The organism is Aquimarina algiphila, from assembly GCF_947494415.1.
Classification (GTDB): Bacteria; Bacteroidota; Bacteroidia; order Flavobacteriales; family Flavobacteriaceae; genus Aquimarina; species Aquimarina algiphila.
Map to the genome: position 1 here is coordinate 1 of NZ_CANLVC010000017.1, position 57,671 is coordinate 57,671.

Annotated in this window: 41 protein-coding genes (1 of these 41 running past the window's edge); 16 read left to right on the plus strand and 25 right to left on the minus strand. The window is 31.2% G+C overall.

Annotated elements, in window-relative coordinates; genetic code table 11:
- Nucleotides 1–406: 406 nt before the first annotated feature.
- Nucleotides 407–1,126: a DUF4294 domain-containing protein gene (locus tag PQF96_RS27915; protein ID WP_109435376.1), complete on the minus strand. Its 720-nt coding sequence runs from the start codon at nucleotides 1,124–1,126 to the stop codon at nucleotides 407–409.
- 109 nt (nucleotides 1,127–1,235) lie between these two features.
- Between PQF96_RS27915 and PQF96_RS27920 the strand changes: the two genes are divergently transcribed.
- From PQF96_RS27920 to PQF96_RS27940, 5 genes are all read left to right on the plus strand, one after another.
- Nucleotides 1,236–2,327 (plus strand): M42 family metallopeptidase, encoded by a 1,092-nt coding sequence (locus PQF96_RS27920; protein WP_109435448.1) that lies wholly within the window; start codon nucleotides 1,236–1,238, stop codon nucleotides 2,325–2,327.
- A gap of 124 nt (nucleotides 2,328–2,451) precedes the next feature.
- The gene (locus PQF96_RS27925; RefSeq protein ID WP_109435377.1) at nucleotides 2,452–4,374 is read left to right on the plus strand and encodes a transglutaminase-like domain-containing protein; all 1,923 of its coding nucleotides are present in this window, start codon (nucleotides 2,452–2,454) and stop codon (nucleotides 4,372–4,374) included.
- A 23-nt stretch (nucleotides 4,375–4,397) separates the two neighbouring features.
- Nucleotides 4,398–6,626 (plus strand): hypothetical protein, encoded by a 2,229-nt coding sequence (locus PQF96_RS27930; protein WP_271770297.1) that lies wholly within the window; start codon nucleotides 4,398–4,400, stop codon nucleotides 6,624–6,626.
- Between the two features lie 134 nt (nucleotides 6,627–6,760).
- A complete protein-coding gene (locus PQF96_RS27935) occupies nucleotides 6,761–8,674 on the plus strand; it encodes a DUF294 nucleotidyltransferase-like domain-containing protein (RefSeq protein ID WP_271770299.1) in 1,914 nt (637 codons plus the stop codon).
- A gap of 1 nt (nucleotide 8,675) precedes the next feature.
- Nucleotides 8,676–9,344, plus strand: coding sequence for a 3'-5' exonuclease (locus PQF96_RS27940; protein WP_143916237.1), 669 nt, complete (start codon nucleotides 8,676–8,678; stop codon nucleotides 9,342–9,344).
- A 92-nt stretch (nucleotides 9,345–9,436) separates the two neighbouring features.
- Here PQF96_RS27940 and acs read toward each other — a convergent pair whose 3' ends face one another.
- The 9 genes from acs to PQF96_RS27985 form a co-directional block, all read right to left on the minus strand.
- Nucleotides 9,437–11,344 (minus strand): acetate--CoA ligase, encoded by a 1,908-nt coding sequence (acs, locus tag PQF96_RS27945; protein ID WP_109435381.1) that lies wholly within the window; start codon nucleotides 11,342–11,344, stop codon nucleotides 9,437–9,439.
- Nucleotides 11,341–13,248 (minus strand): acetate--CoA ligase, encoded by a 1,908-nt coding sequence (locus PQF96_RS27950; RefSeq protein WP_271770301.1) that lies wholly within the window; start codon nucleotides 13,246–13,248, stop codon nucleotides 11,341–11,343. The genes acs and PQF96_RS27950 overlap by 4 nt, the downstream gene beginning before the upstream one ends.
- Before the next feature lie 268 nt (nucleotides 13,249–13,516).
- Nucleotides 13,517–13,879 carry a response regulator transcription factor gene (locus PQF96_RS27955; RefSeq protein WP_109435384.1) on the minus strand — a complete coding sequence of 121 codons (363 nt, stop codon included), beginning with the start codon at nucleotides 13,877–13,879 and terminating at the stop codon, nucleotides 13,517–13,519.
- A gap of 53 nt (nucleotides 13,880–13,932) precedes the next feature.
- Nucleotides 13,933–16,617, minus strand: coding sequence for an ATP-binding protein (locus PQF96_RS27960; protein WP_271770303.1), 2,685 nt, complete (start codon nucleotides 16,615–16,617; stop codon nucleotides 13,933–13,935).
- Nucleotides 16,610–16,804 (minus strand): hypothetical protein, encoded by a 195-nt coding sequence (locus PQF96_RS27965; protein WP_109435386.1) that lies wholly within the window; start codon nucleotides 16,802–16,804, stop codon nucleotides 16,610–16,612. Before PQF96_RS27965 ends, PQF96_RS27960 begins: the two co-directional genes overlap by 8 nt.
- An 82-nt stretch (nucleotides 16,805–16,886) precedes the next feature.
- Nucleotides 16,887–18,659: a sodium:solute symporter family protein gene (locus PQF96_RS27970; protein WP_143916240.1), complete on the minus strand. Its 1,773-nt coding sequence runs from the start codon at nucleotides 18,657–18,659 to the stop codon at nucleotides 16,887–16,889.
- Between the two features lie 30 nt (nucleotides 18,660–18,689).
- A complete protein-coding gene (locus tag PQF96_RS27975) occupies nucleotides 18,690–18,950 on the minus strand; it encodes a DUF4212 domain-containing protein (protein WP_109435388.1) in 261 nt (86 codons plus the stop codon).
- An 11-nt stretch (nucleotides 18,951–18,961) separates the two neighbouring features.
- Nucleotides 18,962–20,209 carry a hypothetical protein gene (locus PQF96_RS27980; protein ID WP_271770305.1) on the minus strand — a complete coding sequence of 416 codons (1,248 nt, stop codon included), beginning with the start codon at nucleotides 20,207–20,209 and terminating at the stop codon, nucleotides 18,962–18,964.
- A gap of 122 nt (nucleotides 20,210–20,331) precedes the next feature.
- Nucleotides 20,332–20,751 (minus strand): IS1/IS1595 family N-terminal zinc-binding domain-containing protein, encoded by a 420-nt coding sequence (locus PQF96_RS27985; RefSeq protein ID WP_109435390.1) that lies wholly within the window; start codon nucleotides 20,749–20,751, stop codon nucleotides 20,332–20,334.
- Between the two features lie 149 nt (nucleotides 20,752–20,900).
- Between PQF96_RS27985 and PQF96_RS27990 the strand changes: the two genes are divergently transcribed.
- The 3 genes from PQF96_RS27990 (at nucleotide 20,901) to PQF96_RS28000 (ending at nucleotide 22,857) form a co-directional block, all read left to right on the plus strand.
- Nucleotides 20,901–21,452, plus strand: coding sequence for an NUDIX hydrolase (locus PQF96_RS27990; protein ID WP_271770307.1), 552 nt, complete (start codon nucleotides 20,901–20,903; stop codon nucleotides 21,450–21,452).
- Nucleotides 21,453–21,551: 99 nt separating this feature from the next.
- Nucleotides 21,552–22,001, plus strand: a complete 450-nt coding sequence (locus PQF96_RS27995; RefSeq protein ID WP_271770309.1) for a Dps family protein — start codon at nucleotides 21,552–21,554, stop codon at nucleotides 21,999–22,001.
- Nucleotides 21,979–22,857, plus strand: a complete 879-nt coding sequence (locus PQF96_RS28000) for an SdiA-regulated domain-containing protein (RefSeq protein ID WP_271770311.1) — start codon at nucleotides 21,979–21,981, stop codon at nucleotides 22,855–22,857. The genes PQF96_RS27995 and PQF96_RS28000 overlap by 23 nt, the downstream gene beginning before the upstream one ends.
- 43 nt (nucleotides 22,858–22,900) lie before the next feature.
- Here the strand turns inward: PQF96_RS28000 and PQF96_RS28005 are convergent, their stop codons facing one another.
- On the minus strand, nucleotides 22,901–26,614 hold the full coding sequence (locus PQF96_RS28005) for a metallophosphoesterase (RefSeq protein ID WP_271770312.1): 3,714 nt from the start codon (nucleotides 26,612–26,614) through the stop codon (nucleotides 22,901–22,903).
- Between the two features lie 56 nt (nucleotides 26,615–26,670).
- Here PQF96_RS28005 and PQF96_RS28010 point away from each other — a divergent pair, with 56 nt between their 5' ends.
- Nucleotides 26,671–27,852: a Pycsar system effector family protein gene (locus PQF96_RS28010; RefSeq protein ID WP_271770314.1), complete on the plus strand. Its 1,182-nt coding sequence runs from the start codon at nucleotides 26,671–26,673 to the stop codon at nucleotides 27,850–27,852.
- A 17-nt stretch (nucleotides 27,853–27,869) separates the two neighbouring features.
- On the opposite strand, the gene PQF96_RS28015 is transcribed toward PQF96_RS28010, so the two are convergent.
- The gene (locus tag PQF96_RS28015) at nucleotides 27,870–30,233 is read right to left on the minus strand and encodes a GAF domain-containing protein (RefSeq protein ID WP_271770316.1); all 2,364 of its coding nucleotides are present in this window, start codon (nucleotides 30,231–30,233) and stop codon (nucleotides 27,870–27,872) included.
- Nucleotides 30,234–30,709: 476 nt separating this feature from the next.
- On the opposite strand from PQF96_RS28015, the gene PQF96_RS28020 reads away from it, so the two are divergent.
- Nucleotides 30,710–31,846 carry a TlpA disulfide reductase family protein gene (locus PQF96_RS28020; protein WP_143916249.1) on the plus strand — a complete coding sequence of 379 codons (1,137 nt, stop codon included), beginning with the start codon at nucleotides 30,710–30,712 and terminating at the stop codon, nucleotides 31,844–31,846.
- A gap of 62 nt (nucleotides 31,847–31,908) precedes the next feature.
- Here PQF96_RS28020 and PQF96_RS28025 read toward each other — a convergent pair whose 3' ends face one another.
- Nucleotides 31,909–32,559, minus strand: coding sequence for a rhomboid family intramembrane serine protease (locus PQF96_RS28025; protein WP_109435398.1), 651 nt, complete (start codon nucleotides 32,557–32,559; stop codon nucleotides 31,909–31,911).
- A 137-nt stretch (nucleotides 32,560–32,696) separates the two neighbouring features.
- Between PQF96_RS28025 and PQF96_RS28030 the strand changes: the two genes are divergently transcribed.
- From PQF96_RS28030 to PQF96_RS28045, 4 genes are all read left to right on the plus strand, one after another.
- The gene (locus tag PQF96_RS28030; protein ID WP_271770319.1) at nucleotides 32,697–33,596 is read left to right on the plus strand and encodes a lysophospholipid acyltransferase family protein; all 900 of its coding nucleotides are present in this window, start codon (nucleotides 32,697–32,699) and stop codon (nucleotides 33,594–33,596) included.
- Between the two features lie 128 nt (nucleotides 33,597–33,724).
- Nucleotides 33,725–34,624 carry a lysophospholipid acyltransferase family protein gene (locus PQF96_RS28035; protein WP_271770321.1) on the plus strand — a complete coding sequence of 300 codons (900 nt, stop codon included), beginning with the start codon at nucleotides 33,725–33,727 and terminating at the stop codon, nucleotides 34,622–34,624.
- Between the two features lie 59 nt (nucleotides 34,625–34,683).
- Nucleotides 34,684–35,583, plus strand: a complete 900-nt coding sequence (locus PQF96_RS28040) for a lysophospholipid acyltransferase family protein (RefSeq protein ID WP_109435401.1) — start codon at nucleotides 34,684–34,686, stop codon at nucleotides 35,581–35,583.
- A gap of 95 nt (nucleotides 35,584–35,678) precedes the next feature.
- Nucleotides 35,679–36,335 carry a 4'-phosphopantetheinyl transferase family protein gene (locus PQF96_RS28045; RefSeq protein WP_271770324.1) on the plus strand — a complete coding sequence of 219 codons (657 nt, stop codon included), beginning with the start codon at nucleotides 35,679–35,681 and terminating at the stop codon, nucleotides 36,333–36,335.
- 36 nt (nucleotides 36,336–36,371) lie between these two features.
- Here PQF96_RS28045 and PQF96_RS28050 read toward each other — a convergent pair whose 3' ends face one another.
- From PQF96_RS28050 to glmM, 10 genes are all read right to left on the minus strand, one after another.
- Complete coding sequence (locus PQF96_RS28050) at nucleotides 36,372–37,622, minus strand: DUF1302 family protein (RefSeq protein ID WP_160114090.1); 1,251 nt, start codon at nucleotides 37,620–37,622, stop codon at nucleotides 36,372–36,374.
- Between the two features lie 336 nt (nucleotides 37,623–37,958).
- Nucleotides 37,959–38,765, minus strand: coding sequence for an outer membrane lipoprotein-sorting protein (locus tag PQF96_RS28055; RefSeq protein ID WP_143916256.1), 807 nt, complete (start codon nucleotides 38,763–38,765; stop codon nucleotides 37,959–37,961).
- 21 nt (nucleotides 38,766–38,786) lie between these two features.
- Complete coding sequence (locus PQF96_RS28060) at nucleotides 38,787–41,159, minus strand: efflux RND transporter permease subunit (protein WP_271770327.1); 2,373 nt, start codon at nucleotides 41,157–41,159, stop codon at nucleotides 38,787–38,789.
- Between the two features lie 36 nt (nucleotides 41,160–41,195).
- Nucleotides 41,196–41,630 (minus strand): SRPBCC family protein, encoded by a 435-nt coding sequence (locus PQF96_RS28065; protein ID WP_109435406.1) that lies wholly within the window; start codon nucleotides 41,628–41,630, stop codon nucleotides 41,196–41,198.
- A gap of 179 nt (nucleotides 41,631–41,809) precedes the next feature.
- Entirely contained in the window at nucleotides 41,810–45,877 is a 4,068-nt protein-coding gene (locus tag PQF96_RS28070) for a non-ribosomal peptide synthetase (protein ID WP_271770329.1), read from the minus strand.
- Nucleotides 45,878–45,983: 106 nt separating this feature from the next.
- Entirely contained in the window at nucleotides 45,984–46,262 is a 279-nt protein-coding gene (locus tag PQF96_RS28075; protein ID WP_109435408.1) for an acyl carrier protein, read from the minus strand.
- Between the two features lie 15 nt (nucleotides 46,263–46,277).
- On the minus strand, nucleotides 46,278–48,062 hold the full coding sequence (locus PQF96_RS28080) for an acyl-CoA dehydrogenase family protein (protein WP_271770331.1): 1,785 nt from the start codon (nucleotides 48,060–48,062) through the stop codon (nucleotides 46,278–46,280).
- Between the two features lie 144 nt (nucleotides 48,063–48,206).
- On the minus strand, nucleotides 48,207–49,973 hold the full coding sequence (locus PQF96_RS28085) for a fatty acyl-AMP ligase (RefSeq protein WP_271770333.1): 1,767 nt from the start codon (nucleotides 49,971–49,973) through the stop codon (nucleotides 48,207–48,209).
- A 728-nt stretch (nucleotides 49,974–50,701) separates the two neighbouring features.
- Nucleotides 50,702–51,571: a ParB N-terminal domain-containing protein gene (locus PQF96_RS28090; protein WP_109435411.1), complete on the minus strand. Its 870-nt coding sequence runs from the start codon at nucleotides 51,569–51,571 to the stop codon at nucleotides 50,702–50,704.
- Between the two features lie 233 nt (nucleotides 51,572–51,804).
- Nucleotides 51,805–53,193 (minus strand): phosphoglucosamine mutase, encoded by a 1,389-nt coding sequence (gene glmM / locus PQF96_RS28095; protein WP_109435412.1) that lies wholly within the window; start codon nucleotides 53,191–53,193, stop codon nucleotides 51,805–51,807.
- 122 nt (nucleotides 53,194–53,315) lie between these two features.
- Here glmM and PQF96_RS28100 point away from each other — a divergent pair, with 122 nt between their 5' ends.
- Nucleotides 53,316–53,900: an acyl carrier protein phosphodiesterase gene (locus PQF96_RS28100; protein WP_109435413.1), complete on the plus strand. Its 585-nt coding sequence runs from the start codon at nucleotides 53,316–53,318 to the stop codon at nucleotides 53,898–53,900.
- A gap of 77 nt (nucleotides 53,901–53,977) precedes the next feature.
- Nucleotides 53,978–55,681 carry a gamma-glutamyltransferase gene (gene ggt / locus PQF96_RS28105; protein WP_271770335.1) on the plus strand — a complete coding sequence of 568 codons (1,704 nt, stop codon included), beginning with the start codon at nucleotides 53,978–53,980 and terminating at the stop codon, nucleotides 55,679–55,681.
- Nucleotides 55,682–55,807: 126 nt separating this feature from the next.
- On the opposite strand, the gene PQF96_RS28110 is transcribed toward ggt, so the two are convergent.
- Both PQF96_RS28110 and dnaK read right to left on the minus strand, forming a co-directional pair.
- Nucleotides 55,808–56,542 (minus strand): head GIN domain-containing protein, encoded by a 735-nt coding sequence (locus PQF96_RS28110; protein WP_109435415.1) that lies wholly within the window; start codon nucleotides 56,540–56,542, stop codon nucleotides 55,808–55,810.
- A 218-nt stretch (nucleotides 56,543–56,760) separates the two neighbouring features.
- On the minus strand, nucleotides 56,761–57,671 hold the 3' end of the coding sequence (dnaK, locus tag PQF96_RS28115) for a molecular chaperone DnaK (protein ID WP_109435416.1). 1,006 nt of this gene lie beyond the right edge of the window; only the last 911 of its 1,917 coding nucleotides appear in the window; its start codon lies beyond the right edge, outside the window — the gene reads right to left on this strand; it ends in the stop codon at nucleotides 56,761–56,763.

Sequence of the window (57,671 nt, forward strand, 5' to 3'; positions counted from 1 at the left end):
CTTAAACCCCCTAAAAAAATAAACCAAATCTCAATGAACTAAACAAAACAATACCCCGTTTTGCGGGTGCAAATATATACTAATTAAAACAAAAGCAACATCTTTTTTTAGAAAAATTCTCAAGAAATAAGGAAACTCCTGATTTTAAAAAAGATAGAAAGCTAAGATAATAAAATTAATTAAACTGAGTACGAGTTTTTTAGACTTTTTTACTTAACTCTGCCCTATTCTAATTTTTATCTAATACCTGTATTAAGGATGGAAGTGGCATCCTTTTGTTTATATTATATGGTTTAAAATGCCCTATTCTTAACATCACAACTTCTAATATCTAATAAAAGATCTTCCTCTACAACAAAAGATATAACGGACAGCCTGACCCCAGCATTGGGGAAATACCCACAAATTAATTCTTACCTGAGGCTGTTTTTGTTGTATCTGACCATTTGTTTCTCAAATCATAAAAACTAAAATCTAATGCAGTTTTTTGCTCTTTAAGAATATTTGATTGAAAACTACGCTGTAAAATATCCTCTATCCAGTAATCTTCCTCTACATTAATAGGGTCATATTTCTCTTTTAATGAAATATTAAACAATTTGGCAGTACTATTGTACCAAAAAGCTTTCCATCCACTTCTATATTCTTTCACCAATTGAAACATGGTATTACCTGTTTGACGATAAATCAATTTTACAAGTATCTGCCCTTCTGTACGTGTGAGTTTTTTTAACTCTGCTGTAAACTCCTCCTCCATATATTTTTGCAATATTTTTATATATCGCTTTTTCTTTTTCTTGGACTGGATACTTTCTAATCGATTATTAAGTGTTGTTAATCTTTCTGCAGCCAATTTTGCATAAGGATATACTTTTCTAGTTTTACGTCTAAGTATGAGATATCGTCTTCTGGACAGTTTATCTTTAAATTTTAATCTTCGTAAAATAATAACCTCATCGAGATTTATAGCTTCATGAGGTATCGTATCCCCATCAATAATATAATACTGTATAAATCCTGTAGTATCTACTAAAGAAGTATCAATCTGCTTTTGAGTTCCTTTTTGAGAGTATAGTAAGGACACAAACATTAGAGATGTTATATATAATATTGAATGTTTAGACATAATAGACTTTGAGAGCTTCTAAAATTGTTCCAAAATTAGCAATTAACCAATAGTAAACTGTAAAATGAATGTGAATATTATTATTTTCGCAATAAAACCAAATAATACCATGGCAAAAAAAAGCATTCTAAATAAAAAGTCCTTGACTTTTCTTGAAAAATATTTAAATAATCCTGCTCCAACCGGATATGAATGGGAAGGGCAAAAAATCTGGATGAATTATCTAAAACCATATGTAGATGAATTCATAACAGACACTTATGGAACTGCTGTTGGTGTAATCAACCCTAAGGCTAAATACAAAGTTGTTATTGAAGGACATGCTGATGAGATTTCATGGTATGTAAACTACATTACAGATAACGGGCTTATTTATGTTATCAGAAATGGAGGAAGTGATCATCAGATCGCAACTTCTAAACGTGTTAACATTCATACAAAAAAAGGTATTGTAAAAGGTGTTTTTGGATGGCCTGCCATACATACAAGAAAAGGAGCAAAAGAACAAGCCCCTACTCTAGAGAACATTTGTATTGATGTGGGTTGTAACACCAAAGAGGAAGTTCTAAAATTAGGAGTTCATGTTGGTTGTGTTATTACTTATCCTGATGAGTTTTTTATTTTGAATAAGGATAAATTTGTCTGTCGTGCCCTTGACAATAGAATGGGGGGATTTATGATCGCTGAAGTTGCCCGTTTATTGAAGGAAAATAAAGACAAGCTTCCTTTTGGATTGTATATCACTAATTCTGTGCAAGAGGAAATTGGTCTTAGAGGTGCAGAAATGATTACACATACTATTAAACCAAATGTTGCCATTGTTACTGATGTTTGTCATGATACTACTACTCCGATGATCGAAAAGAAAACTCAAGGAGAAACTAAAATCGGAGATGGTCCTGTAATTTCATATGCTCCTGCTGTTCAAAACAGGTTAAGAGAGCTTCTTATTACTACTGCAGAAAGTAAAAAAATTCCTTTTCAGCGTATGGCTTCCAGTAGAATGACAGGAACAGATACTGATGCTTTTGCTTATAGTAATGGTGGTGTTGCCTCTGCTTTGATATCATTACCGTTGCGTTATATGCACACTACAGTAGAAATGGTACACAGAGATGATGTAGAAAATGTTATAAAATTAATTTACGAAAGTCTGTTAAATATTAAATCTGGGGAAAGCTTCAGCTATTTTAATAAATAGTATTTCTTTTTAGAATAAGACTTTAAAAAATACTTAAGACCGCAAAGACGATTATCGACTTTGTGGTCTTTTTTCATTTGGAATATTATATTTGTCTTTATTAAGTTTACGTAAAACTCTCAGAATGAATAAAAAAACTACTTTAATAGTATTTTTACTATATCACTTAGTATTGTTTCCTCAAAAGAATATTGACCCTACTTCTGAAGATATTCAACTCGCTAAAGAATTAAAAAAAAAGTACCTAGAAGATGATGTTGCTATTTTAAACCATGTTGAAGATATTTCTTTTGATTTTGACAAGAAAACAGAACAAGTAATTGTAAAACACAACAATAATCAGGAATACATTAACCTGGACTCCAGAACCAAAATACCTCTTTATCTATTTTATGACGAACAATCTACAATAGATAGATTAAAAGTATCTTATAGAAATGATAAAAACGCAGGAATATATTTTGGTGATGAATACTATAATAATGAGGAGTTGTTTCATACCGATGCCAGAGTAAAATGGACGACATTAAAATTTCCCCTTTTAGGTTATAAATACAACTTTAGCTATACCAAAACATATAGCGATATAAAATATTTTGTCAACACTTATTTTGACGACACTTATCCTATTCTTAAGAAAACGATTAAAGTTCATATCCCGGATTGGCTGTCTTTAGACATAAAAGAGATTAACTTTGATAATGCATCTATTACAAAAGATTCTAAAAGAGATGATGAAAATGGTATTACTACCTATATTTATACTCTTGAAAACAGCAATGCTATTCCAAAAGATGAGAATAAACCAGGGCCAACATATTACAGACCTCATTTACTGTTCTTAGCCAAATCTCATCAAAAAACCGGAGAGAAAAAAACACTTTTAAATAATACTGGAGATTTATACAATTGGTATTATTCTCTTGTTCAACAACTAAAAGATGATCCCGAAACTATAAAAGAAAAGACCTTATCAATAATCAAAGACAGCCAGACAGAAGAGGATAAAATAAAAGCAATTTACTATTGGGTCCAGGATAACATAAGATATATAGCTTTTGAAGATGGAATTGCCGGGTTTAAGCCCGATGAAGCTCAAAATGTATATCGCAAAAAATATGGTGACTGTAAGGGAATGGCTAACCTTACTAAGCAAATGTTAAAAATCGCAGGTTTTGATGCAAGACTCACATGGATTGGTACCAAGCGTATTGCATATGATTATTCCTTACCAACTATAGCTGTAGATAATCATATGATTTGCACAGTTATTAATGGTGATAAAAAATATTACCTGGACTCTACAGAAAAATACAACCCATTAAATTATAGCGCAGAACGAATACAAAACAAACAAGTACTTATCGAAGATGGAGACAGTTATATTCTTGACAAAATCCCTTTATATGAATCAACTCAAAATCTTGAAACATTTGTAGGCGATTTTATTATTGAAAAAGAGGAGTTAATAGGTAAGATTTCCAGAGAATATAAAGGAGAAAGTAAGTCTCACTTCTTATATAGTATTAACAATTTAAAAACAGATAAAAGAGAACAAATATTAGAATGGTATATCAAAAGGGATGACAATAATTTATCCATAGCTAATATAGATGTTACGGATATTACAGATAGAGATGGTGATCTAAGTCTAAAATATAATATTAATCAGAAAAATGCAGTGAGTGCTTTCGAAGACGAATTGTACATTGACATTGATTATTATAAAGAATATAAAAACCTTAACCTCGACAAGAGGTCTATCGATTATATGTTTCCATACAAAATCTTTGAAAAAACCGCTATCAATTTAGAAATACCAACAGATTATAAAATTAAAGAATTACCAAAAGATTTAAAAATCAAAAATGACGATTTCGAAATCATTTTTAGTTACAAAACAGATGGTAAGAAAATAAAATATGAAAAAACAATTCATTTTAAGAACGCAAAAATTAGTGCTAATGCGATTGATGCATGGAAGGGTTTTCATTATAATTTAAAGGAACAATACCAAAAACAAATCATTTTAACAAAGGGAAAATAAAATTTTATACCCACTAAAAAAACATGAAAAAATACCACAATCATCAATCTATCTATTTCTTTACTCTATTTTTCTTATGCATTACTTTATTTGGATATGCACAACCCAAAAAATCTGAAGACATTAAGGCTTTTATTTGGGGAGAAAATGATACCTATAAAAAAATCCCTACTGTACCAGAAAAATGGAAAAACGAATCTGCTGTTGTTATTTTAGATAACCAAAATCATTATTATAATAAAAGTAAAAAATCATTAGATAATTTTTTCTTAACCAGAAGAATCATTAAACTAAATGATAAAGCAGCTGTTGAAAAATTCTCTGAATTTAATTATCCTACTTTTCTAATTGAAGGAATTAAAGAGATTAAAACCTGGATGGGTATAAAAATCATCAAACCCAATGGAGATGTAAAAGAGGTTGATGTCGAAAAAGAAAAAATCAAAACCTCTTCTGATAAAGCCGTATACTATTATGGTTTTATAAAGAGTAAAATTAAATCTGATGAAATCTATAAACTTGCAGTTCCAGAATTAGAAATTGGCGATATTATTGATTTTTACATCTATTCTTATGAAGAATACAAAACCTCCGGGAGTTATGTAATGGATGCTATAGAAACTACTTTAGGAGGAGAATACCCTACCATGGATTTTTCACTGAAACTAAAAGTAGAAAACGATTTCTTTATTAACTTTAATTCTTATAATGGAGCTCCCCAATTAAAGGATATTACAGCGCCTAAACAACGTGATAAAGAATATCAATTATCCGCAAAAAATGTAGAGAAAGTAGAATCTTTACAATGGTTATACCCATTGGTAGAATACCCGTCTTTTAAATATCAAATATCGTTTGCTAAATCAAATGTATACGAAGATAGAACAAACGCATTTTTATCAGAAAAAGAAGACATTATAAAAAAGGGGATGACTTCTGAAGAAATGCTGGAGGAATATAAAAATGGATATCCTTTAAAGTATGTAGCCAAAGACATCAAGAAATTTTTTAAAGAAAAAGAGCTTAGTCAAAAAGAATTAGTAGAAGAAGCTTATTACTATATGCGTCATGTCTATCTCAATCAATATCTAGAAGGAGTGATAGCAACTGAAGAGAAATTAACCGACTTATATTATCCACTAGTATTATATAAAGACCCTATTTTGGTAACAAAACAGTCCCAGTTTTTGCTTCGTTTTGGTTCCTTTCTAAAAAGAAATGACATTCCGTTTGAAATTATAAAAGCTAAGCATAGGTATGATGGTAGTATTGATGATCTATTAATCCGAAAGAATCTCACTTCGATAATAAAAGTGAACTTAGAAGAACCTATTTATGTATACCCTTTTGGCAACAATACCTTTTTTAACTGGATTCCTTCTTCTGTTGAAGGCACAAAGGTTTATGCCATGAAGTTTACTGAAAAATATGATAAGCTGGAAAAAGTCGAGAAATCCAAATTACCCATATCAAAATATACAGATAATAACACAAAAGAAATTTCGAATATTACTTTTGATGATACATTTTCTAAAATCACAGTGCATAGAGAGTCTTTTCTTAAAGGACACAATAAAGTAAATCAAATGAACGAAAGGCTGTTCTTTTTTGATTATGTTGAAGCCGAATATAAAAAATATGGAACGACTCCTTTTATAGATCTTCTAAATAAGAAAAATAGAAAAAAATACGATCAAACCTTTGTTGCTTATAAAGAAAAACGTTCTAAAAAGAGACTTAAACGATTAGAAGAAAGTACTCAGGGCGAATTCGATTTTAAAATTGAGGACTACACCTATGATATAGTAAATACTGGAAGAAATTCTATAGATGATTTATTAAATTATAAAGAAAAATATACTATAAAAGATGATTTAATAAAAAGAGCTGGACCTAATCATATCTTAGAAATAGGAAAGCTAATTGGTAACCAGGTTTCTATAGAAGACAATGCTAAAAATCGAAAAGAAAACATTTATATGCCATATCCAAGGTCATATAATAATGAAATTATTATTAACATCCCAGAAGGATATACGGTCTCTGGTTATGAAAAGTTAAACATGAAAGTTGAAAATGAAACTGGTGGATTCATTAGCGAAGCTAATCTTAACAAAGATACATTAACGGTAAAAGCATATAAATACTACAAAAACAATTATGAACCCAATGGTAACTGGAATAAAATGTTAGAATTTTTGGAAGTTGCTTTTCAGTTTTCTCAGGAAAAAATTCTGCTTAAAAAGAAATAACTAAGTTTATACTATAAAATTCAAAAAGACAGCCCTCTATGATTAACATAGAGGGCTGTCTTTTTAATAAAACACTTAAGCAAAAGCTGATAAATCTCATATTCTTCAGGTTACTTTTTACATAAATTAGTAGTATGAAAAATACAATTGCAGAAAGAATTTTTGATTTTTTAAAAGACTTTCCTCCTTTTCATCTATTAACTCAAGAACAGCTTTCTAACGTATCAAAAAACGTAAAAGTTGTTTATCTACAAAAGGAGAAATATGTATTCAAAAATAATGATGAAATTCATAATCATTTCTATGTGGTAAAAGATGGGGCTATTGGAATTTTCAGAGAAGAAGATAATTTATTAGTCGACAAATGTGATGAAGGAGATATCTTTGGTCTACGTGCACTCATAAGAAAAGGAAATTATATTCTTAGTGCTAAAGCTATAGAAGAAAGTATTATATATAGTATATCCTCTGAGTTATTAGAAAAGATTATTACCACAAATATTGAAGTTAATAAATTTCTATTGGCAAGTTTTGCTACAAATACTCGAAATCCATATTCTAATGAAAACCAGGGCACTCTCTTTGGGCAAATAAAAAAAATTCAAAAAAACGAATTAAACTTTACCGAAATTCAATCTGCACAATATTCAAAAAACCCTATTACATGCACCCTGGATACTACTATTTCAGAAGCTTCTATACTTATGACCAATAAAAGAATTGGATCCATAGTCATTACAAAACAAGATAAACCAATAGGTATAATAACAGATAAAGATCTAAGGACCAAAATTGCTACTGGTAAATTTTCTATAGAGGATAAGGTTCATAAAATCATGTCTTTTCCGGTAATAACCTATCCAGAAAACATCTCTATTGCAGAAGCCCAGATCGCTATGCTTCAAAACAAAATCACGCATTTATGCATTACCAAAGATGGTACCGTAAATTCTAAACTGACAGGGATTTTATCAGAACATGATATCGTGGTTATTCATGGAAATAACCCTTCTGTACTTATTAAGGAAGTAAAACGAGCCACAAAAGCAGAAACATTAAGGTATATCAGAAATAAAGCAGAACAACTTATCCAAGGATATATTAATCAGCATATTCCTATTTTTTTTATCTCTAAAGTTATATCTTCTATTAATGATGCTATTATTGAAAAAGCTATTGCTCTTTCTTTAGAAGAAATGGATACTCCCCCACCAACAACTTTTGGTTGGTTATCTTTAGGAAGTCAAGGCAGAAAAGAACAACTGCTACTCACAGATCAGGATAATGCTTTAGTTTTTGAGAATGTTCCTCAAAAAGATTATAATAGAACCAAGGATTATTTCATTTCTTTATCTAAAAAAGTAACTCAAAAACTTAATACTGTAGGTTTTGAATTTTGTCCTGCAAAAATGATGGCCAGCAACCCTAGATGGTGTCTATCCTTACAAGAATGGAAAAATCAATTTAATAATTGGATTACTCAACCCGACCAAGATAAAATAATGCTCTGTACCATATTTTTTGACTATACTCTAGTTTATGGCAATCAAGAATTAGTGAATACTATGTCTGATAGTATTTTTAAATCCATAAATACATATGAGATCTTTCTAAATTTTTTAGGCCTAAATGCACTAAAAAATCCTCCACCTTTAAGTTTTTTCAGAAATTTTCTGGTTGAACATAGTGGTCGTCATAAAGATCAGTTTGACATCAAAACCAGAGCCATAATGCCAATGGTAGATGCTGCACGATTACTTGTTTTATCTCACAACATCAAAGAGTATAATAGTACAATTTTGCGTTTTGAAAAATTAACTCAAATTGAACCTCAGAATAAAGACTTATTTACATCATGTATCAATGCTTTTGAAATATTACTTACGTTTAGGACTCAGCAAGGATTACTTCATAAAAATTCTGGAAGGTTTATTGATCTTAAGTCACTGAGTAAGGCCGATCGATTAAAACTTAAAGGTTGTTTTAAATCTATAAAAGATATTCAAGACCTCATCAGAACACGTTTTAATTTATCTCAATTATTGTAATATGTTGTATTGGTTTAGACATAAGAATTATCCTGACTTCTGGAATCAATACCGAAATCATTTTATCAAAAAGAAATCATTTGATCTAGACATAACTCGTTTTATTGTATTTGATACTGAAACTACTGGGTTACACATAAAAAATGATCGTATTTTATCAATAGGTGGAATTAGTATTATTAGTAATACCATGGATGTTTCAGATAGTATCGAATTGTACTTAAAACAGGATACATTTAATCCAGAAACAGTGGAAATACATGGTATTCTAAAAGATGGGAACAATATTAAAATCAATGAGAAACAAGCTATAATTGAATTTCTGGAATATATCAGGGATGCCGTTTTAATTGCTCACCATGCCTCCTTCGACATTGCAATGATCAATGAAATTTTAGCAAGGCAAAGATTACCTAAACTCAAAAATAAAGTACTGGATACTGGGGTGTTATTTAAAAAAACTGAATTATGTCACGTCAACAGTAAACCTTATTCTTTAGATGAACTCTGCGCTATATTTAATATCAAAAAACATGATAGACATACAGCCTCTGGAGATGCATATATAACCGGACTGATATTCTTAAAAATCCTTGGTGAATTAACCAGTAAAAAAAGGATAACTCTAAAGGATCTATTTTATAATCGCAACAGGCCAGGATTACTTTAACAATATACTAAGAGCAAATACTTTCTCCTATTTACCATAAAAACAATGAAGTATTAAAAAAATACTTCATTGTTTTATTTCATACTTATATATCACAACGCTTTATCCATAATTTCCTGAACAACTTCAGGGTTCAGCAATGTACTAGTATCCCCTAGATTACTAGTATCTTTTGAAGCTATTTTACGTAATATTCTTCGCATAATTTTTCCACTTCGTGTTTTAGGAAGCCCTGGTACAAATTGTATTTTATTTAACTTAGCTATCGGTCCTATTCGATCTGTAATTTGTTGATTCACCTCTTTACTAAGATTATCCCTATCGCGATACTCGCCTGTTTCTTTAAGAATAATAAATCCATATAGAGCATTTCCTTTGATATCATGAGGAAAGCCTACAATGGCAGATTCTGCCACTGCCGGGTGTTCATTTATGGCGTCTTCAATTGGTGCAGTACCCAAATTATGACCAGACACGATTATCACATCATCTACTCTTCCTGTTATCCTATAATATCCAACTTCATCTCTTAGTGCTCCATCTCCTGTAAAATACTTATTTTCAAAAGCTGAAAAATATGTCTCTTTAAAGCGTTTATGATTTCCATATATTGTTCTTGCTATAGATGGCCATGGAAACTTAATGCATAATCTCCCATCTACCTGATTCCCTTTTATTTCCAGACCATTTTCATCCATTAGAGCAGGTTGTATTCCTGGCAATGGTAAAGTAGCATAAGTGGGTTTGGTTGGTGTAGAATATGGTATTGGCGAGATCATTATACCACCTGTTTCGGTTTGCCACCATGTATCTACAATTGGAGATTTTTTTTCTCCTACATGATCATTATACCAATGCCATGCTTCTTCATTAATAGGTTCTCCAACGGTTCCCAGAACTTTTAAACTAGAAAGATCTCGATTTGTTACATAATCCAGGTTTTCTTTAGCCAAAGCTCTAATTGCCGTAGGTGCAGTATAAAATTGAGTAATCTTATGTTTCTCTACAATATCCCAGAACCGTCCAAAATCGGGATAGGATGGTACTCCTTCGAACATAACTGTTGTTGCTCCGTTTGCCAATGGACCATACACAATATAAGAATGTCCGGTAATCCAGCCAATATCAGCAGTACACCAATAAATATCATTCTCGCGATATTGAAATACATTTTTAAAACTGTATGCAGTATATACCATATATCCTGCTGTTGTATGCAACATCCCTTTAGGCATCCCAGTGGAGCCAGAAGTATATAATATAAATAAAGGATCTTCTGCATCCATAATTTCTGGCACACAATCCTTATATGCTTCATCAAGCAAAGGTTGCAACCATAAATCCCGGCCGTCTTTCATAGCAATATCTGAATTGATTCTTTTTGCTACCAAAACCGTATGAACACCGGGGCAACTTTCTAAGGCCTCATCTACAATACCCTTCAAATCAATTGTTTTAGCCCCTCGATAAGATCCATCAGACGTTATCACCATTTTTGCTTCACAATCATTGATTCTAGTCGATAATGCACTTGCAGAAAACCCTGCAAAGACAACAGAATGTATGGCTCCTATCCTAGCACAAGCCAACACAGAAACCGCCAATTCGGGAATCATAGGTAAATAAATACATACTCTATCTCCTTTTTGAATTCCTTTTTCTTTAAGTACGTTGGCAAATTTACATACCTTTTCATGTAATTGTTTATATGTAATATGTTGTGCATCTTCATTTGGGTCATTAGGTTCAAAAAGAATAGCGGTTTTATGTCCCCTATTGCGTAAATGCCTATCTATACAATTTTCTGTTATATTTAATTTAGCCCCTTCAAACCATTTTATTTCGGGTTTTGTAAAATCCCAACTTAACACATTATCCCATTTCTTTCGCCACATAAAATGTTCTTCTGCAACTTCTGCCCAAAACGTTTCGGGATCTCTAAGTGATTTTCGATATACTTGATAATATTCTTCTAGATGTTTTATGTGATAATTACTCATTGTAGTTGATTTTTATATTTTCCTAATCTATGTGTTTTATATATATATTCGATTTCTTTTACTATAGCTACATCGTCAATGGTTGATGGAGTCTTATATTCTGTATTATTCGCAATATTGCGTAATAATTTTCGTAAGATTTTTCCAGAACGAGTTTTGGGTAATCTCTTTACAACCAAAACATTTTTAAAAGATGCTACTGCCCCAATATTATTACGTACAGTATTGACTATTTCATTTTGTAATTGTTCATTGCTTGTTGTTTCTCCAGATTTTAGAACAACCAATCCCAGGGGTTTTTGTCCTTTAATATCACAATGAATTCCAAAAACAGCGCATTCTGCAACGGATTTGTGTGAAGCTACAATTTCTTCCATTTCTGCCGTAGAAAGTCTATGTCCTGCTACATTAATTATATCATCTACTCTTCCTGTTATGAATACATAACCATCCTCATCTTTATAGCCGCCGTCTCCCGAAAAATAATATCCTTCAAAACGTTCCAGATATCCTGCTTTATATCGTTCAGGATTTCGCCATAAATTTGATAATGTTCCTGGAGGCAATGGTAATTTTACTGTTACATATCCTTCAACATTTGCAGAGGTTTGTACTCCGTCTTCATCTAGAATCTGAATATCATAGCCGCAAACTGGTTTGGCTGAAGAACCAGGTTTTATCTTTAGTAATTCTAATCCAACCATATTTGCCAACATTGGCCATCCTGATTCTGTTTGCCACCAATGATCTATTACAGGAACTTTTAGTTTATTTTCTGTCCATTTTAGAGTAGCTACATCACAACGTTCTCCTGCCAGGAATTGATATTTTAAGCTAGACAGATCAAATTGTTTAATCAATTCTCCTTGGGGGTCTTCCTTTTTAATGGCTCGAATAGCTGTTGGTGCAGTAAACATAACTTTTACCTTATGTTCACTAATTACTCTCCAAAAAGTAGACGCATCTGGTGTTTTGATAGGCTTACCTTCAAAAAGAATAGTTGTATTTCTATTTAATAATGGTCCGTATACAATATAACTATGCCCTACCACCCAACCTACATCGCTTGCTGCCCAGTACACATCTCCTTCATCTACACCATACACATATTTCATTGAAAATTTTAAAGCCGTAGCATACCCTCCAGAATCTCGTATAATTCCTTTTGGTGTACCGGTCGTTCCTGATGTATATAAAATATATAAAGGATGAGTTGATGATACAGGCACAGGTTCTATTATCGAAGCTTTTGCAGTGAGTACATCATAATCTATATCATATGATTTATTTGAAATTTCTACTCCTTGTTTCCTATCATAATTAACAACATAATTTGGTTTATGTTTTGATTCCTCTATAGCTTTATCCACAAAGGGTTTATAGGGAATAATACGTTCTACTTCAATTCCATTAGAAGCTGTTATTACAACTTTAGGTTCACAATCATCAATTCTTATCGCTAATTCGTGAGGAGCAAAACCTCCAAACACCACTGAATGAATGGCCCCTATACGGGCGCAAGCTAACATAGCATAGATCGCTTGCGGAATCATTGGCATATAAATAATAACTGTATCTCCAGTAACAACCCCTATATCATTAAGTCCTCCTGCCAGTTTTGAAACCTCATATTGCAGTTCACTATACGTAATATTTTGTTTTGTATTGGTTACAGGTGAATCATATATAATAGCATTTTGATGACCATACCCATCCTCGATATGTTTATCTATACATAAGTAACTTAAATTAAGTTCGCCATCTTTAAACCATTCAAAATGATTATCGCTATCTCTGGATAATATTGTATTTGGTTTTTTATACCAAGCTAAGTTTTGCATTTGTTCTTTCCAAAATTCCTCAGGATTTTGTATGCTTCGGTTATAAAATTCTTTATACTTCATGGCTTCGTGTTTTTAGTCTTAAATAAACCAAACCAATTTGGGTTCAATACTTTTAACTTTATAAGAACCCAAAGTATAATTACAAAACAAGCTCCCATTACAATAGAGTTAAGAGGGCTTATCGGTGTTTCGTTTTCGAACTTAAAGCGAAAGTATAATGAAACGATCACATAGATACATATAACAATATCAGATATTAAAGGATTTAATCGTAATTTCATCTTTACTAACTTTAGTTAAACAATTGTTTTATTCATCTTAATAAAAATCAATTCAGTAATTCTTCTATTTCTATAACTAATTTTTTAACTGAAAATGGTTTTGTCAAATACTTGTCTGCTCCTAACTTTAGGCCTTTTTCAATATCAGCTACTTTATTTTTGGCAGAAAGAAATACTACTTTGGTATTTTTAAGTGACGGATTACTTTTTATTTTTTTTAATGTTTCATATCCATCTACATTAGGCATCATAATATCCAAAAGCACCACATCTGGAATATTATCCTTTGCAATTTGTAAAGCCTCTCCTCCATCTCTGGCTATAAATACTTCAAAATTCTTTTTCTTAAAAGTATATTCAAGCGACATTACAATATTTGGTTCATCATCTACTATTAAGATTTTTTTCATAGGTATAAGGGTTTCTGTACTGTTGATTTTGAGACTATCCTCTTTATTTATTCTTATTTAGGTATGGTAAATACAAATCGAGCTCCTTTTTTATATTGTTTATCAATCCATATTTCTCCTTGGTGACTTTCAATAATTTCTTTACTAATTGCTAAACCTAGTCCGCTACCCATAGGTTTTTTGATATTTTGATGTTTTGATTGGTAAAATTTATCAAAAATATAATTGAAATCCTCTTTTGGGACACCTTTTCCATTATCTTCCACAATAATCATAATTTCATTTTTCTTTTCTTTTGTTACAACTTTAATAATTCCTTTCTCGGGTTCTGTAAATTTTAAAGCATTAGAAAGCAAATTCGTTAATACTTGTAACATGCGATCTTCGTCATATTTTGCGATAGTTTCTGATCCATTTTTATGAATTACATTTATACCTTTATTATCTGCAATTTGTGAAATCCCATAAATTGCTTTTTCTATGGTACTGCTTATTTGATTAGACTGTATCTCTAGCTCCTCTCTGCCACTAGATAGTTTTTCTAAATCTAGTATATTATGAATCAATCTAGCCAATCGGTCTGCATCGGTCACAATATTATTTAGAAATTTACTTTGAAGCTCGTCTGGCATATCATCTCCATCTGTTAAAACTTCTGAAGCAGCCTTTATAGACGTAATTGGAGTTTTTAATTCGTGAGCAATCGTATCTAAAAACTCATCCTTTAAACGATCCTGAAGCAACAGTTCACTATTGGCTTCTTTTAATTGATTAGTAAGAATAGTTAATTCATTTGATTTTTCTTTTAATGCTTTATTTGTGGCTATAGTTTCTTTAGATTCTTCCAAAATTTTTAAAACCTCTAGTAAGCTTACTGGTTGTTCTTTGGCAACACTACCAATAAGAATTCGCGCAGAGGCACTACCTATACTACCTGTTAAGAGTTTTTCTGAAAAATTTATAAGTCTTGAATCTGCTCTTTCTTCTTCTTTTGATACTTTGTATTTTAAGTTGAAAAGGTTTAATGCCCGTTCTGTTCGTTCTTCTCCCAAAAATCGAGTCAATACATTTCTAATATCAGAAACATAGGCTTCTCCTTTCCATACAAATGCTCCTTCTTGTAAATTAGCATAGTTACTGCTATTCACAAACATTTCTGCATAATTACGTTCTCTATAATTACCTTTAGATAGTAATGAAAAAATTAGGAAACTAAATGTATTAAAAAACATACTCCAGAAAAAAGCATGAGCCTCTGGACTTAAAAAATCTATACCAAATAATGCATATGGTTTCAATAGTTCAACTCTGAACAGTCCTTGATCTACAAATGAATTATTTTCTGCTAACACATTAAACACAAAAGGCAAAATCAAAGTGTAAATAACTATAAAAACTCCTATGATCATACCAATTTTTGCTGCTCTTGCAGAACCTCGATTCCAAAAAAGACCTATAAAAAACGAGGGGGCAAGTTGTGCTATTACAACAAAGGAGATCAATCCTATTGAAAATAATGATAACTCATATGAAAAATTAATATAGAAAAAATATGCTATAATAATTAAAGAAAAAATCGATATTCTTCTGATATTCTTAATGTAATTTGCATTCTTTTCTGGATTACTTTTAATAAATTTATCTAGAAATCCATATGGAATAATCAAGTTATTACTTACCATAGTAGATAAGGCTAATGTAGAAACAACTACCATAGAAATTACTGCTGAGAATCCTCCTAAAAAAACTAACATCGCCAATATAAGATTATCATGGTGAAGAGGTAACAACAGTGTATAATAATCCTGGTTTACTTCATCTGTTAAGGTCAAATTTCCTCCCCAGGCAATAAAAATTACAAAAACATTAAACAACAACAAATAGAGTGGAAATAACCAAATTGCCTTTTTTAGATATTTCTCTCTGTCATTTTCTACTACAGCTACATGAAACTGTCTTGGCAATAAGAAGATTGCAAAAAACGAAAGCGCAATCGTGAACATCCAATTAAATCCGGCTTCCAATCCATTGAAAGATGTGATTTCACGAAAATTATCGAGCTGAGAAGCTTTCTCATATATCTGTGTTGTTCCATCAAACAAAAAGAAAGTTACATAAATACCTATAACGAGAAAGAATACTAATTTTAAGATAGACTCTACAGCTACTGTAGTCATAATACCCTTTCTACGTTGAGAAGCATCTGTTGCTTGAGTACCAAAAAAAGCAACGAACACCGCTAATAACACAGCTATGTAAAATGTAGAATCATCCAAAACAGATGTAGATACATAACTGGTTTCATCAGTAATAATTTCGAAGGTTTCTGAAATTGCTTTTAATTGTAATGAAATATAAGGTACTATTGCAAAAACACAAATCATAGTGACCAACGCTCCTAAAAAACGGTTATTACCATATCTCAAGGAGATAAAATCTGCTATACTAGAGATTTTATGTTGTTTAGAAATTCGGATAATCTTTTTCATCACCACAATCCATAGCGGAATAGAAATTACGGGACCTAAATAGATTGTTAAAAAACTAATCCCAGATTGTGAGGCAATACCAACGCTTCCATAATATGTCCACGCAGAACAATATACCGCCAGAGAAAGCACATATATATATGGGTTGTTAACCCATCTGCTTTTCGAATTTTTTTCAGCCCAAAAGGCGATAAGAAATAAGAAAGCCAGATAGATTACAATAATCGTTATCAGGAGATAGTTATTCATAATGCTTACGCAAAATCACAAATGATATGGCAACGGCAATAATCCATATCAGGAAAATAAAGAAATAAATCATTGGAAACCCTAAAAATTCGCCAAACTGATCAAAAATTAATATCAAAGGGACATTCCAGAGTAAAAACAACACTAGAGATAGTACGATTAGCTTTTGTTGATGTCTTTTTTTCATTTTTATAAAATCACCCTTATAAATTTAGTAAAAAAACGGTGCCATACGAATTATACAGCACCGTAATCTTCTAACTAAAAAATTAATGTGAAGACGCTTCTCCCGCCCCACTCGGTATTCTAATATTTTCAACTATTTCTTGCACTTCTTTTGGAGGTGCAGCTGTCATTCTTGAGACTACTACAGAAATGATTACATTAACAATCATAGCAATAGTACCAAAACCTTCTGGTGATGTACCAAACCACCATTCACTAGCTGGTCTTGGGTCCATCACTCCTATTAATCCTGTTTTATATCTAATCATATAGAATAACATTAGAACAATACCTACTACCATGCCGGTTACTGCTCCTTGTCTATTCATACGTTTATCAAAAATTCCAAGAATTATAGCCGGAAAAAACGATGCTGCTGCCAGACCAAATGCTAATGCAACAACAGCTGCAACAAAACCAGGTGGATAAATACCGAATAATCCTGCAATAATAATAGCAACTAAAATACTAATGCGTGCTGCTAAAAGTTCTCCTTTTTCAGAAATGTTTGGTTTGATTTGTTTTTTGATCAAATCATGAGAAATCGAAGTAGAGATGACTAATAATAATCCAGCTGCTGTCGATAAAGCTGCTGCTAATCCTCCAGCTGCTACTAATGCAATTACCCAGTTGGGTAGTTTTGCAATTTCTGGATTGGCAAGTACCATAATATCTCTATCTACGTATAATTCATTGGCAGAATCATTCGCATTAGACACCAAACGTTCTCCATGTTCACCTCTCTCCCCAGTATACTTAGGTTTCCCATCAGTTGCTTTTCCATTTACATATTGAATTTTACCATCATTATTTTTATCAGACCAAGATATCAAACCTGTATTTTCCCAGTTTTTAAACCATTCTGGCACTTCTTTATATTGTGTGTTACTTACCGTTTCTATTAAGTTTGTTCTTGCAAAAACTGCAATTGCTGGTGCTGTAGTATATAAAATCGCAATAAACAATAATGCAAGACCAGCAGATTTACGAGCATCTTTTACTTTAGGTACAGTAAAGAAACGTACAATTACATGTGGTAGCCCTGCTGTCCCTACCATTAATGCCAATGTAATCGCAAAAACGTCCCATGTTGATTTTGATCCATCTGTATATTCATTAAACCCTAACTGGGTATGCAAGGTATCTAATTTGTCAAGCAAAAATGTACCATCCTCTACAGTACCTCCCATACCTATTTGAGGTATGATATTGCCTGTCATTTGCATTGAAATAAAAAAAGCAGGAACCATAAATGCAAATATTAACACACAATATTGTGCTACTTGCGTATATGTAATCCCTTTCATTCCTCCTAAAAAAGCAAAAACTAAAACAACTGTCATACCTATGATTACACCTAAATTAATATCTACCTGTAAAAATTGAGAAAAAACAATCCCTACACCTCTCATCTGACCTGCCACATAAGTAAATGATACAATTAAAGCGCAAATTACTGCTACTGTTCTTGCCGTATTAGAATAATATCGATCACCAATAAAATCAGGAACTGTAAATTTTCCAAATTTCCTAAGGTAAGGAGCTAACAATAAAGCTAAAAGTACGTATCCTCCTGTCCATCCCATTAAAAACACAGAACCATCATAACCCATAAATGAAATCAATCCTGCCATCGAGATAAAGGAAGCGGCACTCATCCAATCTGCTGCGGTTGCCATACCATTAGCCAAAGGTGATACTCCTCCTCCTGCTACATAAAATTCTTTTGTAGAGCCTGCCCTTGCCCATATAGCTATTCCGAAATAAATAGCAAAAGTAATCCCTACTAAAATCCATGTCCATACTTGAACGCTCATAATAATATATTTTTTTGGTTAGTATTAAGATTACTCGTTGTAACCATATTTTTTATCCAGTTTATTCATCAATCGTACGTATACAAAAATGAGTATAACAAAAACATAGATAGAACCTTGTTGAGCAAACCAAAAACCAAGTTTAAATCCCCCAAGTCTAATACTGTTTAGCGCATCTTTAAATAAAATTCCTGCTCCATAGGAGACTGCAAACCAAATAGTCAATAAAATGACTAAATACTTGAGGTTTTCTCTCCAATAAGCAGTTGCTTTTTTTTGTTTTTCTGACATAATTATTAATTTTAGAGATAGATCATTGCTTGTAAGGTAACAAAACTTTGAGCGTCATTATCACCATACTTTGTATTTAAATATTCTAGTGTAAGTTTAGAATTATGACCGCTGAAGTATGCATTTGCTCCCACTCCAAATGTGGTTGCATTATCATCTATAAGGTCAATAGAACGTAAATTAAATGACCCATACGGTTGAAATTTAATCTTCTTATTATCATTAGGAATAACATACCCTACATGACTATAGATCATAGAACCTGTTTCATATGTTTGTCCTAGTGTAAAATTGTCTCCATAATCATTGTTCTGATAGGATGCATAAGCGGTTATTGCAGATCCATTCTTTCCTATTGGAGCATCATAAAAGGCATCAACCGCAAAAATTGCGACATCTTGCCCTTCTAATGTTAGATCATCATTAACAAGAACACTTCCATCTGGGTGATAAAAGAACCCCGCTCCTACATTAAAAACTTTTTTACCTCCTAAATAAGATCCAACTTTATAGGGTAAAAAATTAGATTCCTGATCTAAAAAATTATAATCAAAATATCCTGCAAAGTTCTTCCCTGCATCTTTTGAACCTAATAGATCTCTCCCTGCATAATAAGTATCACCAGCAATAAAAGTATCTGGATTGGCAAGATCAATTGCAGAATCTAAAGTGTTTTTACCAGATTCATTAACTGAGACTCGATATTGGAGTTTTCCAAATGATCCTTTGAGATAAACTCCTATATGACGTGCAAACTGATCAGATAAACCTATAGTAGCCCATGATTGACGATTATTATCTAATGTCATGATATTAAGCGTACTTTGGTTATTAAGGCGTGAAATACCGTTCCAATAATGTAATCCTCCCCCGATTGCATGTTTCTCACCTAAGCTATATTGTAACCAAAAATCGTGGAAGAAGAGTTGAGAGCTATCTCCTTTTCCTGTTGGACTTTGATTATCTCCATTTAAGCTATTTAATCCAAAATGAGTAAGAATCAAGAAATCTTTATTTATTTGAGAAAATGTTAAAATACGTGCTCTTCGAATGCTAAAATTTGTTTTACTAACATCGTCAGGCACTTCATCCTGATATCGTGCCCAGAACTGACCCCAAGAAATTATTCTAAAATATTTTGATCCATCTTCATTTAGTTTAACTTTTAGCCCACCTGTATAATCAGGTGATCCTTGAGAAAATCCTAAATATGGTACCAAAAAACAACCTAAAAAAAGTAGTAATATGAGCTTTTTCATAATTTAAGAATTAGATTTTAGAAAATGATTTGTACTACTGATGTAGTGTTGTGCACTTGTTAAAAGTCTAAAAATTATGTTAAGCAATAAAAATTAGTATAGTTTTTTGCTAATCACTATAGTTATTCTCTAAAACGTTCCCATTTAATAAGCATAAATTTATCCCCCAATTCTGTTACAACAACACCAGCTCCTTTTACATTATCGGGAGATTGAAAAAAAGTTGCTAATTCTGAAGCATTTAGAATCTTATAAGTCGGATGATATTGCGAATTATATGGTCTTTTAATATTATATTTCTTTACCCAATTGATTACGCTAACGTGAGAAATCCCCAAAATGCGTTCAATTTCGCGATATGTTAATCCCTCTAAATAAAGCTGCAAAGCTTTGTTCACATAATAGTCATCTATCTTCTTACCAAGCTTATTTACTGTAAAATTATAATTACAATTTTTACATCGATATCGCTGCCTATGATTAATTACACCACTTTTAATATACTCCGATGAATTACAATTTGGACATACTTTTAAATTCATGTATAGTATTTTTGCATAAATATATCATTTTAGCAATAAAAATATAATAATTATTTAATACTAATCATAAATAAATCTAATTTTTAAACGATAATTATTAAAAATATATCTTTGAATATTAATAAAAAATGAAAAATCAGTAATTACTTATGTCAGATGAATTGATAGATATATTAGATGAGTATGGAAAGAGCACCGGAGAAATCAGATTAAAATCTGAAGCTCATCAATTAGGGTTATATCATGCTAGTGTACATATTTGGTTTTTTACGGATGATGGTCGGATTTTATTTCAGAAACGTGCAAAGAATAAAGATAGTTTTCCTGATTTATGGGATGTATCTGTAGCAGGTCATATTGGAGCTGGAGAAAGTCCAGAGAATTCTGCCATTCGCGAAATTGAAGAAGAAATTGGTATATTGGTTCCGGTACATAAGTTAGAGTTTATTGGCACATATTTAGCAAAAAAAATACCCAAACCTGATTTTCTAGATAACGAGTTTCACTACATCTATCTAAGTAAACTAGATGTCTCTATCAAAAAATTAAAACTACAAGAAGAAGAAGTCGCTGGTGTTATTCTTTTTGATAGTAATGATTTTAAAAATATTCTTCATAACCCTATTAAGTATAAAGATTATGTACCTCATGATCTGGAATATTATCACTTTATTCTTAAGGAAATCACAAATCGATTATAATAATACTTCTATTACAACTAACTATTGTAACTTCTACCGCTAATCTTTTATTATAGTATTTTTGTATTAAAATAACAAAAACGATAAATAAAAACTATAATGAATTTAAATAATAAAACTGTAGATACTTTAAATATTTTACTCGCTGATTATCATATACATTATCAAAAACTCCGAAATTTTCATTGGAATATAACAGGCCCACATTTTTTTGAACTTCATGCAAAATTTGAAGAGTTTTATGAAGATGCTAAATTAAAAATAGATGAGATTGCAGAGCGTATTCTTACACTAAGAGGAAAACCTGTGAGTAATTTTAGTGTATATTTAGATATTTCTAATATTAATGAAGCAAGTACTATACTTACAGACTATGAAATGGTTTCTACTATTTTAGAAGACCATAAACTACTTTTAAAACAACTCAAAATAGTAACTGTCGCTGCAGAAGAAGCTAAAGACGATGGGACTCTTGATATTACAGGAACGTATATAGGAGAAATAGAAAAAACAAGCTGGATGCTCAATGCCTGGAATCAGAAAAATTAAAATAATAAAACTCTCATATCTTATCCTTTTGACAACAATGACAATGAGTTGTCAAAAGGATAAACATTCTGATTTAACTAAAATCAAAAAACTCTCGCACTCTATTCACGAAATCTCAGGTATTACTATGTTGTCTGATGCTAAATTATATGCTATCAATGATTCTGGTAATGATAACACCGTATTTTGTCTAAATCAAAAAGGCGAGATTATAAATGAAATTAAAATTCCTGGCACTAAAAATATAGATTGGGAAGATCTTGCCTACGATCAAGAAAACAATATCTACATTGGAGATTTTGGAAATAATAATAATGATCGAAAGAACCTTGTTATTTATAAAGTCAATGGACTATTATCAAATACAATATCCGTAGAAAAAATTAGATTCATTTTTGAAGATCAAAAAAAGTTCCCTCCCAAAAAAAAGAATTTCAATTTTGATGTTGAAGCTTTTATTCACCTTAACGGAAATTTATATTTGTTTACTAAAAATCGTGCTAAAAATTCAAAAGGAAAGACCAAACTATACAAAGTATCTGCCACTCCAGGAAAGTATATGGCCAAACTAGTTGGAGAATACAAAACATGTGAAGATAGTTCTAATTGCTTAATTACCGGTGCTGCGATCAATCATTCTGGTGATAACATTGCACTTCTCACTCACAATAAAGTTTTTTTAATAACTGATTTTACAGAGGATAATTTGTTTAATGGAAATATTAAAAAAATAAAACTAAAGCATAATTCACAAAAAGAAGGTTTATGTTTTAAAAATGACAGTACCCTTTTTATTACTGATGAGAAAAGTAAGTATGGTAAAGCTACTTTATACGAATATAAAATTAAAAAATAAGTGATTTAATCTTATTGATTATCGTATCCTAGGATTTTTGATTTTAAAAACTCAAACCAAAACCAAACGTAAAACGCAACCCATCATCACTCCCAAACAACCCTAATTGCCCTCCTATAGTATCAATTGCATTAATCCACATTCCTCCTCCATAAGAATCATGCCACTGATCAGAATTCTCGCCATCAAGCCAAACTCTTCCGACATCATAGCCTCCAAATACACCTAATTGTAACGGCAATATACCCGTTTTAAACTTATTAAAACTATATCTTAAATCATTACTAAATGCTAATGCACTTTCTCCTGTAAAACGTTCTTCTCTATAGCCTCTTAATCCATTAATCCCTCCTAAAACTGCTCCCTGATAAAACTCAAAACTATCTCCTATAATTACCTGAGCCATAACATCTGTTTTCAAGACTAATTTTCTATTTCTTGTAATTGCATTATAAAAGCCTAGTTTTGGATAAACATACCCATAGGTACGATCAGTATCTTCTACATTCATCCTCGCTCCTGTTTGCAATTTAAACAGCATTCCTCGAGAAGGGTTCACAGCATTATCATAACTCTCAAATTTATAGTGTAAATCAATATTTCCAAAAAGCTTTCTTTCAAAAAAATCAGGATCTTCACTTACAAAACCTAGACCAGAAGTAATAAATCTTCCTCCCGTATCCTGTACTTCTATTCCTTCATAATTTGCCTTTATCGAAAATGTAGAACCATAATTTCCTTTTTTAGAAAAGCCAAAACCTAAAGCCCATGTACCAATCTTTACTCTATTATAATCTAAACCTAATTCATCATCATTATTCACAGAACTATTACCTAATCCAAAAAAGTTTTGCGCATAATTTTCACTTGTGATTAAACCGCTAAGTAAGATATTCCAATTACCAAGGGCATTCATATATTCTCCTAAATAAGATATATCATATCCTCCTTGAGTCTGAAAATAATATGCCGCTTTAAAAGTATGTTTACTATGATATGGGTTATTTTTAAACCCTTTTATAGTAAACACATCGGTAAGACTTACATTTAGACCATCATCTGGATTAAAACCAATAAAAGGAGTTACGACATTAGTTTTTTCTATGTATTTATTATAGTCATACAGGTTATACTTATAAATATCGCTCCATATAAATTTTGCTCCACCTTTCTTTTCAACGGTATTAGGCTTTGAATGATGATCATACACCTTAACTTTTCTTCCATTTTCTATAGTATACACATCATTATTTTGTCCTCCTATAATTCTTATTCTAATAGGTTTCTTCCCCTTACCTCTTACAACAAACTGATCATCATCATCTAATCCATAAATCCAAATTTCTTTTGTCTCTTTGGAATTAAAAACTCTTTGACTATAAGGCTTTTTTATTTTTCCTCCCTTTATTCTTGATATTTTTATTGTTGTTTTATAGTCTCCTCTTATGATTTCTATAAAATCATCTTTGTCTGTTCCTGTTAAAATAGCATGTCTTGATAGATATTTATAATATCGCTTAGCGATATCTTCTATATTATCTCTTCGTGATTTTAAATCCTTTTGGATTCTTTTGATCGTTTCATCCTGAAGTTCTTCTGGGAGATTTTTAAATGCTTTTTCTATATCGTTATCAGATAGATTTTCTTTAATGTATCTAGCTTGTTCTATCCAAATCTTTTCTCCAGAATTCTGAGTTAGCTTTCTATCTAATGGTAGTCCTGATTGATTTACCCATCTTACCTTTTTAAGTTTTTCATCATAAACCTGAAATTTCCTAGCCAGTGGAACTACAAATTTTATAATATCTAAAAGTAATCCATCATAATTTGAAAATACCTGATCTCTATCCCTGGGAATGGGCCTAAATATCTTTTCCTTTTCTTTATCAAATTGAGCCCATCTCCACTGATCAGAATGACGATCCCAATCCCCTAAAATCATATCAAAAAGCCTGGTTCTAATATAATGTTCTTCATCCATTTTGTATTTTTCATCCTTCCTTAATTTACTAAGAAGATCATCTGTACTTTCTATATCATCAGGTTTTCCAAAAGACACTTCATCTTTGTATTCTTTTCCCGGACGTTCTTCAAGAAAATAGATTTCATCCCCAAATTTTTCATTATACTTCCCTAGTGCAGGATGTTTAGGAATATAATATAATTTTGGATTAGCATGATAAACTCCAATAGCATCGGCTAGGGTTCCTACGGTTAAAAATGCATAAGGATAACTTGACGTATAAAAATCAGAAAGCACATCTTCTGTAAGCGTATTATCAAATCCATCATCCAAATAGGTATATTTAAAAGCTCCTTTTTGTAAAAACTGCGTAACACTTTTTCTCATAGCTCTTAAACTATATCGTTTTCCTTCCTTATCTACAAGACGTAACGATCGTGTTACTTGTCCTCCTCCTTGTCGGTCAATAGTAAAACCACCCATAAGAGTATCTAGAGTTGCTACCGGTACTTTGATATCTGTTCCGTATATATTGCGATAATGATCCCCCCACATCGATTTATAAAACTTAGATTTCTTCACTTCTTCTTTTTTATAAATTGAAGCCGACACTTCTGTTTCAAAAGAATTTGGGATATCACTAAAAGAATATTCTTTTTCTTTGGGATGTACCTCTGTCTGATACACTAATTTAGGCTCTCCATTTTCATTTGCATAAAATCGAACGTTTGAAGCGCCATTTTTATATACATCTAATACAGCAAAACCCTGACCTGGATATGAAAATAATCCATCTTTCCCAAGAGCCGCCGCAGAAACCTTAGATCCAGAACCTGAAATAATTTGCTTGTCTCCGTCACTATCAATATACTGCAAAGAGTGTTCATGACCGGATACAAAAACTACTCGATCCATAGCTCTGGTCATTGTAGAAAGTCTTCTCATTAACCTGCTATAGTGAACATTAGATACATCCTGAGCTGTAACCCCTCCTTGAGAACGAATTAGAGTTGCTAACGAACCTAAGATCGGAAGAGGAATCTTTTTCTTTGAAGGAAAAATATGCTTACCAAAATTGTATTTACCCCCATGAGGACCATTAGTATACATTGGATGATGCATTGCAATAAGAATCGTCTTCTTACTATGTTTCTTCAACTCTCCTTCTACCTCAAGAAAGAATTTTTCTCGTGTCTTAATTTCACACTCATCATTTATGGTTGGGTTTTTATCCCAATTTGCAAGATACCATTGTGTATCCAAAATTAACAAATGGACTTTGTCATTTATTTCTACACTTTCCAGAGGGCAACCTTTAGGAGGTAAGAATGCATTATCATTTCCCATTTTCTCTATTACATATTCCTCTTGTCGATGTAAACCTTCTACTCCATTATTGTACCAATCATGATTTCCAGGAATAAAAGCCACCTTACCTTTAAAGTTTTCTATGCTTTCAATTTGAGCGTCTATTCTACGTTCTGATAAAGCTCTTTCTGGTGATTCTTTCTTAGGCATTCCCTTTTGATAGATATTATCACCTAAAAAGAGTACATAATCATCGCTAGACTTGACCGTATCCAGGACTTTTTTTAAAATTGCTAATCCATCTGAAGTTTTTTTCATGGTGGCATAACCTGCATCTCCAATCAAATAAAATCTTTTTTCGATTGTAACCCCTTGACTGGGTAATGTTTGAGTGAAGTTTTCGACTTTATACTGAGGAGAGTATGTTGCACATGAACTAAGTAATAGAGCAACACAGATTATTAGAATCTTATTATATTTATTCATTGTTTGAAGTACAATCTCTTTTTTTTAATTATTTTGGTTACCGAAAAAATGTACATATGTCTTCTTTATTAGAAAAAACAGATAATTTTGTTTCAGAGCTCTTTGAAAATGAGCTTCCGAACTCCTGTATTTACCATAATTACGATCACACCAAAAGAGTATTTAAAAGTACAAAAGAAATTATTGATAACACAAATTTATCTGATGAAGATAAAGAAGTTTTATTATTAACTGCTTTATTACATGATACTGGGTATTCTAAGAGTTCTGACAACCATGAAGAGCACAGTGTTGAAATTGCAAAAGATTTTTTATCTCAGCAAAATGTCTCTCAAAAGATCATTGACAAAGTTTCTAAACAAATTATGGCTACCAAAATGGAACATCAACCTACTGATCTAATGGAAGAGATCATTAGAGATGCTGATGCCTCCCACTTTGCCAAAGATTATTATGGTGAAACAAGTGAGTTATTGAGACGAGAGTTTAAATTAAATTCTGTCAAAGATTTAACCACTTCAGAATGGCTTAAAGCTAATATTGATTTATTTCAGAATAAACATCACTATTATACAGATTATGCCATTTCAAAATGGAAACCAAAAAAAGAAGAGAATCTTCATAAGATGATTGAAGAGCAGGCAAGAATAAAAAAGGAGAAAAAGAAAGAAAAAGAAAAATTAAAAAACATATTAAAGGAAGAAAGTCCAGAAAAAGGTATACAGACTCTTTTTAGGGTTACTTTAAGAAATCATCTAAAACTAAGTGATATTGCTGATACCAAAGCCAATATTTTACTTTCTGTAAATGCTATTATTATGTCTCTGGCTCTGTCAAATCTCATTCCAAAACTTGACAACCCATCAAACCAATATCTTATTTATCCGACTTTAGTTTTTCTTATATTCACTATTGCCTCTATAGTTTTATCTGTATTAGCTACCAGACCCAATGTTACCAGCGGTGAATTTACCCGCAAAGAAATAAAAGAAAAGAAAGTCAATCTATTATTCTTTGGAAATTTTCATAAAATGCCATTGAATGAATATAAATGGGCTATGACAGAATTAATGGGAGATAAAGATTATATCTATGATACCATGATAAAAGATCTTTATTTTCTAGGAAAAGTATTACACAAAAAATATAAAATACTACGAATAACATATACCGTATTCATGATAGGAATAGTTACTTCAGTAATTTCTTTTGTCCTGGCATTTAACACGTTACAATAAGTACAAAAAAAAGAGCTTTAATTAAGCTCTTTCATTAAATCTTCATACGTATAATATTCTTTGTCTTTTTCATTTTTATGATAAAGAATATTGACTCTAAGTGCTTTTAAACCAGTAACTCCCTGAAGATCATCTAATTCAACAATCTCTATTTCTTCTTCAAGATAGTTCTTAGATTGCAAAAAGTTAATATACTTAATATACTCACGTTCATCAGAACGTTGAGAATATATAATTACGAGTTTACCCTTCTCTGTAACACGTTGATCAGTACCTTTTATTTTTGACTTATCAACACGTTTCTTAACTACCTCATATCTTGCATTATATGTCCCATCTACATCAAATCGTTTTTCATCCATTCTAAATCTCACGGATAATGAAGTGTTAAAAACAAGAACCATTGAAGCAACATCCAATGCAACAGGTAAATCTTTTTGCATTTGATAATAAGCATTTTCCATCTCACACATAATCTGCAATTGCCATAACCTTAGATTATAGAGATACACCTTATTAAAACTATCCTGTTTGGTTATTGATTCTCCAATGTACATGTTATGTTCAACCCCATCAGACTTGAAACGTTCGAAATAATGAGGGTACATTCCCTGAGCTTCATCTTGTTTTTGATCTAATAAAGCCGCCATTTTTTTATTGATAAGCATTACTGACTCATCATATGCCTTTCGATGCCTATAAACCGTCTTAATACTAACATCAAGGATTTCTTCATATTCATCTATAAGAGTATCGAGTTCGGCATTCTTCTTTTTAAGATGCTTAAACAACGGAGTAATCTCTTTCTTAATAAAATTAAGAATATTTTGTTCGCTATCTACTTGTAATTGCTCTGTTATTGCCGTTACATAACGATTTGTTCTGTATGCTAGTTGCTCATATATTGGTAATGGATCTGATTCAATTATTTTATTAATGATTTTAGCTATACCCTTTAGCTGTAACACCAAATCTTTTTGTATTGCTTCATTACGAGCATCTGAAGAGCCTTTTATATCTATTTGTCCATATAATGGATATACATTTTCAAAAACTACTTCTCTGAACGAAACTGGATTTTCATCCACCATAGCTCTCATAAATCGTTTCGCTTCTCTCTTAAATTTCCAATGCACACTTGGATGTATGGATGTACATTCTTGCTGAATGATTAACTCTAGCTCATTCTCTGATTTTGCTTTTGAACGTAAAACAGAATCTACAAGATATGGCATAACATCCTGCAATTTGTTTGCATTAATGCTATTGAGTTCGTGGACATTTGGAGAAACAATCTCTAAAATCCCCAATAAATTACCATCACTTTTAATTGGAGCAAGAATTGCGCTATTAATACCTTGTGCCACCAGATTTTTATACATTATTTCATCTGGAGTTGATTTCTGATATCTTTTTACATCAGAAATTGCAAAATATGTAGATTCTTCAAAAAGATAATGATACGTCCCTTTACACAAAGCCGTTTCACAACAATCTGTATATCTATCATACAAAATGTAACTATCTATATTTTTAAAAGGCACACGTTCTAGTACCTGGTCTTCTGGATTATAGTTCGAAAAACCAACTTTGATCTCTCGAAGATTAAATATCGCTCTAAAAATATCCTGAAAACTACCTACAAAATCTCCTTGAGTTTTATCATACTTTATTAAGCTAGTTTTAAAATCGGATAAAGAAACATCTGTAGTAACATCAAACATGTTTGCAATGATAATCCCCTTAAAAATCCAACTATGAGGAGGGAATTTTTCTTTCCAAATATCTATGTTATCAAAATTATCTAACAATTCGGCTACATCTGCATCTGTAATTTCTTTTGCTTTATCAGTTTTAATGATATCGATAAAATCACCATTATACATAATTCTATAATTCCTCATTACACCGAAAGCATCAGGAATATCATAAAAGAAAGGTCTTCTAAAATCTATATTATAGTTATAATAGTGTCCAAGAATAATACTACATCCCATTATATAATAGTGATCCTCATTCAAATTCTTGATTTGAGGTTCAAAATTTTCTCCTGCAGCTTTTACAATATTTTGATAGCGTGAAGTAGACTTTAATACTTTATTATGAAATGGAATTGTAGCAATTTTAATTTCATTTTGCTGTAATATATCAGGAAAAGAATCTTCTAGAACCAAATGAATAGGTTCTAATAACTCATATACTCGTTTTTCTTCTTTGATCCCATTATCTAATTCAGGATACTGCTCTGCAATCTTTAAAATACGCGCAGCTCTATCCTTGATAATTTCATTATCACTTTTCAGTAATTCTTTATATTGTTCAAAAAATTTCGAAAAGCTAATCCAAATATCTAATGGAAAATCATGCTCTAACCCCGTCATGTTTGCTCTTTTATTCTAGGATACAAAGGTAATACAAACCAAATTGTATCACTAGTTATTAACAATTAATTAAACTATATTTTTTTAACTTAAAAAAAACTTCTATTTAACATTTAAGACGATTGAATTATTAAAATTTGGACATTGATTTAATCCTTATATCCAAAATATTAACAAACATTATACCATAATAGACGAACTACTATAGTATTTTGTTACACAAAATATAAGATTTTTATCCGAGTTTTGCACATTATTGGTAAAAGTATCTTAACAATTCTTCTATATGCAACGTTAATTTTTGGAGTATGTAATGAGGATTCTTTATTTTTACAACCAATAAATCTAATTGCCATGAAATGAGTATATCAATAATTAATTACTATTTTTAATAATGAAATTGATTAATTCTTAATATACTGATTCCCAAATATGCCAATTTTTTTGTCATATCAAAAAAATAAAAAAACGAAAAAATGAAAAGAATTGCACTTCTGGTTACAACACTTTTACTTGTAGCTTGTCAAAAAGATCAAAAAGGATATTCTATTACTGCTGACACCGAAGGTTTTGAAGAAGGAACCATGGTATATGTAAATGCTGTGAGTCAATCTAGAAGGCCAATAATTATAGATTCTACAACTATACAAAATCAAAAGTTTCAGATTAAATTACCTGCCCCAGAAAGTAATGATTTTAATTATTTAACATTTAAAGATCTAAGAGGAAATGTTCTCTTTTTGGCAGAAAACAACCCTATAGAAATGACTATCTATAAAGATAGTATGAGATCTTCTATCGTTAAAGGAGGAACAGAAAACGAACTCTTCTTTTCATATGCCAAGACTGTTAAAAAATATGGGGAAGAAAAATTAAAACTTAGTAATGAATATCAAATTGCTACTAAACTAGGAGAAACAAATAAAGCTATAAAAATAGCTGCAAAAAGGGAGGAATTAGTCGAAGCAGAAAAACAATTTAGAAAAGATCTAGCGAATAATAATTCGAGTTCTCTTGTATCAATAATGGCTTTAACTGACCTTTTAAACCTTAAAATTGTTTCTGCAAAAGAAGCTAAAGAACAATTTAACTCTATTGCTGACACCTTAAAAACTAGTCGATTAGGCAAAAACCTTAATCAACTTATTGCTAATGCAATGGCTGTATCCATGCAAAAAAGAATAGATATTGGCAGTACTGCCGAGGATTTTTCTGCTCCTACTCCAGAAGGTAAAATGTTATCCTTAAAACAGTCAATGGGTAAAATCACAATTATTGATTTTTGGGCTTCATGGTGTAAACCATGCAGAATGGAAAATCCTAACGTAGTAAATGTGTATAAAAAATATCACGATAAAGGACTTAATATAATTAGCGTTTCGTTAGATAAAAAACAAGAAGCATGGACCAAGGCTATTTCTGATGATAATTTAGATTGGAATCATGTTTCTAATCTACAATTCTGGCAAGAACCTATTGCACAGGCTTATGGAGTACGATCTATCCCAGCTACTTTTATTCTTGATGAAAAAGGAAATGTAATTGCTAAGAATTTAAGAGGACCTGCATTAGAGGAAAAAATTTCAGAATTGCTTGCTCAGCAATCTCTATAAAATATAAACATAATATCATAAAAAAGGCAACCAATCTAACATAGAGTTGCCTTTTTTTAATGTTATAACTTCCCCATTCTTTGTAAAACAAAAAGAATGATAATTGGTATCGCTAGTAAACCAATCATGAACAGGTTTTCTTGAAACAACCACGGAGCCAGTATCAAAGTAATAATATATCCTCCTACTGCACCTCCAAAATGAGCATCATGTCCTATATTTCCGACTTTATTTTTCATCCCAAAAATAGAATATAATAAATATCCAATTCCAAATATATAAGCAGGAATAGGAATTGGAATAAACATCAAATACAAACTCATGTCTGGTCTGAATAAAATCCCTGCATATATTATACCAGATACAGCTCCACTTGCACCGACAGCGCTATAGTAGTATTCGTCTTTATGAAAAAATAATGAAAATAAATTTCCAACTAACAAGCTTCCAAAATAAACGATTAAAAACTTAATATTACCTAAAAACCCAATTACCGTTGGAGCAAAAAAGTAAAGTGTAAACATATTAAAAAACAAATGCATCATATCGACATGTAAAAATCCAGATGTTAGCATTCGTATCTGCTCTCCTCTACGTATTCCACCAATATTGAATTTATACTTTTCAAAAAAAGAAAAATCATTAAATCCCTTTAATGACATCAGTATATTAGCTCCAATAATTATGATAACAATAAGATCAAGTTTCTCCATTAACTAAAATTTTTATTCAAAGATACATATATTTTTACCTCAAGAAATCTAAAACAATTGTACTTTCTAATTAGCAAAAGTTTATGAAAAAAAAAGAAGGATGTTTTTATATTTGTACCCTTTAATTTAGGGGTTTAATGCAATTGTTAGTTTATCGTTTGGTCTATCCAATCCTATGGGTAATCTCAAAGTTACCTTGGCGTCTATTATATATCCTATCTACCGGAATATATGTACTCATGTATCATATTGTTGGATATAGAAGAAAAGTAGTTTCTACAAATTTAGCTCTCGCTTTTCCTGAAAAATCGGACAAAGAAATTAAACAGGTATGTAAAAAATTTTATAAACATATGTGCGATATGTTTATGGAAATGATAAAAAGCTTATCTATATCCAAAGAAGAAATGACTAAACGTTTTACGATAATTGATCAACATACATTCAAAGAATTACAAGCCAAAAACAAAAGTATTATTGTACTTATGGGGCATTATGCCAGTTATGAATGGGCCATTGCTGCCCAATTTGTAATGGATTTTCCCATTGTTGGAGTATATAAAAAGATTAAAAACAAGTATTTTGATCAGCTAGCACATCGTATTAGAGGAAAATTCAATACAAGACTAATAGATAACCACAATGTGATTAAAGAGATCACCAGAGATAAAGTACATGGAAGACTCTGCGCTTATGGGCTATTATCAGATCAATCTCCAAAATTAAAAAATGCTTTGTATTGGACTGATTTTATGAATATTAAAGTTCCTGTAATTACCGGAGGAGAAGTTTTATCCAAAAGATTGGATATGCCTGTGACTTATCTAAAAGTAGAAAAAATAAAACGTGGGTATTATCAAGCTAAATTCATAACCATTACAGATGATCCAAAGAATTGTGATGATCATTATATTACAAAAAAATATCTGCAATTATTAGAGCAACAAATAAGGGAGAAACCAGAATATTACCTCTGGACTCACAGACGATGGAAACATAGAAATGCAAAACTTCCTAAAGGTGCTCAAGTAGACTAAATAACAAACAAACATAACCAGCTGACTAACAACACTTTTAGTTCTTCTTATTTTATTTAGTTTTTTTATTTTTAACAGATGAGTTTGGTAAAATACTTTTATTTTCGCAAACCAAACCCCATCTATCTATGCAATTATTAATTTATAAGCTAGTCTATCCTGGTTTATGGCTAATTTCAAAATTACCATGGAAATTGTTTTATGCTTTTTCTACTAGTATTTTTTTTATCATTTATTATATTATTGGATATAGGAAAAGAACAGTTACAGAAAACTTAATATTGGTTTTTCCTGAAAAGGCTGAAAAAGAAATCAAAAAGATTAGAAAAGAGTTCTATAAGCATATGTGTGATATGTTTTTAGAAATGATCAAATCTATTTCTATTTCTAATCAAGAAATGATGGAACGCTTTAAAGTCACTAATCTGGAAAAGATACAGAACCTAGAAGCTAAAGGACAAAACATTATGGTTTTTATGGCTCATTATGCTAGTTATGAATGGGCAAATGTAATAGATATACAAACAAATTTTCAAGCGGTTGGTATATACAAACCTATAGGGAATATATATTTTGACAGATTAGTCCGTAGAATACGTGCTCGTTTTGGTTCTCGTGTTGTTACAAACAAAAATGCTATGAGAGAAATTACCGAGGACCAAACCAAAGATGGTTTATATATGTATGGATTAGCAGCAGATCAATCGCCCAAATTACATAAAGCCATGTATTGGACTAATTTTATGGGTATAAAAGTACCTACCTTCTTAGGTGCCGAAGTGTTATCAAAACGCTTAGGAATAAACACTTACTATTTACAAGTAGAAAAAATTAAAAGGGGGTATTATGAAGCTACATTTGTTTCAATAACTGAAGATCCTAAAAACTGTGAAGATTATTCTATTGTAAAAAAATACTTAAGACTTCTCGAAAAACAAATTACCAATAACCCTCAGTATTATTTGTGGTCCCATAAGAGATGGAAGCATAGAAATGCATTGGCTCCAGAGGGCGCAACAATAGATTAAACACATCTGTAAACTATATCTAATAAATAAGCTTATATTGTAAGCTTTTAACCATCCATATGCAATTACTAATATATAGCCTGGTTTATCCAATTATACTAGGGATTTCAAAACTACCATGGCGATTATTTTATGCTTTTTCCACTGGTATTTATTTTATTATTTATTATATCGTACGATATAGGAGAAAGACAGTAACAGAAAACCTACAATTGGTTTTTCCAGAAAAGTCCAAAGAGGAAATTTTTAGTATTCGTAAAAAATTCTATAAACATATGTGTGATATGTTTTTAGAAATGACAAAATCGCTCTCTATTTCTCGTGAAGAACTTATAAAACGGTATAAAGTAACTAACCTTGATGAGTTTCATGAGTTTGAAAAGAAAAACAAAAGTATAATTGCCCTGATGGGGCATTACGGAAGTTTTGAATGGTCAAATGCAATAGATTTAGTATCTATTAATCCATGTGTTGGTATTTATAAACAGATTGAAAACAAATATTTTGACAGATTGGCACACCGTATCCGCGGACGTTTTAATTCAAGGCTTATTGCTAGTCATAAGGTCGCAAGACAAATTATAAAAGATAAACAAGAAGATACTGTATGTGCTTATGGAATGATCTCTGATCAATCTCCAAAAATTGGAAATGCAAAGTATTGGACGAATTTCATGGGAGTAAAAGTTCCTATATTTTTAGGTGGTGAGTTTTTAGCACAGCGACTTGATGTAATTGTTCTATACTTACATGTAGAAAAAGTGAAACGAGGGCATTATGAAGTTCGATTTATACCTATCTCAGAAAATAGTAAAACTGAAGAGAAATATCACGTTACTAAAGAATATCTAAGATTATTAGAAGGTCAGATACGAGAAAAACCTCAATATTATTTATGGACTCATAAACGTTGGAAACATAGAAATACTCCAATTCCTGAAGGTGCAGTTGTGGATTAATTTGATGTATTTCTATAGCGTATTTGTAATCTATGGCCTTAAATCGATATACTTAAATATTCTTCAGAAATTGAACTTATTATTATATAACGTAAATGACTATTATTTTATACAGTAAAATAAGTAAAGAATTTCAAGATGAATGTTTTGAAACTCATATAAATACTATACCTGAAAAACTAAAAAATAAGATTAATTCATTTAGAAGATGGCAGGATAAGCAGACCTCTTTACTAGGATTATTACTTTTACGACATGGGATTTCCAGGTTTTCAGACTCTCAGGATGATCCTCTACATCTTTTGAAATACAATTCATATGGCAAACCATTTTTGGATATTGATCTAGATTTTAATATTTCGCATTCTGGAGATTTTACTTTTTGTATCATCAGCAATGATAATAAAGTAGGTATTGATATCGAAAAAATTAGGGATATTGATGTAACTATATTAAAGTCACAGATGACCGTTACAGAATGGGAAAATATAGTAAAAGCAGATCCCGTAAAAGATTGTGCTTTTAAATACTGGACACAAAAAGAAGCAGTGGTCAAAGCTATAGGAAAAGGACTTAGTATTGCACTATCTTCCTTTGCAATTGTAAATGATAAAGCTACAATTAACTCAGACACCTGGCACGTTTATCCTCTTCCAATAAACATTGATGGCTATAGTAGCCACATAGCAATTAATAAAGAATTATCACCTATAGAATTACCTTGTGAGTTTGTGAATTTTTATAAAAGCTAACCCAATTTTATAACTCCATTTGTTTTTTTATTATTCCTAAAAGCTATACTTTAATCGGGCTTGAATTCTATTGTTATCCTCATAATTACCAAAAAATGTTTTTCTTTTACCATTAAAGAAATCTCCTATCAAACTAAGGTTAAGACCACTACTTAAATCATATTGTAATTCTGTTTGTACATATGTATTATCTACTTTGATATCATGAGTCGCCTCAATTATAAATTTTGCAGAATTACTAATTTCATATTCTGCTCTTCCAACAAAAGACTCTTGAAAAATATTATTAAGATTAGTATTCGGAACATCTTCTCCACTTTCAATAATCTGATGAACCCATTGTAAAATAATAAATAAGTTATTTTCTCCTATTACGCTTCCAAAAGTCCTATCTAACCCCACTACATATTGATAAAAAGAATCGTCAATAAAAGGATTAGTTCCTTTATGATCTTCTGTTCTAAAATATCCAACTTCACCTCGTAAACCATAGTTACCAATTATAGTAGAAAAGTCTGCACCAAACACTTGCAATTTTTTAATTTTTGGAGTAATCAAAACATTGGTAACTCCGTCTTGACCCAGTATAAACTCCTGATATAAAGAAGGCAAATCATCGAATCCATTGAAGTAACTTACCGAAAAATCCCACCCTTTAAATGTTGTACTTACTTTAAAAGCAAACTGAGCACTTCGAATATCTTTTTCGGGTTCATCAAAATCTTGTAGTTCAAATAATGCAGGTACTATTTCACCTGTTGGAAGAATTGCTTGTTGAGGAAAATCAACAAACCACCTCGAGTTCGTTGCAGGAATAATACTAGATTGAAAAACAGGAATAAATACACCGTGTATTGTAATATCATCAATATAATATTTAGACAATATAGAATATACTCCAATACGTTCATCATCTGTATCAATAATATCAGAATAGTCTATGGGGTTTAAATTATTGGTAGGGTTAATCCCATCTGCCTCGCCCCATGTAATTATTTGTTTTCCTATTCTTATATCCATAGTATTCATATAGATATCAATGTAAGCTTCATCTAAAAACACTCGTCTTCGATCAGGATCTGCTATATCATCACGGATTTCAACACCACCAAAAAAATGATAATTTTTAATAGCCTTGCTTTCTACTTCTAGTTGTAAAATCCCTTGATTTCTCGAATTGATTTTCTCTTCTTCAATATCATTATTCTCAAAATAACTAATGTGATCTAACTCTATAAAACCACCTATTTGGTATTTTTTTTCCTTTTGAGCTTGCAATGATGCCATACAAGCTATAATCATTAATACAAGACTGAAATATTTCTTTTTAGAAAAAAACTCAAATGTACTTTTTTTTATATCGTGTTTACGTTGTATATAATTCAAGGTTATAGTCAATTATAAATTAAAGAATTCTTTTTTTCACAAAAGAGATTACTTTTGTCAGGGTAATATTTAATTAAGAATAAGTATCCGATTAAAATACATGATGATTAAAACACAAATCAATCATTAATAGACCATCATCACCTCTTCAAAAGGACACTTATTCTATTACTTTTTAGGTTATTTTAATACTATACTTTCATAAGATTATTAATTAAGGTTAAACATTCTACTTTGTTATTCGTAAGAGTATTCTTTCTCTAAATTTCGTTTAGAAAAAATATCGGTTTCCACTCCTGTATTTATTTGAAAATCAGCAAATTTTAAAATAGTTTTATGATTTGTTTTATGATTATTCATAGTAATTACATAAGCTCTTGATTTTTCGCTATTAGCCACTTTTTTTACATCAGAGGTCGTTAATGTTTTTATATGCACTTTATTTTTATTGTAAAAGTTTATTTTGGCAATTACAAAATCAGATTTTCTTACATATATTTCTCTTTTTGAATATCCAGTTTCTTTGATTTTTGATGTTGAAATCGGTATTGCTTCTACCAAGAAACAATTTTGTCCATCTATAGTTTCCTCTTTGATAATAGTATATTTAAAATCTTCAAGATCCTCTGTTCCCATATCTTCATAAGTAAAATCAGATCCAACAAAATTATCGGTTTGATTACTGGATGAAATTCTTCTGGTTTTACCTAAAGCAGGTAAATACAACCATTGATCATCATCACGATCAGAATACTCTATCGCCAAAAAAGAAGTTCCTTTGACATCAGAAGGTGATGTAAATCTTATAATTGATGATCGATTTCTTGTCTCATCACTTTTTATAACCTGATTTATAGTCCTAGCTCTTGTTTTTCCTTTTTTATTTACCAATGTCATGGTAATATCTATTTTCTCATCATCTGCAAAAACTTGTCTTTCATTTTTGGTCATCACCTCTAAGCCAGTTTGTGCAGATAGCATCGAAATATTAAAAGAAAACACGGCTAGAATTACTGATATTCTTACTATTTTAAAAGTTCTCATTGTTTTAAGTTTTATAAAGTTTTAATTAGATTCTTCAGATAAAGCCATTGTCTTTTTTATAACTTTCTGAGGTGTTTCTTCTTTGATTGCTTCTATGTTTTTTTCTTCTTGTTGCCCCTTTTGTTGAAACAATGATTTTGGTTTAAAAATTCCTAAAAGTGAAGGAAACAATACCAATGACCCAAATGCTACTGTTATCATTGTCAATGATATTAACCATCCGAAATATTGTATTGGCAGAAACCCTGAAAAAACGAATACGATGAAACCAAGAATATTAGAAACTACATCATAAATTATGGCTTTCCCAGAAGTTAAAATAGTGGTTTCTGTTGCCCTTTCTAAATTAGAATCTATCATCATTTCTTCTTTAAATCGTAATAGATAATGAATTGCAAAATCGATCCCGATTCCGATTCCGATTGCAGTTATTATAGCGGTACCTGTTTCTAGTCGAATCCCCAGAAACCCCATAAAACCAAAGGTTAATATGCTTGATACGGTAAGAGGAACAATACTTAAAAATCCCAGTGACATGGATCTTAAAACAATCATACAAAAGATCAAAACGATTAAAATAGCCAGAAAAATATTTTGGATTTTTCCATTTACTATATATCGTATTTGCGCCAGCCAAAACATTACTTCTCCTCCAAATTCTATATTAGCTTCACCTTTAAAATTTTCATTTACATAAGTCTCAAAAGTTTTATACAATTGTATATGTTCTTCTTGTTCAGAGGTAGTCAAGAAGAGTTTTACTTTTGCTCTCTGATAATCATAATCGATAAGATCTCCAAAATCCCCAGGGTCACCAGACATGGAGTATAACAATAGATACTGTGCTATTGTGTTTTTTGAATCAGGAATGGTGTTATACCTTGGATCTGCATCGTTCATCTGCAGATTCATTCGTTTTATAATATCTGAGAATGAACTACTATATCCAATTCCTGGTTGAGATTCTGCGAATTTTTGAAAACCAGCAATCTTTTTTAAGAATTCAGGATCTTTTATCATATTGGCTTCTTTGGCCTCTATCATGATATCCATGGTACGTACTCCTCCTAATTTGTCATTAAATTTCTCGAATGTAGAACGTAAGACATGTTCTTTTGGGAAATACTTCACAAAGTCGTTTCCTACTCTAATCTTGCTTATTCCAATACCCGAAATAACAAATAAGAGTAATGTACCGATCAAAATTCTTACTCTATATTTTAATGATACTTTGGCAACCCATAATAAAAACTTATTAAGAAGAGCTTCTCTATTTTTTCTGGTTTTCTTCTCTCCTTTCTTCTTTGATAATGATAAAATTGCAGGAATAAGTAATATAGATACCAACAAGGTAGAGATGATACCTAAAGAAGTAATGATTCCAAATTCTTGTATCGATGTTACTTTAAAAATAATTAAAGTAGCTGATCCAATAGCCGAGGTTATCCCTGTCATTAAAACTGCAGGACCAATCTTTTTTACAGTTTCTCTAGCGGCCGCTTTTCTATTCTCACTAGTCAGAATTTCTTCATAATATCGATGAAGAACATGAATACCATAAGAACTCGATATGGCAATCATAAGCATTGGAAGTACCGAAGACACAACAGTTATAGGAAAACCGATATGCCCCATTAATCCCATTGTCCAAATAATACTTAAAATAACAACCACAAAAGGTAGTATTACTCCTTTTGCCGAGCGAAATGAAATAAAATATCCTATCAATACTAATAGCAGTCCTAATGGTAAAAGAAGATTAACATCATCTTGAATACCTGTATCAATTTCATGAGAATTTATTGGTGCTCCTGCTAGATAAAATTTCTCATCTCCTTCATACTTTTTAATGATTTCAGAAATTTGATTATACACTATCGTTTGGTCATAATCCTCATTGAGATTAGCAATAATGGATGTAAATTTAGCATCCTTAGATACTAAACGTCCAATTACTAACTCATTAGAAAACACCTCTTTTCTCAATTCCCATATCTCTTGTTTACTTGCTGGAACTTCTTCCATCAAAGGACCAACATCTAATCCCCAATCCTTACCTTGTATATTATTGATTGTGGATAAACTTGTAATTTCATCTCCGATAACACCTTCAACAGTTTCTATTTCTTTAGAGATATTTATAATCTTATTAAGTGTTTTTTTATTAAAGATATTTTCAGTTTCTATACCTACGATTAAAACATCTTTTTTACCAAAAACTTCTTCCAGGTAATCATTTGTTTTTACAATAGGATCATCTTTTGGAAGTTCTGAATCCTGATTATTTTTGGTTTTAAGTTTAGTTACTCCTGTTCCTAAAAGAATAGTAGTGACCAAAAGTGCAATAAGAACCAACCATGGTCTCTTATATATAATATTGGCTATAAATTTCATTTTGAAAGATTATAATTGGTTAGGGGATTTAATAATTTAGACACTCATCATACTTTGAGAGATCAACTTGTTAAGATTAGTTCCATCTTTTTTCATGACTTTCTCAGTAGCTTTTTTTATAATCATCAGCGGAATTAGTCCAAAGTATTTTCCTGGATCCATTTCAAAATACCAGTCAAACTTTGTTGCTTTACCATTTTTAATAGATTCAAAACTTTGCTGCCCTTTCATAGGAAAAGCTCCTTCGACACTTTTATAATTTCTAAGATGAAATGCTTCGGTGCTAATTTGCATAACGAAGGTTTCTTTTCTACCTAAGAAATCATATTGTAACCTTAGTTGATCATCAACCATTTGCTCAACTTTTTTTACAGAAGAAACCCAGCTGACTTCATTTACGGGATCATTGACGAATTCATAAACATCTTTGATGTTATGATCTAAATAAAATGTTTGTTTAATAGATATCATAATGTTGTTTTAGTTTTAGGTCGACCTTATTTAAATATGTATAATTGGTTTATGGAAACTTATCAGAAAGTATTCATATGGTTACATAATACGTTCATTAGAATTAGCCAAAACTTGCGAAACATACTCTCTGACAAGTCCATAAAATGAAATGTGATATATAAATTTTAATAGTTCTGCTATATCAATACAGCACTTTCAACCTTGTTATATTCTGTGAATATTTGTTGTAAAGTTCCTGCTAATACTGTTGCATTAGGTTGGTACATCATTGTACTATGATTACCGGGTACATCATACACTTTTAAATCTTTAATATTACAACGATCCCACCCTAGATTAATTCCTATTTGCTCTATAAGAGGCTCTTGTACAGCTCTTAATAAGTTAATCTTACCATTATAGGGTTTTGCTTCATATAGAGATAATGCTGTACCATTGGATATATACACATCAAGATATCTTCTCATCTGATCCTTATTGATGTCATCAGTAACAATATGACCTTTCTTTGCCCGCTCTATTACCATGTCAAACATTTTATCTACAGATTCACATGCTCGAAGTTCTTCTGGGTTAATAGTAAGTGTTTTTCCGTAAGGTATTGCCAAATCTCTGGCAAACCAGGATAATAAAATAGCATCATCAAACTCTTCTGAATCATCATATAAAGGAGATCTGGTATCTAATAGTGTCACTGTAGCGACTTCCTCTCCTTGATCTTTTAATTGATGTGCGATTTCTGTAGCGATTAAACCACCAAAACAATATCCAACCAAATGAAAAGGTCCTTCTTTCTGTATCGATTTAATGTTCTTTATGTAATCTGTAGCGATATCTTCTACCGTGATATGCGGAGTTCCATCCTCATATAAATAAGGAACCTGAAGTCCATAAATACTATATGAATCTTTTATTGATTCTACCATCGAAGAATAACAAAACACATTTCCGCCAATAGGATGAATACAAAATATAGGTTCTTGAGCAGAAGTTCCTTTTTGTAATTGAACTACAGGGGAACCTTTAGAAATTTCTTTTTTATCTCTTATTATTTCTCCTAATTTTTCTATTGTAGGGTATTGAAACAATACTGAAATTGCTAAACTATCACCAAAAATCAATTTAATATCACTCATTATACTTACAGCAAGCATAGAATGTCCTCCCAAATGAAAGAAATCATCTTTTACTCCAATTGGAGAGATTTTTAGTGTTCTCTCCCATATCTTTTGCAGCTCTAATTCGACTACATCTCTTGGAAGTACCAATTCTGTTTCTTCTCTTTTATATTCGGGTACAGGAAGTTTCTGATAATCAATTTTTCCATTGTTTGTTAAAGCGAACTCTTTCATTTCAATAAAAATTGAAGGAATCATATAATCAGGGAGCTTGTCTAATAAATAATTTCTTAGTTTTTTATCGATAGCTTCCCCTTCTTCCTCTAAAATATAGTATGCAACAATGCGTATATCATCATCTTGCATAATCCTGGTGGTCACGACTGCATTTTTAACTTCAGGATGAGAAACTAATAATGTTTGTATTTCGCCAAGTTCAATTCTAAATCCTCTTATTTTAACTTGTGCATCTGCTCTACCTACATATTTTAGATCTCCATTTTTATATAGCTGAGCCAAATCCCCGCTTTTATATAATCGAGCTTTAGGATCACTACTAAAAGGGTCTTTAATAAACCGTTCTGATGTAAGTTCTGGACGATGTAGATACTGTACCGCCAAACCTTCTCCTCCAACATAAATCTCTCCAGTCACACCATATGGTACAGGTTTAAGTTCACTATCTAATAAGTAAATTTTCATATCAGGAATAGGTTCCCCAATCATACTTTTTGATGATAATAAATCATCTTTAGTTATTTCTCTATATGTAGTATGTACCGTTGTTTCTGTAATCCCATACATATTAATGAGTTGAGGTTTACTATCTCCATGATAATCCATCCAAGGTTTTAAAGTGGGAATATCCAGAGCTTCTCCTCCAAATACCACGTATGATAGTGCTAATTCTTTTGATTCATTGACAGAAACCTCATAATCAATAAGTTGTTTAAATGCAGAAGGTGTTTGATTTAATACAGTAACCTTATGATTAGCTAATAAATTATAAAATGATTCTGGAGTTCTGCTCTCTTCATAAGAAACGACTACAAGTTTGGCTCCATATAAAAGAGCTCCCCAAATTTCCCACACACTAAAATCAAAGGCATAAGAATGAAACAAACTCCAAACATCATTCTCATTAAATCTATACCAATGATCCGTAGCAGAAAATAATCTTAATACATTGTGATGTGTATTTAATACTCCTTTAGGTTTTCCTGTCGAACCAGAAGTATAAATTACATATGCTAATTCATCTTTTTGAGTTATTAGATTAAGGTTTTCTTTTGAATTGGTTTCAATTACCCTCCAATCGGTTTCTAAGTCAACTATTTCGATTTGCTCTCCTAATGTGGTTAATTTCTCTTTTCCATGAGTTATAACTATTGGTGTTTTTGCATCATCAATAATTAGTTCTAGTCGTTCTTTAGGATTTGTAGGGTCTAAGGGGACATATGCTCCTCCAGATTTTAAAATCCCCATTATTCCTATGAGTACTTCGATAGATCTATCAACGCACAAACCAATTAAAGTTCCTTTTTCTGCACCTAAGCTTCTTAAATGATGTGCTAGCGCGTTTGCTTTTTTATTAAGCTCATCATAAGTTATTTCTTTGTCCTCAAAAACGGCTGCTGTGGCATTTGGATTTCTGGCAACCATAGTTTCAAAACCTTCATGTAAGGTGGCAAAATCAGGAGTTTTTTGTGGCTTTTCTTTCCATATGTTTAAAATTTCTTGTTGTTCTTCTTCCAACATTATTGGTAGTTTTGCAACAGATGATTTTGGATTTTCAACTATTGCATACAATAGATTTTTAAAATGTTTAATAACCTGAATCACCGTCTCACTATTTAACAAGTCGGTATTATATTTAAACAATCCTTGTAATTCTTCATTGACTACATTACCCATTTCGAGGCTAATTTCGAACTGTCCTTCTTGTTGATCTACATCAAATAATTGTATATCTAATAACGAATTCTCTTCATTTGCCCCTAAAGACGCCATAACATCATCTAGAACAGGTAATTTTTCCCATGCAAATGCTGTTTGTATCAAAGGTGATCTTCCTGGATCTCTATCCGGAAGCAATTCTTTTACAAGTTCTGAAAAAGGATATTCCTGATGTTTCATTCCATCAATGACATCTTTACGAATATCTTTTACAAAATCAGAAAAACTAGATGATATGTCTAAAGAAGAACGCAATACAATTGTATTCACAAAATTTCCAATGATGTTTCGAGTTTCCTTTTTGTTTCTTCCCGCAACAGGTACACCAATTAAGATATCATCTTGATTAGAATAACGTTGTAAAAGGATTCTATACGTAGCCAAAAGCAACATATATAAGGTAACCCCTTCTTGTTTAGCTAACTCAGCAAGTTGAAAACTTAACTCTTTATCTAAAGCAAAACGTTCTATATTTCCTGAATATGTTAATAGTTTTGGTCTTACTTTATCAATGGGAAAATCTAATACTGGTAATTCTCCTGATAGTTTTTCTTTCCAATATTGTAATAATGTATCTCCTTTATCAGAAAACAAAAGTGTTTTTTGATCATTTACATGATTTCTAAAATTTGTCGTAATAGTTTTTAATTGAGGTGTATCATTAGTACATAATGCAGTATATACCAATCGTAATTCATTAAGCAATATTGCCAGTCCCCATAAATCCATGGCAATATGATGAGCTGTTACAACCAAAATATAATCTTGGTTAGCTTGATGGTATATATTGGCACGGATTAATCTATCAGTACTTAGATTAAATGGTTTTTTAGTATCTTGATCAATACGACTCATTGTTTCTTCTATACCAGAAACACTTCTATCTATCTGAATATCAAAGTTTTTATCAATATTTTTTTCGAAATTCTGATAAGGTTTACCATCAACTATCTCAAATGTTGTATTTAAAACATCATGACGTTCTATCAAAAAATCGAAGGTCTTTTTAAGAACTTCTATATCTAATTCTCCTTTTATTTCTCCTCCAAAAACAACATTATAGGCTGAAATATCGGGGTCCAATTGTTGAAGAAACCATAAGCCTTCTTGTTCTTTTGATAGCGGATGTAATTGAAGATTATTTTGATCTGTGTTAAAATCAGTTTTCATTATTTTTTTTAGGTTTTAAGAATATTGCAAGCATTAAAAGTTGGTAAAAAAATGAGCAATAATGCATTTGTCTGTCTTCTCGAATTTTATAATTCGCTTTGTTTTTTTACATTTTGTCTTTAAGAAATAACATAATGTCGTGAATTGTAGGATAATCCCATAAGGTAGTAGAAGGTAATTCTACATTTAATTTTTCTTCGATATCCCCAGAAATCATGATGGCACTCATAGAATCTAAACCATAAAGAACTAATTCTTCATGTATAGAAATCTTCTCGCTATCCATACTTAAATGTTCTGCTACTCTATTGATTAACCAATTTTCCATTTCAGTTATAGAAGCACTTTTTGCAGCTACTTCTATTGCTCCAGTTTTTTCAGACATATATTTGATTTTTAATTAATTTGAAAGTTGAAAAGGCGTTATCGAAAATAATTTGCCTTCGGTATGTAATGTCAATAAATGTTTTGCCGTATTCTCTAGATATTCCTTATCCAGTTCTTTTTTATAAATAGTAAAAGAATCCAGAGTTCGTTGCAGTGAAAGCACAAGCCATTCTCCTTTAGAAAAATACTCCCCTAACTCTTCCTGATTATAGACCCACATAAATACAGAGGTTGCTGCTGTATGCAATTTGCAATAGCTTTGAGCCAGATCAAAATATTCGGTTTCAAGATTATGTCCTGATTCTACAACAGGTAATTTATCTACTTTATTCTCAAGATCCATTAAATTACTAATAAGGTCTATTGTTAAATTAAGTATTTCGGATAATGTTTTAGGAGAAACACTATTCTTTCCTTTTAGATTACCAAGCTTGGATAGAGCAAACTCTATTCCTTGTAAAACAATGTTGTTTCCTTTACTAAAAAGATCAAGTTTGTTATAGTCAATATCGCTAACCTCTTTATTCAAAGAAAATATATTTTCTAAAGTTTTTTCTAGTTCTATACCTGTGCTTTTAGCTCTTTTTTTTGCCAGAAATTTAAGTTGAAGAGAGAGAGAATGTTTGTTAATAATTGTACTACCATCAAATAGGCTTATGATAGAATTATCTCTCATCATTTTTTGGAAAACACCATGATCATGATCATCTCTAAAATAAAATCTTGACCCTAGGATAACAGACAACTCATGTATGCTTTGTTCTACTTTTTGAGGAATGTAATTTTTGACAATTGCAGACCAAACACTAAATTGAGAAGTAATCTCATGTAACCCTCTCGAGGAAGCTATTGCAAGGCAATCACAGCTTATAATATCGATGAAAATTTTTGCCAGGGTGTGTCTTGAATGCTGTATATCAAAAACAGTTTTTCCATACAATTGTCTTTTTAAAACAAAGTTTAGTGTTGTTCTAAGAGCAGTATCTACAGCTCCCAAAGATAAACCTGCACATAATGTCCTGGTTATCTGAAATCCTTTTAAAGTAATTTCGAGGCCGGCTCCTTCTTTTCCTACGAGCATGTTTTTTGATAGTACTGCTTTATTAAAAACAATTCCACTTATATCACATCCTTTTATCCCCAAAGTATTAATTTTGGGCTGATAAGCATATGTATCGGGTGATAATTTCTCTTTATCTACCATTAAAATGGATAGGCTTCGGGAATCTTTTTTATCATTAGTTTTTGCTAAAACACATAAAATATCAGATAATGTAGCTTTATTAATAGGCCATTTTTCTCCGGTTAATAAATAATTGGTATTATCATCAGTTTTTACTGCACATACTCCATTTGCATTGAGATCACTACCATGTGATCTCTCTGTCACTGCTAAACAAGCAGATCTGCTATTTCTAATTTCTTTTGCCAATTCCTGCTTTTGCTCTTCTGATCCAGCAATCCAAACTGGTAATGCACCTAAAAGTGTATGAGCATCGGTTATAGAAATCGATAAATCTCTTCTGGAAATTGATCTTGTTAAAAAAAGTAATTCTTCAAATGATTTTAATTTTCCGCCAAGCTGTTCTGGAATATAATATTCATTATACCTCCATTTATGCAGTTCTTCAATTTCCTGATAAGGAAAAATTTCATTTTCATCAAGCGCAGCTGATTTTTTAAATGATACTACTGATGATTCATCAAATGGGCTTTTCAGAAATTCTTCAAGTTCCTCTACAGCAACAAGTCTATCAAAGATTGTTGGCCTTTGTATTTTTATTATATCTACAGACATATAGTTTCTTAATTTGGTATGATGATTTATCAAAATGATAACGAGAATATCCATTAAGGTATAGATATACCTATCCTTACACGAATATTTCTGAATGCTAAAAAAATAAATTAACTTTTTCTATTTGGTACAGTTAATTGGCGTTTAACAGACCAAATAAGCTTTTATCGGTTGTAAATTATTTTTTAGATATAACTCTTTTGAAGCCAATCTTTGTAATTTCCCACTAGTTGTTTTAGGAAATGAAGAAGGCTCTATAAGTACAACATCTTTAACCTGAATTTGATACTCCCTGGACACAGCCAAGTATATAGCGTTTGTAACCTCTTCTATATCAATTTTTCTTCTAAATTCTCGTTTAACTTCCTGCACAATTATCAAGGATTCACCACCATCTTCACTTTCTATCGCAAAAGCAGAACCACAACCTGGTCTCAATGACTCATGTGCTGTTTGTACCGTATGCTCAATATCCTGTGGGTAATAGTTTTTACCTCTTATAATGATTAAGTCTTTATGCCTTCCTGAAATATATAAATTTTGGTCTATCATAAATCCAAGATCCCCTGTTCTAAAAAATCCTTCTTCATTAACATCCTGAATATAAGCATTAAACACTTCCTGTGTCAGTTTTTCATTCTGCCAATAACCAACAGCTACACTAGGGCTTTTAATCCATATTTCTCCTATTTCTCCATCTTTAGATAAAGTACAAGTTTCGGGATTTACGATATGTATTTCATGTCCCTCTTCTTTACTTCCGCAGGAGACAAATGATATTTTATTAGTGTTTTCTTTGGTTATTACTTGTACTTTTTGATTTTTAAGAGCTTCTTTATCTATATTTATAGTGAATGGTTCTTTTGTTTTTTCTCCAGAAGAAACCAATAATGTTGCTTCTGCCAAACCATACACTGGTAAAAATGTTGACATTTTGAAGTTAGACACTTTAAATTTTTGAAAGAAATCAATCAATGTACTCTCTTTCACGGGCTCTGCTCCACTATAAGCTACTTTCCAGTTACTAAGATCTAAAGATGCTAATTTTTCTTCTGATATTTTTCTCACGCACAATTGATATGCAAAATCGGGAGCCCCACTAATCACACCTCCTTGTTCTTTTCTTTTAGAGATTTGATCTAACCAAAGAAAAGGGTTTCTTAGAAATGTCATCGGAGCCATTGAAGTTAATCCAATCCCACTATATAAAGGCTGAAGAATCCCTCCTATTAGTCCCATATCATGATAAGGAGGTAACCAACTTACCATATGTGTTCCAGAGTAACATCCCAAAGCATCTCGTATTGCTTTTAGGTTGTCTAACAAATTAGTATTATTAAGAATTACTCCTTTTGGATTTCCTGTTGATCCTGAAGTATATTGTAAAAAGACTATATCTGTTGGTTTTACTTTTTCTGGAACATATTCTATATTAGGTGAAGAAACGATAAAATCGGTTGCTATCCATCCTATCTGACTTAGACATTCTACACCTTCTCTTCTATCATCATTTACTATAGTAGCTTCAGAAAGGGAATCAACATAATTCATTATACCAGATGTACTTAATGCATATTTAGATTGAGAATCCTTTATTATCATTAATAATCTTTCTGTATTTCTACTATCTGGCGGATAAGCAGGAACAGGAATAACTCCTGCATATAAGCAACCAAAAAAAGCACTTATATATTCGATTCCCGGGGGATATAATAATAAGACTCTATCTCCAAAATCTAATTTCTGTTTTAATTCTAAAGCTATTGCTTTTGCCCTATTGGATAACTCTCCATAAGTAACTTTCTCTTCTTTTTCTTTAGACTGTAAGAAAATGATAGCGGTTTTGTCTCTTTCAATTTCACCCCTTAGATATAAAATCTCAGCGATTGATTTAAATTCTTTTGTTTCCATTTAAAAGGTTTTAAGAGTAATTTGTATATAATTAAAGTTGGGTTATTTATAATTTTTTTTCAACATCCTGACACACATTAAAATAAAAAATATAAAAAAGTGATGACAATTAATAAGAACATGGTTAACTATCCTTATCTATCGTTATATAAAACTAAAAATTATTTAAGTTCAATATATTTCATCACATTTCATTATTAGCTTTATGCATTGCTCCATTCTTTTAAATTCAAAATTATCAGACATACAAAACAACATCATTAATTATGAATTTATAAATATATAGCAATAGGTTTTAATTAATTATATAGTCAATCAATATAATATATTCATCACTTATTTATTTATTCTTTCAACCACTATAATTAATTCAATAATTATATGATATTAGAATAAAAATAAACAACTAGGGGTAGGTAATTTTACTTGATTAACAATACAAATATGGATAATTAAAATCTAACAAAAAGTAATTCTGCTTTTAAATAAATGTTAAATAAATATAATCTTAAAATAGGTGCTTTAAAATCATGAAAATAAAAAAAACACTGTTTTTATTAGAAGATTTTACATTATTATTTTATTCAACCTCTTTATTTTGAGGTTAAAACCTCAACCGTTTTATTATGATTACTTGTTTATTGTATAGTCTGTAAATATGTAGAAGCTATTCTTTTTTGTGTTTTTGGGTAGTAAACATTATTTAACATTAGAATACTAAAGTCTAATTATTTTTTTACTTCTTGATTATATAACACTTCTAATTCTAACTTATTAATTTGTTTTTTTAATGATTTCAAAGAGCTTTTATCCTTGTTTTTGATTAAAGAATTAACAGCAGATAATATTTTTCCTTTTATCAAATTAAGTCTACTGTCTTGATCTAAAAACAAAGTATCTACACCACTTACTAATTCATATGAAGTATCTACTTTATCGTATTGAGCAATACTCTTTTTTCTTTCTAAATTTTCTTTTGTAATTTTTATTTTATGTTTTAAGTCCGATTCGTTAACAATAACCCAATCTTCTGTACCTTCTGCCTGTAGCAAAATAGCGAGGTCTGATTTTTTCATTTTAATCTCACCCATTAATATTTGCAGTTTAAGCTTAGGGTTTGTTTCACTAATCAAATTAAGAGCCATTGAATATTTTTCATCACGTTTAATCGTACTTTCACTTACATTAAACTCTTTAGAAAGTAATTTAGATGTCGAAAGGTCAATTTGACCCTTCGATGATACATTTTCATATCCACCCTTATTTTTTTTTGTCATACAGTATTTTAACCCTCGATAATAGCTTAATTGGTCTGGATTAAGGTTTCTTCTTCCTAACTGATTATTTAGCATCCAAAATTTTACTTCCTCGATGTCTGCAAAAACCATTTTTTTAGTTCTATAACGAATATTATTCTCTGTGCAGATCTGATAACGATTATGACCGTCAATTAGAATTAACTCATCATTTTTTTCCCATACCAAAAGAGCCTCTCTACACCCTTCAGAAATTATACTTTTACGTAGTAATTGATATTCTTCTTTGGATAAAGGAACAATGTGCTCCTTTAATTCCTGAATAATCCTTATGTTTTTCATGCAATCGGAAATAATATTGGCTTAATGATCAAATATACAAAATTCATTAAGTCTATAAACCTTAAAGCATTACTCTATAGAAAAAGAGAATATTACTTAAAATATACTAGTAAAAAACAACAAGTATCAAATTATTCTAATTTTAGAATTCTACAAATTATCAAAAAAAAATCAAAATTCTGATTATCAGATATTTAAATGCAAAAAACTTAATTATGGATACAAACTAAGTTTTATATTCCTGCAATACTCTTTAATGTAACAATAGTATCTTCTGCTAACTCATCTGCTTTTTCCTGACTTAAAGCTTCTGTATATATACGAATGATAGGTTCTGTATTACTTTTACGTAAATGCACCCAATTATCCTTAAAATCAACCTTTACACCATCTACGGTAGAAACTTCTTCAGATTCATGTTTTTTATGAAACCCTTTCAAAATGGCGTCAACATCTAAACCAGGAGTTAACTGAACTTTATTTTTGCTCATAAAATAAGACGGGTAGCTATTTTTTAATTCGCTTACGCTACATTTTTTTTCTGCTAAATGCGTAAGAAACAAAGCTACTCCTACCAAAGAATCTCTTCCATAGTGTGATTCTGGATAAATAATACCTCCATTTCCTTCTCCTCCAATGACCGCTTTATTTGCCTTCATTTTTTCAACTACATTAACCTCTCCTACTGCACTTGCTTCATAAGTTCCATTATGTTTTTGAGTTATATCTCTCAATGCTCTGCTAGATGATAAATTTGAAACCGTATTCCCTGGTGTTTTACCTAATACAAAATCTGCACAAGCTACCAATGTGTATTCTTCTCCAAACATTTCACCATCTTCACTCATAAAGGCTAATCGGTCTACATCTGGATCTACTGTAAGTCCAAAATCTGCTTTCTCTTTTACTACTAAATCAGATAAATCTGTCAGGTGTTCTTTTAATGGTTCTGGATTATGAGGAAAATGCCCATTTGGTTCACAATACAACTCCACAGTCTCTACTCCCATTTTTTGAAGTAATTTTGGTATTGCAATACCTCCTGTAGAATTCACCGCATCAACAACCACCTTAAAATTAGCTTTTTTTACTAATTCTGCATCTACTAAAGAAAGGTTCAATACTTCTTCAATATGTTTATCAATATAAGTGTCATTTACAGTAATACTTCCTAAATCGTCAACTTCTGCAAAGACGTATGTATCATTTTCTGCGATTTCCAAAATCTTTTTACCATTATCGGCATTCAAAAATTCTCCTTTATGATTTAAAAGTTTTAAAGCATTCCATTGTTTTGGATTATGACTGGCCGTGAGAATTATTCCTCCATCCGCTTTTTCTAATGTTACTGCTATTTCTACCGTTGGTGTAGTAGAGAGTCCTAAATCAATCACATGAATTCCTAAACCAACCAAACTATTCATTACTAATTGTTGAATCATAGAACCAGATATTCTGGCATCACGCCCTACCACTACTTTTGGATGTTTTGTTTTTGTTTCCTCTTTTAACCAACTACCATAAGCAGAGGCAAATTTAACCGCATCTACTGGTGTTAGGTTATCTCCAACAGTTCCTCCAATTGTACCTCTAATTCCTGAAATTGATTTTATTAATGTCATGCTTATAATTGATTGTATATTTTTAAGTGTAAATGTACGAGCTATGGCAGACTACTACAACTTTAGCATTAAAATTTACAAAAAAACAATATTAACTTTCTAAAAAATTGTAAATTCCCATAATGAACTTTCTAGCCCATATTTATCTTTCTGGGGAAGATCCAGAGCTTAAAATAGGTAATTTTATTGCTGATTCTGTTAAAGGAAAAAAATACCTAAACTATCCGAATCGTATTCAACAAGGAATTACATTACATCGTAAAATTGATTCTTATACCGATACTCATCCTATTGTAAAAAAAAGTGTTTCACGACTATTTCCTAAGTACAGGCATTATAGCACTGTTATTGTTGATATTCTATATGACCATTTTTTAGCTAATAATTGGGTGGAATATTCTGAAATTCCTTTAGAGGAGTACACAGTCTCTTTTTATGAACTGCTCCATCAATATCATCAGGTTTTACCTAAGCAAATTCAAAATTTTTTACCATATATGATTAAGGACAATTGGTTACTAAGTTACGCTTCTATTTCGGGAATAGGAAGTGCTTTATCTGGTATGAATAGAAGAACAAAAAACAAATCCAGAATGGATCTGGCAGTAAATGAGCTAGAATTTTACTATTCGGAATTTGATAAAGAGTTTCGTTCATTTTTTGAAGAACTCAAAGTATACACCGAAAATGAAATAAAAGTATTATAATATATTACAATGTATTGCTAAATCATCTTAATCAGCATATTATAACGGTTAAAAATAAGATATCAAAACTATACCTAATGAAACACACATTTCTTTTATTACTCTTCTCTCTTTTCTTCTCCTGTAAAAATAATAGTATTGATCAACAAAAAGAAACCGAACCTGTATTAGGTCTGATTACTCAAAAAGCCATGGTAGTTTCGGCGAGAAAAGAAGCTTCAGCAATTGGTGCTGCTATTATGAAAAAAGGAGGTAATGCTTTTGATGCTATGGTCGCTACAGAAATGGCACTTGCTGTGGCCTACCCATTTGCCGGAAGTCTTGGTGGTGGCGGTTTTATGGTATATCGTAAAGCAGATGGAGAAACAGGAGCATTAGATTATAGAGAAAAAGCCCCTCTTGCCGCTTATAAAGATATGTATCTGGATGAAAATGGCGATCCGATACCCGAAAAAAGTCAAGTCGGAGCTCTGGCAATTGGAGTTCCTGGTACAATAGCTGGAATTTTTGCCGTACACAAAAGGTTTGGCACATTGCCAATAGAAGAAATACTTAGTCCGGTAGTTGATCTGGCTAATCGTGGTTTTGCAGTTACTGAAAAACAAAGAAAACGGTTTGAAAATTATAAAGAATTGTTTTTTGAAGTTAACAAAGACACTATTCTCTTTGCCAAAAATTACAAAGCAGGAGACACTATCAAAAACATAAAACTTGCAGCAACGCTGAAACGTATCATTAAAAATGGAAAAGAAGAATTCTATGTCGGTAAAACTGGTAAAAAACTGGTTGAACACATACAATCAAATGGAGGAATAATTACTTTGGAAGATTTGTCAAAATATGAAGCAAAATGGAGGGAACCGGTACGGTTTAACTACAAAAATCTTTCTGTAATATCCATGTCTCCTCCATCTAGTGGAGGGGTTTGTTTAGCACAAATCATGAAAATGATAGAGCCCTATGAAATTTCTAAATATGGTCATAACCAACTTAAAACGATTCAGGTTATTACAGAAGCTGAACGAAGAGCATATGCAGATCGTAGTTTTTATCTTGGTGATCCAGATTTCACAAAAATACCAATAGACACCCTAATTGGGATGCCATATCTTACCGATCGTATGTCTGATTTTAACTTTGAAAAAGCAACACCATCATCAGAAATAAACTGCGGAATGATTCCTGGTTATGAAAGTGATGAAACCACCCACTACTCTATTGTTGATCAGTTTGGTAATGCAATCTCTGTAACGATAACACTTAATGGTGCATATGGATCTAAGTTATATGCTTCAGAAATCGGAACGTTCTTAAATAATGAAATGGATGATTTTAGTGCTAAACCAGGAGTTCCGAATATGTTTGGTCTAATTGGTGCACAAGCCAATGCAATAGCGCCTGAAAAAAGAATGCTAAGTTCTATGACTCCTACTATTGTAGAAAAAAACGATACATTCTGGATGTCTGTTGGTACTCCAGGAGGATCTACAATTATTACCTCTGTATTACAAACGATACTCAATGTAGAAGAATTTGGGATGACCATGCAAGAGGCCGTAAACGCTCCTCGTTTTCATCATCAATGGTTACCTGATGTTGTAGTTTTTGAACCAGAATCTTTTGACCCCGTATTATTAGATAGTTTAAGTCAAAAAGGATATAAAATTGATGAAGAAACTTCAAAAATTATTGGTAAGGTTGATGGAATACTAGTTTTACCAAATGGCACCCTGGAAGGAGGAGCTGATAAGCGTGGAGATGATACTGCAGTTGGGTTTTAATTTAGTAATCCATTTTTTTCTTATTGTGATACAAATACCAAATAAAAAAACCAGATAACAGCTATGATTATCTGGTTTTTTGGAAAATAAATTATTGATAAAAACCGGTTTTTATCAAATCTAAAATTAATTTACTTTTTTGATTTTACCTATACCTTTATGATCTAACTTCGTAGTTTTGGCATTTCCTTTATAATAAACACTTCCAATACCTGAAGATGTGATACTTATTTCTTCTTCTGCATTAACTTCAACTTTTCCGATACCAGAATTATTAACCTCTAATTTTTGTGCAATTAAATTATATGCTCGTAACGCCCCCGTTCCATTATTATCAAGTTTCATTTCTCCAACTTTTCCTTCAAGGGTTAAATTCCCTACCATAGAAATCTCTCCTTCTAATTTATTACAGTTTAATTTTAAAGATGTATTTCCTACTCCTGAAACTTTTAGGTCAAGTTCTGTCAAAGAAAGTTCTGAAGCCGTTTTAACATTTCCAACTCCGGTAACTTTAAGTCTTTTTAAGTCCTTTAAAGTTATGTAAACATTCATTTTTGTTTTTTTCTTGACATTCATTCCTTTTTTCCAACCTAAAACAAGAGTATTACCTTGGTTCTTTACCGTAACTACCTGTTGTAAATTTTCATCTGCTTCTACAGTAACAGATTCTTTTTGTCCTTGTGCTAAGTATACATTATACACTCCTTTTACTATAAGCTCATTAAAAGAAGATATTGTTCTTTCTTCCTTAGTAACATTACCATTACCTTTTATTTTATTTTGAGCAACGCTCAAATTAATTGTAAATAATGCAATCACAATGAATAATAGTGAATTGATGATTTTGCTGTTTGTTTTCATATGATTCGTTTTTAAATAATGAATGAATTGATTTGTTATGAGATTCCTTTAATGATTGTATGTTTGATAAATAGACAAAATTCTTCTCTTATTGTTACAGTTTGTACTATAAATTTTACTTGTTTGTTTATTCTCTACATCTATTAAATTTAAAAATGTGCATAAAAAAAATGCGCAACCATAGGTTGCGCATTTTTATCATTATGTATAAGAATAATCTACTTTACTTCTTCAAAATCAACATCCTCTACATCACTTCCTTCAGAACCATTATCTCCAGAAGGTTGATCTGAAGCTGTATCAGGTCCAGGTTGTCCATTCTGTTGTGCTTCGGCCTGAGCTTTGTACATTTCTTCACTAGCTACTTTCCAAGCTTCATTGATTTTATCAAGAGCAGGTTGGATAACAGCAAGATCTTTTGTCTCATGTGCTTTTTTCAATTCTTCTAAAGCTTCCTCGATTGGTTTTTTCTTATCATCAGATAATTTATCACCAAACTCAGTAAGTTGTTTCTCTGTCTGGAAAATCATTCCATCAGCTTCATTAAGCTTATCAGCAGTTTCTTTGGCTGCTTTATCTGCTTCTGCGTTAGCTTCAGCTTCCTGCTTCATTTTCTCTATTTCTTCTTCTGTCAATCCTGAAGAAGCTTCGATACGAATATCCTGAGATTTATTTGTTGCTTTATCTGTAGCAGAAACTTTTATGATACCATTGGCATCAATATCAAAAGTAACTTCGATTTGCGGAGTTCCTCTTTGTGCTGGCGGAATTCCATCAAGATGGAAACGACCAATGGTTTTATTATCTGCAGCCATAGGACGCTCTCCTTGCAATACATGAATCTCAACCGATGGTTGGTTATCAGCTGCAGTAGAAAATACTTGTGATTTCTTAGTAGGAATCGTAGTATTTGCATCAATAAGCTTAGTCATAACATTACCCATAGTTTCTATACCTAAAGAAAGTGGAGTAACATCTAATAATAAAACATCTTTAACATCTCCTGTTAATACTCCTCCTTGGATAGCTGCTCCAACTGCAACAACTTCATCTGGATTCACTCCTTTACTAGGTGATTTACCAAAGAATTTCTCAACAGCTTCCTGTACAGCAGGAATACGAGTAGATC

Bases quoted from the DNA above. Each gene is read 5' to 3' on its own strand.
- PQF96_RS28000 (WP_271770311.1), top strand. From the start codon at position 21,979: ATGCCTGGAATCAGAAAAATTAAAATAATAAAACTCTCATATCTTATC.
- PQF96_RS27920 (WP_109435448.1), top strand. From the start codon at position 1,236: ATGGCAAAAAAAAGCATTCTAAATAAAAAGTCCTTGACTTTTCTTGAA.
- acs (WP_109435381.1), bottom strand. From the start codon at position 11,344: ATGAGTAATTATCACATAAAACATCTAGAAGAATATTATCAAGTATAT.
- PQF96_RS27995 (WP_271770309.1), top strand. From the start codon at position 21,552: ATGAATTTAAATAATAAAACTGTAGATACTTTAAATATTTTACTCGCT.
- PQF96_RS28050 (WP_160114090.1), bottom strand. From the start codon at position 37,622: ATGGCATCATTGCAAGCTCAAAAGGAAAAAAAATACCAAATAGGTGGT.
- PQF96_RS28085 (WP_271770333.1), bottom strand. From the start codon at position 49,973: ATGGAAACAAAAGAATTTAAATCAATCGCTGAGATTTTATATCTAAGG.
- PQF96_RS27970 (WP_143916240.1), bottom strand. From the start codon at position 18,659: ATGAGCGTTCAAGTATGGACATGGATTTTAGTAGGGATTACTTTTGCT.
- PQF96_RS28090 (WP_109435411.1), bottom strand. From the start codon at position 51,571: ATGAAAAACATAAGGATTATTCAGGAATTAAAGGAGCACATTGTTCCT.
- PQF96_RS28030 (WP_271770319.1), top strand. From the start codon at position 32,697: ATGCAATTGTTAGTTTATCGTTTGGTCTATCCAATCCTATGGGTAATC.
- PQF96_RS27990 (WP_271770307.1), top strand. From the start codon at position 20,901: ATGTCAGATGAATTGATAGATATATTAGATGAGTATGGAAAGAGCACC.
- PQF96_RS28075 (WP_109435408.1), bottom strand. From the start codon at position 46,262: ATGTCTGAAAAAACTGGAGCAATAGAAGTAGCTGCAAAAAGTGCTTCT.
- PQF96_RS28110 (WP_109435415.1), bottom strand. From the start codon at position 56,542: ATGAAAACAAACAGCAAAATCATCAATTCACTATTATTCATTGTGATT.
- PQF96_RS27980 (WP_271770305.1), bottom strand. From the start codon at position 20,209: ATGAAAAAGCTCATATTACTACTTTTTTTAGGTTGTTTTTTGGTACCA.
- PQF96_RS27930 (WP_271770297.1), top strand. From the start codon at position 4,398: ATGAAAAAATACCACAATCATCAATCTATCTATTTCTTTACTCTATTT.
- PQF96_RS28045 (WP_271770324.1), top strand. From the start codon at position 35,679: ATGACTATTATTTTATACAGTAAAATAAGTAAAGAATTTCAAGATGAA.
- PQF96_RS28065 (WP_109435406.1), bottom strand. From the start codon at position 41,630: ATGATATCTATTAAACAAACATTTTATTTAGATCATAACATCAAAGAT.
- PQF96_RS28040 (WP_109435401.1), top strand. From the start codon at position 34,684: ATGCAATTACTAATATATAGCCTGGTTTATCCAATTATACTAGGGATT.
- PQF96_RS27960 (WP_271770303.1), bottom strand. From the start codon at position 16,617: ATGAATAACTATCTCCTGATAACGATTATTGTAATCTATCTGGCTTTC.
- PQF96_RS28020 (WP_143916249.1), top strand. From the start codon at position 30,710: ATGAAAAGAATTGCACTTCTGGTTACAACACTTTTACTTGTAGCTTGT.
- PQF96_RS27935 (WP_271770299.1), top strand. From the start codon at position 6,761: ATGAAAAATACAATTGCAGAAAGAATTTTTGATTTTTTAAAAGACTTT.
- PQF96_RS28100 (WP_109435413.1), top strand. From the start codon at position 53,316: ATGAACTTTCTAGCCCATATTTATCTTTCTGGGGAAGATCCAGAGCTT.
- PQF96_RS28005 (WP_271770312.1), bottom strand. From the start codon at position 26,614: ATGAATAAATATAATAAGATTCTAATAATCTGTGTTGCTCTATTACTT.
- PQF96_RS28070 (WP_271770329.1), bottom strand. From the start codon at position 45,877: ATGAAAACTGATTTTAACACAGATCAAAATAATCTTCAATTACATCCG.
- PQF96_RS28025 (WP_109435398.1), bottom strand. From the start codon at position 32,559: ATGGAGAAACTTGATCTTATTGTTATCATAATTATTGGAGCTAATATA.
- ggt (WP_271770335.1), top strand. From the start codon at position 53,978: ATGAAACACACATTTCTTTTATTACTCTTCTCTCTTTTCTTCTCCTGT.
- PQF96_RS27965 (WP_109435386.1), bottom strand. From the start codon at position 16,804: ATGAAAAAAAGACATCAACAAAAGCTAATCGTACTATCTCTAGTGTTG.
- PQF96_RS28060 (WP_271770327.1), bottom strand. From the start codon at position 41,159: ATGAAATTTATAGCCAATATTATATATAAGAGACCATGGTTGGTTCTT.
- PQF96_RS28035 (WP_271770321.1), top strand. From the start codon at position 33,725: ATGCAATTATTAATTTATAAGCTAGTCTATCCTGGTTTATGGCTAATT.
- PQF96_RS28055 (WP_143916256.1), bottom strand. From the start codon at position 38,765: ATGAGAACTTTTAAAATAGTAAGAATATCAGTAATTCTAGCCGTGTTT.
- PQF96_RS27985 (WP_109435390.1), bottom strand. From the start codon at position 20,751: ATGAATTTAAAAGTATGTCCAAATTGTAATTCATCGGAGTATATTAAA.
- PQF96_RS27925 (WP_109435377.1), top strand. From the start codon at position 2,452: ATGAATAAAAAAACTACTTTAATAGTATTTTTACTATATCACTTAGTA.
- PQF96_RS27915 (WP_109435376.1), bottom strand. From the start codon at position 1,126: ATGTCTAAACATTCAATATTATATATAACATCTCTAATGTTTGTGTCC.
- PQF96_RS27955 (WP_109435384.1), bottom strand. From the start codon at position 13,879: ATGAAAAAAATCTTAATAGTAGATGATGAACCAAATATTGTAATGTCG.
- PQF96_RS28015 (WP_271770316.1), bottom strand. From the start codon at position 30,233: ATGACGGGGTTAGAGCATGATTTTCCATTAGATATTTGGATTAGCTTT.
- PQF96_RS28010 (WP_271770314.1), top strand. From the start codon at position 26,671: ATGTCTTCTTTATTAGAAAAAACAGATAATTTTGTTTCAGAGCTCTTT.
- PQF96_RS27950 (WP_271770301.1), bottom strand. From the start codon at position 13,248: ATGAAGTATAAAGAATTTTATAACCGAAGCATACAAAATCCTGAGGAA.
- PQF96_RS27940 (WP_143916237.1), top strand. From the start codon at position 8,676: ATGTTGTATTGGTTTAGACATAAGAATTATCCTGACTTCTGGAATCAA.
- PQF96_RS28080 (WP_271770331.1), bottom strand. From the start codon at position 48,062: ATGTCTGTAGATATAATAAAAATACAAAGGCCAACAATCTTTGATAGA.
- glmM (WP_109435412.1), bottom strand. From the start codon at position 53,193: ATGACATTAATAAAATCAATTTCAGGAATTAGAGGTACAATTGGAGGA.
- PQF96_RS27975 (WP_109435388.1), bottom strand. From the start codon at position 18,950: ATGTCAGAAAAACAAAAAAAAGCAACTGCTTATTGGAGAGAAAACCTC.